Source organism: Pseudomonas sp. GQ91 (assembly GCF_059758795.1).
In genome coordinates this window covers 112,527-169,914 of the sequence record NZ_JCAXED010000010.1, presented here as the reverse complement: position 1 = coordinate 169,914, position 57,388 = coordinate 112,527, and the positions used below count along the sequence as shown (strand labels likewise).

Sequence of the window (57,388 nt, the reverse complement as noted above, 5' to 3'; positions counted from 1 at the left end):
AATGGAACGCCGCGAAACCATGAAGCGCAAGAACATTCTTTTCATCATGGCCGATCAGATGGCCGCGCCGTTGCTTCCGCTCTACGGTTCTTCGCCCATCAAACTGCCGAACCTGAGCCGGCTGGCCGCTGCAGGCGTGGTGTTCGACGCCGCGTACTGCAACAGCCCGCTGTGCGCGCCCTCGCGCTTCACCCTGGTCAGCGGTCAGTTGCCGAGCAAGATCGGCGCCTATGACAACGCAGCGGACTTTCCCGCCGACGTGCCTACTTACGCCCATTACCTGCGCCGTCTCGGTTACCGCACCGCGTTGTCGGGCAAGATGCATTTCTGCGGTCCGGACCAACTCCACGGTTACGAAGAGCGCCTGACCAGCGATATCTACCCGGCCGACTATGGCTGGGCGGTGAATTGGGACGAACCCGACGTACGCCCTACCTGGTACCACAACATGTCGTCGGTGCTGCAAGCCGGTCCCTGCGTACGCACCAATCAGCTGGATTTTGACGAAGAGGTGGTGTTCAAGGCCCAGCAGTACCTGTTCGACCACATCCGCGAAGAGGGCGATCAGCCGTTCTGCCTGACCGTGTCGATGACTCATCCTCACGATCCGTACACCATTCCCAAACCGTTCTGGGACTTGTACGACGACAACGACATCCCAATGCCGACGACACCGGCGCAGAGCACACTCGATCCGCACTCCCAGCGCCTGCTCAAGGTCTACGACCTGTGGGACAAGCCGCTGCCGCTGAACAAGATCCGCGATGCGCGCCGCGCGTACTTCGGCGCCTGCAGCTACATCGACAGTAATGTCGGCAAGCTGCTGCAAACCCTGGAAGACACCGGCCTGGCCGACGACACCCTGATCATCTTCTCCGGCGACCACGGCGACATGCTGGGGGAGCGCGGGCTCTGGTACAAAATGCACTGGTTTGAAATGGCCGCCCGAGTGCCGCTGTTGATCAGTGCGCCGGGGCAGTTCAAGGCCGCTCGGGTGAGCGCGGCGGTGTCCACGGCGGACCTGTTGCCGACCCTGGTGGAACTGGCCGGCGGTACGCTGGACGCCAACCTGCCGCTGGACGGGCGCTCGCTGGTCCCGCACTTGCAGGGGCAGGGCGGGCATGACGAAGTGTTCGGCGAATACATGGCCGAAGGCACCATCAGCCCGCTGATGATGATCCGGCGTGGCGCTTACAAATTCATCTACAGCGAAGACGATCCTTGCCTATTGTTTGATGTGCACAACGACCCGCGTGAACAGCAGGAGCTCAGCCAGTCGCCGCAACATCGCGCACTGTTCGACGCGTTCCTGAGCGAAGCGCGGGCCAAATGGGACATCCCGGCGATCCACCAGCAGGTGCTCGCCAGCCAACGCCGTCGGCGCCTGGTAAGCGAAGCGCTGACCCAAGGCAAACTCAAGAGCTGGGATCACCAGCCGCTGGTGGACGCCAGCCAGCAGTACATGCGCAACCATATCGACCTGGACGATCTGGAACGCAAGGCGCGTTATCCACAACCCTGCCAAAACCAATAAATTCAGTTAGGGGAAGGCCATGCAAACGTTATCCACACTCCACTTATCCAGGCTATTGGGCACTGGGCTGCTGCTGTTGAGCAGCGCCAGCGTGTATGCCGACGCCCGTTGCGAGACGGTGAAGATGGCCGATCCCGGCTGGAGCGACATCGCCGCCACCAATGCCATTACCGGGGTTCTGTTGAGCGGCATGGGCTACAAGCCCGAGATCGCCACCTTGGCGGTGCCGATCATCTACGGCGGGCTCAAGGACGGCCAGGTGGATGTGTTCCTGGGTAACTGGATGCCGGCCCAACAGGGCTTCTACGACAAGTTCGTGGCCAATGGCGACGTGGTACAACTGGCGAAAAACCTCGAAGGCACCGAATTCACCCTGGCGGTCCCGGATTACGTATGGGACGCCGGCGTGCGGGATTTTGCCGACTTGAATAAATTTGCCGACAAGTTTGGCAAGAAGATCTACGGCATCGGTTCCGGCGCGCCGGCCAATCTCTCGCTGCACGAGATCATCAAGCAAAACGACTTCGATCTCGGTCAGTGGAAGCTGGTCGAATCCAGTGAACAAGCGATGCTGGCCGAAGTGTCCCGGGCAGTGAAACGCAAGCGTTTCGTCACCTTCCTCGGCTGGACGCCGCACCCGATGAATGTGCAGCTGAAGATGCATTACCTCAAAGGCGGCGAGAAGTACTTTGGCGACACCGGCAGTGTGTACACCTTGACCCGCAAGGACTACGCCGAGGCCTGCCCGAATGTCGGGAAATTGCTGACCAACCTGAGTTTTACCCAGGAGATGGAGAACAGCATCATGGCTGAAGTGGCGGACAAGAAAGTCAGCAATGAGGACGCGGCGAAAGCCTGGATCAAGGCCCATCCGGCGGTATTGGATAAATGGCTGGATGGGGTGAAGACGGTAGGCGGCGAGGATGCGTTAGGGGCTGTCAAAGCCAGGCTTTGACGGCCACCCCTCACCCCAACCCGGCTGAAACGTCGGACCGCCCCAATGGGGGAGAGGGGCTGAGAAGTTTGCTGATAATTGGCGACCTGATAGCGCTGTTGTGGCGAGCGGGCTTGCCCCGCGCTGGGTTGTGAAGCAGCCCCAGTAAGCCAAATGCGGTGTATCAGATACTCCGCAACGGCTGGTTTTGAGGCTGCTCCGCAGCCCAGCGCGGGGCAAGCCCGCTCGCCACAGGGAAATTCGTCAGTTTCTGACAGTTGTGTAGACCTTGCTCCAATCCCTCCAACCCTTCACCCTTGTTTCCATCGCCCAAGCCCGAGTTCGTCATGCCACGGCCCAACCGTCATACTCTTTTTCCGTTTCTCCGCTGGCTCCCTCACCAGACCCGCGCCAGCATCGGGCGTGACGCAATGGTTGGCCTCAGTGGCGCCGTTCTCGCACTACCGCAATCCATCGCCTACGCGCTGATCGCCGGCCTGCCACCGGAATATGGCCTGTACGCCGCGATCATCCCGGTGCTGATCGCCTGTCTCTGGGGCTCGTCCTGGCATCTGATCTGCGGCCCCACGGCGGCGATTTCGATTGTGCTCTACGCCAGCATCAGCCCGTTGGCGCTGCCCGGCTCCCAGGACTACATCACCCTGATCCTGTTGCTGACGTTTCTGGCCGGTGTCTTCCAATGGTTATTGGGCCTGCTGCGCTTCGGCGCGCTGGTGAATTTCGTCTCGCACTCGGTGGTCATCGGTTTCACCCTCGGCGCCGCCGTGGTCATTGCCCTGGGCCAGTTGCCCAACCTGCTGGGGCTGGACCTGCCAAGCGAGGCCACGGCGATCAATAGCCTGCTGGCGTTGATCGGCCACAGTGGGGAGTGGGATCGACCTTCGCTGGTGCTCGGAGTGGGCACCTTGCTGGTGGGCGTGGTGCTCAAATACTGGGTACCACGCTGGCCGACTTTGTTGATTGCCCTGGCCTTGGGCAGCCTCGCGGCATGGCTCTGGCCGGCGCTGTTCGGGCATGTGGCGCTGGTCAGTTCATTTGTCGGCAAACTGCCGCCGTTCAGCCCTCTGCCGCTGCTGGACCTGGACATGCTCCTGCGCCTGCTGCCCAGCGCGGTGGCCGTGGGCATGCTGGGACTGGTGACCAGCCTGTCGATTGCCCGCTCGTTATCCACGCGCTCGCAACAATTGCTCGACGCCAATCAGGAAGTCCGCGCCCAGGGTTTATCCAATATTGCCGGCGGATTTTTCTCCGGCTACCTGTCGGCCGGTTCCTTCACACGCTCCGGGCTCAGCTTTGAGGCGGGTGCCCGCTCACCATTGGCCGGGGTATTTTCTGCCTTGTGGGTCACGCTGTTTGCATTGTTCGGGGCCTCACTGATCGCCCATATCCCGATCCCGAGCATGGCCGCCAGCATCCTGCTGATTTGTTGGGGGCTGGTGGATTATCAGGGCATTCGGGCGGTGTTTCGGGTCAGTCGCGCAGAGTTTGTAGTGATGAGCCTGACGTGCCTGGCCACGCTGCTGCTGGAGTTGCAGGCGGCGATCTATGCCGGGGTGCTGGCGTCGCTGTTTTTCTACCTCAAGCGCACGTCGCAACCACGGGTCCAACAATGGCGCGACGGGGAGGAAGACGTATTGCGGGTCGACGGCTCGATCTTCTTTGGCGCCAGCCATTACCTGCAAGTGCGGTTGCAGAGTTTGCAGGGCCAGCGCGTGGTGATCGAGGCGCAGCAAATCAACTTTATCGACTATTCCGGGGTGACCATGCTGCACCAGGAAGCCAGGCGACTGGAAGGTCTGGGGCGCAGCCTGAGCTTACGTGGGGCCCGACCGCAAGTGGTGGATGAATTGAAAAAACTGGAAGGGGCCGAGCAATGCCCCATCCAGTTCGATGACTGATTACAGCGCCAGCTGTCGACGCAACTCAGCCAGCACCGGCACAGTGTCCGGCCGCACGCCGCGCCACAGAAAGAACGCTTCCGCCGCTTGTTCGGCGAGCATGCCCAAGCCGTCCATCGCCACGGCAGCGCCATGGTCACTGGCCCAGCGACAGAATGCCGTCGGCTGCTTGGCGTACATCATGTCGTAGCAAAAGGTCTTGCCCGGTTCGATCAAACTGCTGGCGATCGGCGGTACATCGCCAGACAAGCTGGCGGACGTAGCGTTAATGATCAGGTCCACCGACTCGTGCAACCAATCAAAACCACTGGCCGAAACCGGACCGAGGTCGTCGAATGATTCAGCCAGCAACTCGGCCTTTTCCACCGTGCGGTTGGCAATGATCAACGACGCCGGCTTCTCCGCCAGCAACGGCTCCAGCGCCCCACGTACAGCGCCACCGGCACCCAACAGAAGAATGCGTTTGCCCTCAAGGCTGAACCCGGCATTGACGGTCAGGTCGCGCACCAGGCCTGCGCCGTCGGTGTTGTCGCCCAGCAGGCTGCCATCGGCGAGCTTGCTCAAGGTGTTTACCGCGCCGGCACGCTGGGCACGTTCGGTGAGGGTGTTGGCCAGGCGATAAGCCTCTTCCTTGAACGGCACAGTCACGTTAGCGCCACGGCCCTGTTGGAAAAACTCACGGGCGCACGCGGTGAAATCCTCCAGTGGCGCGAGCAAAGTGCTGTAGTCCAACTGCTCGCCGGTCTGCTCGGCGAACAAGCGATGGATCAGCGGCGACTTGCTGTGCCCGATGGGGTTGCCAAACACCACATAACGATCCATCAGCTGGCCGCCTTCGGCGCGGCAACGCCCAGCCAATTGCGATCTTGCAGAAAGTAATCGGTCAGGCGCGCTTCTTCGCTCCCGGCGGCGGCTTTCCAGTCATAGCTCCAGCGTACTTGCGGCGGCAGGGACATCAGGATCGATTCGGTACGCCCGCCTGATTGCAGGCCGAACAATGTGCCGCGGTCATACACCAGGTTGAACTCCACGTAGCGGCCACGACGAAACTCCTGGAATGCTCGCTGTTGCTCGGTATAAGCCATGGCCTTGCGGCGCTGGACGATCGGCAGGTAGGCGTCGATATAGGCATCGCCGATGGCGCGCATGAAAGCGAAGCAGGTGTCGAAGTCCCACGCGTTCAAATCATCGAAGAACAGGCCGCCGATGCCACGGGGCTCGTTGCGATGCTTGATATGGAAATAGCTGTCGCACCAGGCCTTGTAGCGTGCATAGACATCCGGCCCGAACGGCGCGCAAGCCTGCTCGGCCACACGGTGCCAGTGGATGCAGTCTTCTTCGTTACCGTAATAAGGTGTCAGGTCGAAGCCGCCGCCGAACCACCAGACGGCTTCTTCGCCGTCTTTTTCCGCGATGAAAAACCGCACATTAGCGTGGGACGTCGGCACATGAGGGTTGTGCGGATGGATCACCAGCGACACGCCCAGGGCCTCAAAGCCGCGACCGGCCAGCTCGGGACGGTGGGCGCTGGCAGACGGTGGGAGGTTCGCGCCAAATACGTGGGAAAAATTAACGCCGCCTTTTTCGATCACCGAACCGTTCTCGATCACTCGCGTGCGCCCCCCGCCACCGGCCGGCCGGGTCCAGGCGTCTTCGATAAAGCGAGTGTCCGTCTCGAAGGTTTCCAGGGCACTGCAAATACGGTCTTGCAGGTCGAGCAGGTAGGCTTTAACAGCCTCGGTGCGGGTAGTCATGGCATCACCTTGAATCGGGCAAAGCTACGCGAGGCCATTGGGCATCGGCGGCAAATGGGCGCACAGGATAACACCGCCTCGAGTACTGCCGCAGTTGACGAAGATCAAGCTTAGGAGTCCGATAGGAGTCCTTCGTGAAAACGACCCAAGGAGAGTGCAGATGCCCAAACGTATCCAGTTCCGAGCCCATGGCGGCCCCGAAGTACTTGAATATGAGGACTACACGCCGGCAGAGCCGGGACCGCAGCAGGTCCGCGTCAGCAACAAAGCGATTGGCCTGAACTTCATCGATACCTACTTCCGCAGCGGCCTGTATGCACCTCCGGCCTTACCCTCGGGCCTGGGCGCGGAAGGGGCCGGAGTAGTGGATGCGGTGGGCAGCGAAGTCACGCAATTCAAGGTCGGCGACCGCGTGGCCTATGGCAGCGGACCACTGGGTGCCTACAGCGAGCTGCATGTGCTGCCAGCCGCCAACCTGGTGCACCTGCCGGACAGCATCAGCTTTGAACAGGCCGCCGGCGCCATGCTCAAGGGCCTGACCGTGCAGTACCTGCTGCGCCAGACCTATGAACTCAAAGGCGGTGAAACCATCTTGTTTCATGCGGCAGCGGGCGGTGTCGGTTCCCTGGCGTGCCAATGGGCGAAGGCCCTGGGTGTGAAGCTGATTGGTACAGTCAGCTCGCCGGAAAAAGCCGCGCTGGCCAAATCGCTCGGTGCCTGGGAAACCATCGATTACAGCAAGGAAAATGTTCCGCAACGGGTACTGGAGTTGACCGACGGCAAGAAATGCCCGGTGGTGTACGACGGCGTGGGCAAGGACACTTGGCTGGCCTCGCTGGACAGCGTGTCGCCCCGTGGCCTGGTGGTCAGCTTCGGCAACGCATCGGGTGCGGTGGAGGGGGTCAATCTGGGCATTCTGTCGGCCAAGGGCTCGCTGTACGTGACCCGACCGACGCTGGCGACCTACGCCAACAATCCGCAGAACCTGCAGGCAATGGCGGATGATCTGTTCAGCATGATCGACAGCGGCAAGGTGCGGATCGACATTAACCAGCGGTACTCGCTGGCGGATGCGGCGAAGGCGCAGACCGAGTTGTCGGCGCGGCGTACGACTGGGTCGACTATTTTGTTGCCGTGACATCTTAGGTGTTTGGAAGGACGCCATCGCGAGCAAGCCCGCTCCCACATTTGACCTGCGTACACCGATCAACATGTGGGAGCGAGCTTGCTCGCGATAGCCGCGCCTGGGTCTCAGGACGGGCGCCGAACCTCGCCAGTCGCCAAGTCGCGAATCAAACTCGGATTCTTGCGCCCGCCCAAACTTCCACTCAGCACCAGATCCACCTGGCCGCGGAAATACTGCTCGACGCGAATCCGCGTGCGGGCCGCCGGTCGGCCTTGCGGGTTGGCCGAGGTGGAAATCAGCGGCCCCACCAGCGCACACAAATCCCGCACCAGCGGATGATCGCTGACCCGCAACGCGACCGTGTCATGCACCCCCGTGATCCACTGCGGCAGCAGGTTCTGATGGGGCACCAGCCAGGTATTGGGGCCGGGCCAGGTACTGGCCATGCGGTCTATCCAGGTATCCGGAAAGTCCTCGAAGAGAAAATCGAATTGATGAATATTGTCGGCGATCAGAATCAAGCCCTTATCCACCGACCGGCCCTTGATCGCCAGTAAACGGTCCACCGCTTCCTCGTTCCAAGGGTCGCAGCCCAGGCCCCAGACGGCCTCGGTCGGATAGGCAATCACCGCGCCTGCGCGAATTTCTCGTGCGGCTTCTTGCACACGCCACCTGTTGACCATTGCTCACTCTCCGGACTAAAGCTCTGTGCAGTTTACCGATCTTCATTACAAAACCTAACTGCGCGCGAGCCAACGACCACTTTCACAGATCACACGGCCCTCCAGCTCCAACTCCGTCAGGCTCGCCAACACCTCGGACAGGCCTTGGCCGCTGGCAATGGCCAGGCCCTCGCTGGTATGCGGCGCGGCGTGCAGCAAGGCAATCAATGGATGCGTGACCGGAATCGGTGCCGGCCGCGACAGCGCCTGCCACCCTCGCAACCCTTCGAGAATATGTTCGATGGTTTCCACCAGCACCGCCCCCTCGCGAATCAACCGGTGACAGCCCTTGGCGCCTGGATGGTGGATGGAACCCGGAATCGCGTACACCTCACGCCCTTGTTCCGCCGCCAGTCGGGCAGTGATCAACGAACCGCTGGCGACACTCGCCTCAACCACCAGTACCCCGAGGGACAAACCGCTGATGATGCGGTTGCGTCGCGGGAAGTTGCCAGCCTGGGCCCCGCTGTCCAACGGAAACTCCGAAACCACCGCGCTGCCTTGTGCAATCATCGCGTCGGCGAGTCGTCGGTGGCGCTGTGGATAAAAATTTTCGAGACCGGTACCCAACACGCCGATTGTCTGACCACCGACATCTAATGCCGCCTGATGGGCCGCACCGTCTATACCCAGGGCCAGCCCACTGGTGATGACAAAACCGGCACTCGCCAGGCTGCGGGAAAAGGCGGCGGCGGTATCCATGCCCGGCCGCGAAGCACGTCGGCTGCCGACCACGGCCAACTGCGGTTTTTCCAGGATCGCGCAGGCACCAGCCACAAAAAGCAAGGGCGGCGCATCCTCCAGTTCCGCCAGCAATGCTGGGTAATCCGGCTGGTCCCACATCAGTAAATGCTGGGCAGGACCTTCCAGCCAGGCCAATGCGCTGCTGGCACCATCACGGATCTGCGGACTGCGTCGAGCCTCGGCACAGGCCGCCGGCAATCCCAGCGAACGCCAGGCATTGGGTGGCGCGCCGAGGGCTTTCGAGGCACAACCAAAGGCCTCGATGAGTTTTTTGAAACGCTTGGGGCCCAGCTCCGGCAGCCGGTGTAAACGCAGCCGGGCTTCCAGCTCCGCCGGGGAAATGCCCTGGGTGTCGATTGATGACATGTGATCATCCTTGATCAAGAACAAGCTGTGGATAACTCTGTTGGTAACTTCTTTGCCAGGCGGATTATTGCGTTGGCGCGGGGCTTTGAAACCGGTCCATTACCGCCAGCGGGCGTATCGCACTGAGGACCAGGCCATAGCTGAGCTTTTCATAGGTACGAAACACCAAAAGCGTGCCCGCGTACTCTTCGGGAATCTGTACCGGCGTGCCTGAGACGGTGTCGCGCACGGTTTCACCGGCTTGCGTCACGGCGAGCAGGTGCCCGTCCTGCAGGCCATCACGCCGGCCCTTGTTCAGAATGACCGTATCCAGCACGCCAATCCGGGTGACGCCGCGGGGTACGTCGATGATTCTTCCTGCCAGTCCGGGGGCCGGTGCGGAAACCAGCAGGGTTGAGAGATCTGGCGAGGGTTGTGCGCCGAGCAGGCGATCGCCCGTGCGTATCTCCTGGGTCACCCGCAACACCGCCAAGGTGGTGACATCGCCCGCCGCCACATAGCGGGCAGTGCCGATGTCATCGAGGTTTATCCCCAGCAGCTCCTGGCTGACCGGATCGGTAAAAACCTTGCCCTTGCGGACAATCGCATAGCTCGGTTGCGCGGGGCTCAAGGCACCTCGTGCGTAAATGCGCTCACCGTTGGCGCCCAACACTCTCCCGGCTTGTGCGGCGACAACATAAGGCGCCGTGTCCAGCAAATGGGGCGTGTCGAGCATGCGGTTATGCAACAAGAACACCTGGATAGCCTTTTGTGTCTGACTGTCCAGCGGTCGCGGCGACGGTGGATAATCTGCTTCGGACGAGCCCGACACATTGGCGGTTACCGCCTGGGCGCACAGCAGCACGATCAGTAGCGATTTCCTCATGGGGTCAATCTCCTTTATTATGTGTGTTCGCGTGTAACGCCAAGGCCTTCGCGGCTTGCGAGCGTTCCACACCGGCCGCCCGGGATCCTTCCCGGCGCCGATTTGCCTCTACCTCACATGTGCAGCAATTACGCTTATGGCTATTTTGAACATCCTCGAATTCCCGGACTCGCGCCTGCGCACTATCGCCAAACCAGTGGCCGTAGTGGACGACAAGATTCGTCAGTTGGTCGATGACATGTTTGAAACAATGTATGAGGCCCCGGGAATTGGTCTCGCGGCGACCCAGGTCAACGTACATCTGCGTGTCGTGGTCATGGACCTGTCCGAAGATCGCAGCGAGCCGCGGGTGTATATCAACCCCGAGTTCGAGCCGCTGACCGAAGAGATGGGTGAATATCAGGAAGGTTGCCTGTCGGTACCGGAGTTCTACGAGAACGTCGAGCGCCCGCTGCGCGTCAAGATCAAGGCCCTGGACCGCGACGGCAAGCCATTCGAGTTGATTGCCGAAGGCTTGTTGGCGGTGTGCATCCAGCACGAATGCGACCACCTCAACGGCAAGTTGTTTGTCGATTACCTGTCCACGCTCAAACGCGACCGGATCAAGAAGAAGCTGGAAAAAAAGCATCGCCAGCAAGCTTGATTCCCTTCTTTCAAAGGCTTGCTGCGGCAAGCCTTTTTCTTTTGTGAGACGTTTCCCATGACCGAGCCACTGCGCATCGTTTTTGCCGGCACTCCCGAGTTTGCCGCCGAACACCTCAAAGCCCTGCTTGCCAGTCCTCATGACATCGTCGCGGTGTACACCCAGCCAGATCGTCCGGCCGGCCGTGGGCAAAAGCTGATGCCCAGCCCGGTCAAGCAACTGGCGCTGGAGAACGGCATTGCCGTGCTGCAACCGCCGACCCTGCGCAATGGGCAAGCCCAAGCCGAACTGGCCGCGCTGGAAGCGGATTTGCTGGTGGTGGTGGCCTACGGCTTGATCCTGCCGCAAGCGGTGCTGGATATTCCGCGCCTGGGTTGCATCAACAGCCATGCATCGCTGCTGCCACGCTGGCGCGGCGCGGCGCCGATCCAGCGCGCCATCGAAGCCGGAGACAACGAAAGCGGTGTGACAGTGATGCGCATGGAAGCCGGCCTGGATACCGGACCGATGCTGCTGAAAGTCACCACACCGATTACCGCCGAAGACACCGGCGGCAGCCTGCACGACCGCCTGGCCGAAATGGGTCCGCCCGCCGTGGTCCAGGCCATTGCCGGCCTGGCCGCAGGCACCTTGCAAGGTGAAGAGCAGGACGACAACCTGGCCACCTACGCCCACAAGCTGAATAAAGACGAAGCGCGCATCGACTGGTGCCGCCCGGCCGTAGAACTGGAGCGCCTGGTGCGCGCGTTCAACCCGTGGCCGATTTGCCACAGCAGCCTCAATGGCGAAGCCTTGAAAGTCCTCGCAGCCAGCCTGGCCGAAGGCAAGGGCGCGCCCGGTGAAATCATCGGCGCCAGCAAGGATGGCCTGTTGGTGGCTTGCGGCGAACAGGCGTTATGCCTGACCCGTCTGCAATTACCTGGCGGCAAGGCGCTGAACTTCAGCGACGTGTTCAACAGTCGCCGGGAAAAATTTGCCGTGGGCACACTCCTGGGAGCGACCGCCCAATGAACCCACGTCTGGCCGCCGCCAAGGCCCTGGCCGCTGTGCTCAACGGCAAGGCCTCGCTCAACAGTTCGTTGCCAACCCAGCTGGATAAAGTCGAAGAGCGTGATCGCGGTTTTACCCAGGACCTGGCGTTTGGCACCGCCCGCTGGCAGCCGCGCTTGTCGGCGCTGGCGGCCAAGCTGCTGCAAAAACCCTTCAAGGCCGCCGATGCCGACGTCGAGGCGCTGCTGTTGGTTGGGCTTTATCAATTGCTCTACACCCGCGTGCCGGCCCACGCCGCCATCGGGGAAACCGTCGGTTGCGCCGACAAGCTGAAAAAACCCTGGGCCAAAGCCTTGCTCAACGCCGTACTGCGCCGCGCCCAGCGTGAGAGTGAAACATTGCTGGCCGAGTTGGAACACGATCCGATGGTGCGTACCGCGCACCCACGCTGGCTGCAAAAGTCCCTGAAAGCCTTCTGGCCCGAGCATTGGGAAGCGATCTGCGCGGCCAACAATGCTCATCCGCCGATGATTCTGCGGGTCAACCGCCGTCATCAGAGCCGCGCGGCCTATCTGCAGTTGTTGGCAGACGCCGGTATCCAGGCCGCTACCTGCGCGTACAGCCAGGACGGTATCGTCCTCGAGGCCGCGGCTGATGTGCGCAGCCTCCCGGGTTTTGCCGACGGCTGGATCAGCGTGCAGGACGAAGCCGCGCAACTGGCTGCCGAACTGCTCGACCTGGCCCCCGGCCAACGGGTGCTCGACGCGTGCTGCGCACCCGGTGGCAAGACGTGCCACATCATGGAAGTCGAACCCGACCTGGCCGGTGTCGTGGCGGTGGACCTGGAAGCCAAGCGCCTGGTGCGGGTGCGGGAAAATCTCGCCCGCCTGGGCCTGAGCGCCGAGTTGATCGCGGCCGACGGGCGCGACACGGCTACCTGGTGGGACGGCCAACCCTTCCAGCGCATCCTGTTGGACGCACCGTGTTCGGCCACCGGCGTGATCCGCCGTCACCCGGACATCAAGCTGACCCGCCAACCCGACGACATCGCCGCGCTGGCGCTGCTGCAAGGTGAGTTGTTGGATGCCTTGTGGCCGACGCTGGAAGTCGGTGGCATTCTGCTCTACGCCACCTGTTCGACCTTGCCGACCGAAAACACCGAGGTGATCGAGGCCTTCCTCGCCCGCACCAGCGGCGCACGGGAGTTGGACCTCGCCACGAGCGCCGGCATCAAGCAGCCCCACGGTCGTCAATTGCTGGCGCAGGAAGGCGGGCACGATGGTTTCTACTACGCCAAACTGATCAAAATTGCCGCTGCACGCGGTTGAATGGTTTTTAAGGGAGTGACCGGATGAAAATCATCATCCTCGGCGCAGGGCAGGTCGGCGGTACGCTGGCCGAGCATTTGGCCAGTGAAGCAAACGACATTACTGTGGTCGACACCGACGCCGAGCGCCTGCGTGGCCTGGGCGATCGCCTGGACATCCGCACGGTCCAGGGTCGCGCCTCGTTCCCGACGGTATTGCGCCAGGCCGGCGCCGACGACGCCGACATGCTGGTGGCCGTGACCAACAGTGACGAGACCAATATGGTCGCCTGCCAAGTGGCTCATACGCTGTTCCACACCCCGACCAAAATTGCCCGGGTGCGTGAAGCGGCCTACCTGACCCGCGCCGGTCTGTTCGATAACGATGCGATCCCGGTCGACGTGCTGATCAGCCCCGAGCAGGTGGTCACTCATTACATCAAGCGCCTGATCGAGATTCCCGGCGCCCTGCAGGTGATCGATTTCGCCGAGGGCAAGGCGCAACTGGTGGCGGTCAAGGCGTACTACGGCGGGCCGCTGGTCGGTCAGCAACTGCGCCAGCTACGCGAGCACATGCCGAATGTGGAAACCCGCGTCGCGGCGATTTTCCGTCGCGACCGACCGATCCTGCCTCAGGGCGATACGGTGATCGAAGCCGACGACGAAGTATTTTTCATCGCCGCCAAGGCTAATATTCGTGCAGTGATGAGCGAAATGCGCCGGCTCGACGAGAGCTACAAGCGCATCGTCATCGCCGGGGGCGGGCAGATCGGCGAACGCTTGGCCGAGGCCATCGAAAGCCGCTATCAGGTCAAGATCATCGAGATGAATGCGGCGCGCTGCCGCTACTTGTCCGACACCCTCGACAGCACCGTGGTGCTGCAAGGCAGCGCCTCGGACCGCGATCTGTTGATGGAAGAGAACATCGCCGACGCCGATATCTTCCTGGCACTGACCAACGATGACGAAGCCAACATCATGTCGTCGCTGCTGGCCAAGCGGCTGGGGGCGAAGAAGGTGATGACCATCATCAACAACCCGGCCTATGTCGACCTGATCCAGGGCGGCGACATCGATATCGCCATCAGCCCGCAGTTGGCGACCATCGGTACGCTGCTCGCGCACGTGCGTCGCGGCGACATCGTCAGCGTGCACTCGCTGCGGCGGGGCGCGGCGGAAGCCATCGAGGCGATTGCCCATGGCGACTCGAAATCGAGCAAGGTGATCGGCAAGGCGATTCGCGACATCGGCCTGCCGCCGGGCACCACCATTGGCGCAATCATTCGCGACGAAGAAGTGATCATCGCCCACGACGACACGGAGATCGCCACGGGCGACCATGTGATTCTCTTCCTTGTGGATAAAAAACATATCCGCGACGTGGAGAAGTTATTCCACGTGGGCTTGAGCTTTTTCTGATCAAACGGAGTGACCCATGCTCGATTCCCTGGAAAAAATGCTCGCCAAAGGTGTGGATAACGCGCTGTTGCGGTTTGGCCTGGGCAAGGGTTACCTGGACCTGAAGGACCACGCCCGGGCTGTCGAACACCTACAGCAGTGCGTCGAGTTCGACCCGAAGTATTCGGCGGCGTGGAAGCTGCTGGGCAAGGCTCAGCTGGGGCTCGGAGATAGTGCTGCAGCGCGGCTGGCATGGGAGAAGGGCATTGAAGCGGCCCAGGCCCATGGCGACAAGCAGGCCGAAAAAGAGATGACCGTATTCCTGAAAAAACTCGACCGCCAGGCTTGAGCGAAGCCTCAATGTGGGAGCGGGCTTGCTCGCGATGGCGGCGTGTCAGTCACCTTATGCGTGTCTGACCCACCGCTATCGCGAGCAAGCCCGCTCCCACACAAGCCCGCTCCCACATTGGGTTTTGTGTTGGCTTTGAGTCAGTGCGACTCAATACCAGCGCGCCTCACCCGGCGGGCGTTTCTTGAAGCGCTTCATGCTCCACATGTACTGGCTCGGATACGCCCCCACATAGCGCTCCACCACCTTGCTCATCGCCGCGCATGAGGTAGCGGTATCGGTGCTGTACATGTCCTCCGGCGCCGCTTCCAGAATCACTTTGTAGCCGGAACCGTCCGGCAGTCGCAGGGCGTGCAGGAACACCCCAACCGCCTTGCCGCCGGCCAACATGTTCGGTACGAATTTGCTGGTCAGCGCCTGAGTGGCAAAGAACGGGACGAAGATCCCGGCCGATTCCGCAGGCTCCGGATCCGCCGGAATCCCCACCTGACCACCTTTGCGCACTTCCTTGATGACGCTGAGAATGCCTTCCTTGGTGGACGCCGCGACGCGATTGCCCAGTTGCACCCGCTGCTTGCGCAGCAGTTCGTCCACCGCCTTGAGCTTGGGCGGACGATAGAAAATGATCGGTTTGCATTGGCTGCAATAGAAGTGGTTCAACACTTCCCAGTTGCCCAGGTGGCTGGTGATACCAACCACGCCTTTGCCCGAGGCCAGCGCTGCATGCAGCACTTCCAGGCCTTCGACTTCGCGCACCAGGTCGATCGAGCGCTGGGCCGGCCAGATCCAGGCACAGGCGCTTTCGGTCAGTGACTTGCCGATGTCCATCAGGCTGCGGCCCGCAAGACGCTCGCGCTCGGCCGGATCCATGTCCGGAAAACATTTGGAAAGGTTGATCCGCACCGTGTCGCGGGAACGGTTGGGGGTTTTCCACATGATCCAGCCAATGGCCGTGCCGACTGCCTGGACAGCGCGCCAGGGCAACAGGGCAAACAACCGAAGAGCGCCTACCAGCAAGGCGCCTTTAAACTTTTCCACAGGTCACTCCTGAAGTTGTGCGGTGCGCAAAGTGCGCCATTCTAACCGGCGTTGGCCAAGTCCGCGTACCGGTCACAGTCCTGGGTGTGGTCCATGACCATGCCCGAGGCCTGCATGAACGCATAGCAGATGGTCGGCCCGACGAAAGTGAAGCCGGCTTTTTTCAGGGCGCGACTCATGGCTTCAGCCTCTGGCGTGATGGCCGGGACTTCACTGCGATCCTTGAAATGATTGACCTTGGGCACGCCGCCGACAAACGCCCAGAGCCATCCCACCGGATCCTCCAGCGCCAGCCAGGCCGCGGCATTGCGCCGGGTGGCGTTGAGCTTCAAGCGGTTGCGCACAATGCCCGGATCCTGCATCAACAGTTCGATCTCGGCATCGCTCAACCGTGCCAACCGCTGCGCATCAAAACCGAACAAGACCTTTCGATAATGCTCGCGTTTGCGTAAAACGGTGATCCACGACAGGCCCGCCTGGAACCCTTCGAGCAAAAGCAGTTCAAACAAACCCTGCGCATCGCGCAGCGGCGTTCCCCACTCCTGATCGTGATAAGCCATGTACAGCGGATCTTCAGAACACCAAAAGCAGCGTGGCATAAGGCTCCAGGGAGTAGTGGCGGGGCCGAATCGGGTATACTCCCGCTCTTTAAATCGCAGCCCAAGTAACAGGTGAATTTCGTGAGCCAGCCTACGCCAGCCGTGCGTACCTTCCAAGACTTGATCCTCGCCCTCCAGCAATACTGGGCAGAGCAAGGTTGTGTGGTACTTCAGCCCTACGATATGGAAGTAGGCGCCGGCACTTTCCACACCGCTACATTCCTGCGGGCCATCGGCCCGGAAACCTGGAACGCCGCTTATGTGCAGCCCAGTCGTCGCCCGACTGACGGCCGCTACGGTGAAAACCCAAATCGCCTGCAGCACTACTACCAGTTCCAGGTGGTCTTGAAGCCTAACCCGGACAACTTCCAGGAGCTGTACCTGGGCTCGCTGAAACATGTCGGCCTGGACCCGCTGGTCCACGACATCCGTTTCGTCGAAGACAACTGGGAATCGCCGACCCTCGGCGCCTGGGGCCTGGGCTGGGAAGTCTGGCTCAACGGCATGGAAGTGACTCAGTTCACTTACTTCCAGCAAGCGGGCGGCATCGAATGCTACCCGGTGACCGGCGAGATCACCTACGGTCTCGAGCGCCTGGCCATGTACCTGCAGGGCGTGGATTCGGTCTACGACCTGGTGTGGGCTGACGGTCCGTTCGGCAAAGTCACTTATGGCGATGTGTTCCACCAGAACGAAGTGGAGCAATCGACCTATAACTTCGAACACGCCAACGTCGACAAGCTGTTCGAACTGTTCGATTTCTACGAAAGCGAAGCCAAGCGCCTGATCGAACTGGATCAGCCGCTGCCGTTGCCAAGCTACGAAATGGTCTTGAAGGCATCCCATACCTTCAACCTGCTGGATGCCCGTCGTGCCATCTCGGTCACCGCGCGCCAGCAATACATTCTGCGTGTACGCACCCTGGCGCGTTCCGTCGCCCAAGCCTACCTGCTGGCTCGCGCCAAGCTGGGCTTTCCGATGGCAACCCCGGACCTGCGTGATGAAGTGTTGGCTAAGCTGGAGGCTGCGCAATGAGTGCTCAAGATTTCCTGGTTGAACTGGGTACCGAAGAGCTGCCACCCAAGGCCCTCAACACCCTGGCCGATGCATTCCTGGCCGGGATCGAAAAAGGCCTGCAAAGCGCCGGCCTGAAGTTTGAAGCGAAGCATGTCTACGCCGCGCCGCGCCGTCTGGCTGTGCTGCTGACCGCACTGGAAACCCAGCAACCGGACCGCAACATCAACCTCGACGGCCCGCCACGCCAGGCCGCGTTCGATGCCGAAGGCAATCCGACCCAGGCCGCTCTTGGTTTCGCCAAGAAGTGCGGCGTCGAGCTGAGCGAAATCGACCAGAGCGGCCCGAAACTGCGTTTCAGCCAAGTCATCAAGGGCAAGCCAACCGCCAGCCTGTTGCCGACCATCGTTGAAGACTCGCTGAACGACCTGCCGATTCCCAAGCGCATGCGTTGGGGTGCGCGCAAGGAAGAGTTCGTGCGACCGACCCAATGGCTGGTCATGCTGCTGGGCGATCAGGTGGTCGACTGCACCATCCTCGCCCAGCAGTCCGGACGCGATTCGCGTGGTCACCGCTTCCATCACCCGCAAAGCGTGCGCATCACTTCGCCGGCCAACTACCTCAATGATCTGCGCGCCGCGTACGTGCTGGCGGATGCCAATGAACGTCGCGAACTGATCAGCAAGCGCACCGAAGAGCTGGCCCGCCTGCAGGAAGGCACCGCCATCGTGCCGCCAAGCCTGCTCGACGAAGTCACCGCACTGGTTGAGTGGCCGGTGCCGCTGGTGTGCTCGTTCGAAGAACGTTTCCTCGATGTGCCGCAAGAAGCCCTGATCACCACCATGCAGGACAACCAGAAGTATTTCTGCCTGCTGGATGTCGACGGCAAATTGCTGCCACGCTTTATCACCGTGGCCAACATCGAAAGCAAAGACCCGCAGCAAATCATCGCCGGTAACGAAAAAGTCGTTCGCCCGCGCCTGACCGACGCCGAGTTTTTCTTCAAGCAAGACAAAAAGCAGAAGCTGGAAGACTTCAACCTGCGCCTGCAAAACGTGGTGTTCCAGGAAAAACTGGGCAGCGTCTACGACAAGGCCGTGCGGGTTTCCAAGCTGGCGGCCTACATCGCGCCACGCATTGGTGGCGATGCCGCCTGGGCTGCGCGCGCGGGCCTGCTGTCAAAATGCGATCTGGCCACCGAAATGGTCGGCGAGTTCCCGGAGATGCAGGGCGTTGCCGGTTACTACTACGCCCTCAATGACGGTGAGCCGGACGACGTCGCGCTGGCGTTGAACGAGCAGTATATGCCACGCGGCGCTGGCGCCGAACTGCCGAGCACCCTCACCGGTGCGGCCGTGGCGATTGCCGACAAGCTGGATACCCTGGTGGGTATCTTCGGCATCGGCATGTTGCCCACCGGCAGCAAGGATCCCTACGCCCTGCGCCGTGCGGCCCTTGGCGTGCTGCGAATCCTGATCGACAAGCAACTGGACCTCGACCTGACCCAGGCCGTGGTGTTCGCTGTCGGCCAGTTCGGGGCCAAGGTCAAGCAAGCCGGCCTGGCCGAGCAAGTGCTGGAGTTCGTGTTCGACCGCCTGCGCGCGCGTTACGAAGACGAAGGTGTCGACGTCGCGGTCTACCTCTCGGTACGGGCCCTGCAACCGGGTTCGGCGCTGGACTTTGATCAACGCGTGCAAGCCGTACAGGCGTTCCGCAAGTTGCCGGAAGCCGATGCACTGGCCGCCGTGAACAAGCGGGTGTCGAACCTGTTGAGCAAAGCCGACAACCTCGGTTCGGCCGACGTTGACCCAGGCCTGTTTGCCGACGCCAAGGAGTTCTCGCTGAACTCGGCTATCGCCAAGGCCGAGAACGCGGTGAAGCCGCTGATCGCCGAACGCAGCTACGCCGAAGCCCTGGCGCGCCTGGCCACCTTGCGTGAACCGGTGGATGCGTTCTTCGAGGCCGTGATGATCAACGCCGAAGACGCGAACGTACGGAAAAACCGCTACGCCATGCTGGCACGTCTGCGCGGGTTGTTTATCAACATCGCTGACATTTCCGTACTGGGCTGAACATGTTGAAACTGCTGATTCTCGATCGGGACGGGGTGATCAATTTTGACTCCGACGCTTACATCAAATCGGTGGAGGAGTGGATTCCGCTGCCCGGTTCGATCGAGGCCATCGCGCAGTTAAGCAAGGCCGGCTGGACAGTGGCCATCGCCACTAACCAGTCCGGCATCGCCCGCGGCTACTACGATCTCGCCACCCTGGACGCCATGCACGCGCGCTTGCGCACGTTGGTGGCCGAGCAGGGCGGTGAGCTCGGGTTGGTGGTTTATTGCCCACATGGGCCGGACGACGGCTGCGATTGCCGTAAGCCGAAACCCGGCATGCTGAAAACCATTGCAAAACATTACAATGTTCCGTTGACGGGCCTATGGTTCGTCGGGGACAGTCTCGGTGACCTGGAGGCGGCCAAGGCCGTCGACTCACAGCCAGTTTTGGTAAAAACCGGGAAAGGCGAAAAGACCCAGGGCAAAACCCTGCCGGCGGGCACCTTGATTTTTGACGATCTGGCGGCGGTTGCCGCTGAACTTATCAACACATAGCAGCCCTTCTGACTTCCTGACCAAGGACTGTTCGGGAGCGCGCTTTTAACAGGCGGGCCTTGCCCCGCAACGGTAAATGCCGCCATGTCGATTTTGCAGGCCATCAGAACCTTTTTCTTTTACCTGCTGCTGGGCACCAGTTCCTTGCTCTGGTGCACCCTGAGCTTTTTTATCGCGCCCTTTTTGCCGTTCAAGGCGCGCTATCGTTTCATCAACGTTTATTGGTGCCGCTGCGCGTTGTGGCTGACCAAGGTATTGCTGAATATCCGTTTCGAGATCAAAGGCGCCGAGCATGTCCCGGACCAGCCTTGCGTAATTCTGTCGAACCACCAGAGCACCTGGGAGACCTTCTTTCTCTCGGCGTACTTTTCGCCCCTGAGCCAGGTGCTCAAGCGTGAGCTGCTATTCGTACCCTTCTTTGGTTGGGCCATGGCGATGCTGCGCCCGATTGCGATTGATCGCGACAACCCCAAGGCGGCGCTCAAGCACGTTGCAAAGAAGGGTGACGAATTGCTCAAGGACGGGGTCTGGGTGCTGATTTTCCCCGAGGGTACACGTGTGCCGTTTGGCACTGTGGGCAAGTTCTCCAGGGGCGGTACGGCATTGGCGGTCAACGCCAACCTGCCAGTGCTGCCGATCGCCCACAACGCGGGCAGGTTCTGGCCGAAAGAGGGCTGGGCCAAACGCGCAGGCACCATCACCGTGGTCATCGGCGAACCGATGTACGCCGAAGGCGAGGGGCCACGCGCCATTGCAGCGCTGAATGACCGTGCAGCCGCATGGAATGAGGCTCAACAAAGGGCGATGGGATCGTTGCCGCCACTGCCGGTTGCAGAAAACCCGGCGGCAATGTGAATTCTGTGGATAAGCTGTGTACGCTTTGTTCGTGAATTGTCGATTTTTGCTTTTAAATTATTGATTTTATTACATATTTCTTAAGCTGATAAAACACACTGAAAACGTGCATAAGTTTTTTTCCAACGATAAAAACCAGCTCTTGCGGCTAAACCGATCAGTTAAGCGAATGAGACATCCTGTAGGAGCGAGCTTGCTCGCGAAAAACGTCAACGATAACGCGTGCCTTCTGGATAAACGCGGCGCCTTTGAGTTCTTCGCGAGCAAGGGCTAGGCGCCCCCCTTGCTCCTGCAGAAAGCCTTAACTGATCGGCATTAGCCCTCGCGGCCGGTTTTTCATGCACGGGTGAACTTCGCTTTCATCCGGTCGTTCTACTCCTGCCACAACGGCAATTGCAGGATGAAAACCGTGCCCTGTCCAACCACGCTTTCGCACTCGATCCTTCCATTGTGACGGTCCACCACGGTCTTGACCATGGTCAGGCCCAGACCCAGGCCTTCGCTGCCCTGGGCAGAAGCGAAGCGTCGATATTGGCTGAACAGCTCTGGCAGATCCCCAGGCGCGATGCCGGGGCCCTGATCCCTGATTCGGCACGCCAGCCATTCGCCACTGCACTCGACACTCAACGTAACCGTCGTACCGGACGGACTGTATTTGATTGCGTTCTGCAACAGGTTGAATAAGGCGCGGGTCAACAGCGATTGATCCGCCAAGACCATTTCTTCACCTGCCTCATCCAACTGGTGAATCAAGTGGATACCTTTCAACTGCGCCAACAGCGCCACCTGATCAAAAGCATCGAGTACCAGCATGGCGAACAGACTCGGCTGAAACTGATAGCCATCGGATTCAGCCTTGGCTAACTGGACGAACGACTCGGTCAGGTTCAGGGCGCGGCGCACCTGTTGTTCGATTTGGGCAAATACCGGGGAAGCCTCAGGGGTTTCATGGCGTTGAACGTCCAGGAGCGCGAGAATCGCCGAGTGCGGCGCGCGCAAATCGTGGGACAAGAAGCGTAGAAGCGTTTCGCGCTGCTGCTGGGCTTCACGTTCGATGCTCAGATCCGTCAGGCTCAATAACCAACCCAACGCCACTTCGCCATCAGCCGGCAGCAATGGCGCAAGCTCCAGGCGCAGGCTGCGTTGTCGAATGTCGCGAAACTCGCCGATCTCCAGCGCCGACATCGGCGGGCGCACACCTTCCAACAACGGGGGATAGCCCAATGCCGCAAGCTGCTCCTGCAGGTTTTCATTGACCAGCTCGCTATCAAACACCTCGCGGGCGATGCGGTTAGCCAACAGAACGTTGCCTTTCGGGTCGGTAATCAGCGTGGCTACCGGCAGACACTCCAACCCATCGGCCATAAAGCGTCGCGTGTCGCGCGTGCGACTCACGGCTTGCTCCAGGGCATAGATACGACCCTGCAACACGTCTCCGTTGCTGACGGGCGCACGGCGGCGTTCTGGCAGCACTTTGGGCTCACTGTCGAGCCGTGCCAGCTCCCAGCCGAAATACGCCAGGATCACGCTCAGGCGACGCCAGTTCCAGATCAAGTACCCGAGCAGCAAGCCGATCAGGCAGGCCGCGGGTGACCACCACGCGCCCAGGCGCAATAAGCCCCAAGCGCCGAGGAGGGCGATCGTCATGCTACCCAGGGTCAACCACAATGCATAACGCGGGCGAAACAGCAGCAGGCCCAGCAACACCGCCACCATTGAGGTCGCCAGCAATGCCGCCAGCCAGCCGGGCAAGACGGTAATGCTGCGTCCCTGCATCAAACCGTTGAGGATATTGGCCTGGATTTCCACGCCTGGTGTGGTGCCTACGCTGGCCGACAAGGGCGTGACGTAACGATCCCCCATGCCTGGCGCAGTGGCGCCCACCAGAATCAAACGATCACGCAGCAACTCGGGCGGGACCTCACCGCGCAGCACGCTGACATAAGGCACGCTGGGAAAGCCGTCGTCGGCCGCGATAAAGGGAATCCGAATAGCATTGTCGCGCTGCCAGTCCTTGCTCGTTGACGCGGCAGACAAGCCTGGCATGTCGGTTTTCCCGCCATTCAGCTCGTAGGCCAACCAAGCCAGTTGCGGCCTCATTTGCCCAGCCGGCCCCTCCCGCAGATAGAGGCTGCGAACGATACCGTCGCCGTCGGCTTCCACATTGATATGCCCAATGCCCCTGGCGCAATCACGCAGCGGCGGCACCGGCAATATTTGCCGTATCGGCTGGGCATAACGCGGCGTGCCTTCGCGGATCAGCGGCAGCAGGACATTGCCCGCCTGGCAAATCGCCTGGGCCAGACGCTGGTCATCGGCGGGATCGCGTGCCGGTTCACTGAAAATAACATCGAACAAAATGCCTGCAGGTTTGGCTGCGTTCAATTGGTCAATCAGATCGGCGTGCAGGCGACGTGACCAGGGCCATTGTCCCAATTGCCTGAGACTCAGGTCATCGATGGTCACCAGCAAAACGCGCGGCTCCACCGGTAACGGCGTTAACCGCCGAAGGCTGTCATACAGCAGATTATTGAGCGCAAAGCCAGGGCTGAGGGACAGGAAAGCGGTCATCGGCAACAGGAGCAGACTGATCCACAACCATTCCCGCACAAGACCATTGAACAGGCGTTGCGCTTGCGTCGGCTGGCGCTTTTCAGCCTTGCGCCACAGCCTCACCGGCAGGTCGCCCCAGTGTTACTGCACACGGGAGGCGGGCGGATAATAGAAGATGTCATAAACCCCAGCCTCTCCCTCCAGTCCTTGCTCATCAAACGCGGACACGCGAACGTGATAGAACGATGCCTTGAGCCCAGTGAAGCTTACACGCGGTTCACTGGAAAAATTTTCCTGCTTGATGTTCATAAAGGCTTTATCGGAGGCGACCTGGGCACGGTAGCGTTGCGCACCCGGCAGCGGACGCAGGAATAACGTCCACACCGGGGCATCACCTTTCTGGCCGTCCTGCCCGACCAGACTCGGGGCGCCCAGCAACTCCACGGTTTTCAACTCACCCTGTTTTTTGAACAAGACGCCTTGCCGGGCACCGACCTGCAATGGCTCTTCCACCGCGCCCACGGGCACTTCGGTTGGGTGCCCCGCATCCAGGTGCTCGGCGCGACTGACCGCGACCAGACCGTTGAGCACCTCGACCACCGACTGATCATCGTCGTTGCGTACGCGAAAGTGAGTGCCACGCACGCCCAACACACCTACCGGGGTCACGATCTGAAAGCGATCATGATCACTGGTGCGCTTGAGCACATAGGCTTCGACCTGGCCTTGCTCCAGAATCACCTGGGGAATCGCCCGCTCGGATGCCAGCTGCAACCGAACCTGAGAGCTGGAGGGCAGGACCACCCGCGAGCCATCTCCCAACAACAGACTGACAAACGCCGACGGCGAGGTCTGCACACCTTCCTGCTCATCGATCACCATGCCTTCTTCGAGCACGCTCGGGCGGCCTTTGGCATCCAGTTTCCAAGCTTCGCCCGTGAGGTGTTGGACGACCGCAGGCAACGGCTGTGCCCGACAGAGCAGGTTGTCATCAATATAGGGCGCACGAACAGCCGCTGGCTTCGCCATGACCCCCGGACTGCTGGCACAGAGCGCCAGGATCAAGCCGGAGCTTAATAAAAAAGAGAGAGGAGAGCGGGTACGACGAGGGAAGAGGGTCATGGTATCCATCAAGGTTCAAGTTCTAATAATTCATCAGAAAGCGCGTTCAGAAAGCGTCTTGCTGGAGCAGGACCTTGAGTGCCGCCTACGATACCCGATGATGCATCGCACTCGATAGCCGAAATGTCTGACGCGATAGAAACGACCGCTGGCTGGACCGTGACCCATTGAGAATGGATGACACGTCCCTGTGTCGGCCGGTTCGACATTGTCGAGCCGGGTGTACATCGAAGAAATACTGTCCTTCACATCTCCCCGACAACAGTCCGCGGCGAACCTCGGACTACAGATGACACGTCCCTATGTCGAGAGCGCTTCCCGCGCACGCCCTCCGTGTTTCACATAGTGATAGGGAATTTACCTACAACAAGGGTCTGCGTGGAGCTTTGCCACATTTGTTCAGATTCAGAATATCCAGCGCTGGGTGGTTGGCTGGTGCAAACGTGGCGCATCCACCTGCAGGCCTGCGTACCCCAAGGAGTCAACGGCCTCATTCAACGAGTGAACTTCATTAAACGCAACTATCATGGTCGGGTTACTGGCACTCACCGTTTCTGTGCCAAGCGTCGCAGCGGCTACCACCATCAGCATCTTTGCCCACACACTGACCTTCTGCAGGACGATCGCTCGTCGTGATAGCGCATAAAAGCGGATTGCCATTGATCCTTTTCCTTAGGAGCTCGAGCCGGTATCGTTCCAGCTGTGTACGCGATGTTTAACGGCCTAAGGGCTATCTGATATCAGCGTACCGAGAGTTCCACGGGACTTGAGAATCTGGTCATAATTGTTCAGATTCAACACTCGGTTTTTGCGCAGCTACCGGCGGCGTTAGCAATACCTGCGTAGCACTCATCAAGAAAGAAAGGACCCTCCCACATGCGTGTCGCGATACTGGATGACGAACCTGCTGAATTGAAGCGGGTGGAACAGACACTGCGACAAATTCCAAACGCCTCGGAACAGCCATGGACGCTGCATTGCTTCGAGCGCGGTGAAGACTTGCTGCGCCAATTGCGCCGGGAAACGTTTGATTTGCTGGTGCTTGACTGGCAGTTACCTGACCTCAGCGGCCTGGCCATTTTGCGCTGGACCCGCGAACACCTCGAGGCACCGCCCCCTGCCATCATGCTCACCAGTCGCGATGCAGAGGCCGATATCGTCACGGCGTTGAACAGCGGCGCGGATGACTACGTCAGCAAACCCTTTCGTCCGAACGAACTCAAGGCACGCGTTACGGCGGTCCTGCGTCGCCACGGCTTAAATAAAGCCAAGACCAGCGAAATATCGATTTTTAATGATCTGACGTTTGACGATGCGGAACTTACCGTGACCCGCAACGGCACGCCTATCAACCTCACCGAAAGAGAGTACCGACTGGCGCGCTGCCTGTTCGACAACCTGGCTCGACCGCTGTCCCGAGAGTATTTATACGAGCGGTTCTGGACCCATGAAGAAATGGTCTCTTCAAGGCCCCTGGATACTCATATCTATCGATTACGCAACAAACTAGGTCTGACGGCTGATCGCGGGTGGCAGTTGCTGACTATCTACGGCTACGGGTACCGACTGGAAAGCGTCACCGCTTCCAGTGGGGAAGATGAAGAAAAACTGGCTTGATGTTCCACGTGGAGCATTCCGCCATTTGATTTTTTGCTCAAAAAAAAGGCCAACGCTAAGCGTTGGCCTTTTTTGTTTGGCGTGTCTGCTGGATCAGAAATCCAGGTTGGAAACCGCCAGGGCGTTGCTCTCGATGAAGTCTCGACGAGGCTCGACCGCATCACCCATCAGGGTGTTGAAGATCTGATCCGCGCCAATCGCGTCTTCGATGGTCACACGCAACATGCGACGCTGGCTTGGGTCCATGGTGGTTTCCCAGAGCTGATCCGGGTTCATTTCGCCCAGACCTTTGTATCGCTGAATGGTGTGACGCTTGGTGCTTTCATTCATCAACCAGTCGAGGGCTTCCTTGAACTCCTTGACTGCTTTCTTGCGTTCACCGCGCTGGATATAAGCGCCGTCATCCAACAGGGTGCTCAATTGCGCACCGAGGGTAACAACCGTCTTGTAATCGTTGCTGCCGAAGAAGTCGCGGTTGAAGGTAATGTAATTCGACAAGCCATGGGAGATCAGTTCGACCTCTGGCAGCCAGACATTACGCTCACGGTCTTCACGCAGGCTGGCTTTGTATACCAGACCGGATTTTTCCACCGTGCGCAGGCGTGTCTCGTACTGTGCCAGCCAATCCTGCATCGCTGCATGATCGCCCAATTGCTCAAGGCTGACGGCCGGCAGATAGATAAAGTGCTCGGTCAGCTCCTGAGGGTACAGGCGCGACAAACGCTTGAGCGTCTTCATTACCATGCGGAAGTCGTTTACCAAACGCTCCAGCGACTCACCGGAGATGCCCGGAGCCTCATCGTTCAAGTGCAGGCTGGCATCTTCCAGGGCCGACTGCGTCATGTACTCTTCCATGGCGTCGTCGTCTTTGATGTATTGCTCTTGCTTGCCTTTTTTCACTTTATACAACGGCGGCTGGGCGATGTAGATGTAGCCACGCTCGATCAGCTCCGGCAACTGACGGAAGAAAAACGTCAGCAACAGGGTACGAATGTGCGAACCGTCGACGTCAGCATCGGTCATGATGATGATGTTGTGGTAACGCAGCTTGTCGATGTTGTATTCCTCGCGGCCGATGCCACAGCCCAGGGCCGTGATCAGGGTGCCGACTTCCTGCGAGGAAATCATCTTGTCGAAGCGGGCTTTCTCAACGTTGAGGATCTTGCCCTTCAACGGCAGGATTGCCTGGGTGCGACGGTTACGACCCTGCTTGGCGGAACCGCCAGCAGAGTCACCTTCCACCAGATACAGTTCGGAGAGGGCAGGGTCCTTCTCCTGGCAGTCCGCCAGTTTGCCCGGCAACCCGGCGATATCCAGCGCACCTTTACGACGGGTCATTTCACGGGCTTTACGCGCCGCTTCACGCGCCCGCGCCGCGTCGATCATTTTGCCGACAACCAGCTTGGCTTCGTTCGGGTTTTCCAGCAGGAAGTCGGAGAAGTACTTGCCCATTTCCTGTTCAACCGCAGTCTTCACTTCGGAGGAGACCAGTTTGTCTTTGGTCTGGGAGCTGAACTTCGGATCGGGAACCTTGACCGAAATAATCGCGGTCAGGCCTTCACGGGCATCGTCACCGGTGGTGGCGACTTTGTGTTTCTTCGCCAGGCCTTCTGCTTCGATGTAAGTGTTCAGGTTACGCGTCAGCGCAGAACGGAAACCCACCAGGTGGGTGCCGCCATCGCGCTGTGGAATATTGTTGGTGAAGCACAACAGGTTCTCGTTGAAGCTGTCGTTCCACTGCAAGGCGATTTCCACGCCGATGCCGTCTTCACGCTGAATGTTGAAGTGGAACACCTGGTTGACCGCAGTCTTGTTGGTGTTCAGGTATTCAACGAACGCGCGCAGACCACCTTCGTATTTGAACAGTTCTTCCTTGCCACTGCGCTCGTCCTTGAGGACGATACCCACACCGGAGTTAAGGAAGGACAATTCACGAATCCGCTTGGCCAGAATGTCCCAGCTGAAGTGGATGTTCTTGAAGGTTTCAGCCGAAGGCTTGAAGTGAATCTGCGTACCGGTGGTTTCGCTGTCGCCAACGATCTTCATCGGTGCTTGTGGAACGCCGTGGATGTAAGTCTGTTCCCAGATTTTTCCACTACGGCGGACGGTCAAGATCAGCTCTTCGGACAGAGCGTTGACCACCGACACACCTACACCGTGCAAACCGCCGGATACTTTATAGGAGTTGTCGTCGAACTTACCGCCAGCGTGGAGCACGGTCATGATGACCTCTGCCGCCGAAACGCCTTCTTCTTTATGCACATCAACCGGGATACCGCGACCGTTGTCGCGCACGGTGATGGATTCGTCCGGGTGGATGATGATGCTGATGTCGTCGCAGTGGCCGGCCAGAGCTTCGTCGATCGAGTTATCGACCACCTCGAACACCATATGGTGCAGACCGCTGCCATCATCGGTATCGCCGATGTACATACCGGGACGTTTGCGTACGGCATCCAAACCTTTAAGCACTTTAATGCTGGTCGAGTCGTACGTATTTTCTTCGCTCATGCCTTCACTCCCGATGGTCGTGGGTCTGGGTGATACGGCCTTGTTCCACGTGGAACAAAGCGACTGGCGTTTCCGTCTGCCAGCCTTCCCTCAATAATTCGTGATCTACACAGGTGATAAACACCTGGCAGCGTAAGTCTTCCAACAAGCGGCACAACGCGCGGCGATGTTGCTCGTCCAGTTCGGACGGCAAGTCATCCACCAGATAAATACACTGACCGCGTCGGGCTTGGCTAACCAAATGCCCTTGAGCGATACGCAGCGCACAGACCACCAACTTTTGCTGACCGCGGGACAAGATGTCTGCCGCGTTGTGTGCGCCTAATCTAAGACGCAAATCAGCACGTTGTGGCCCGGCCTGGGTGTGACCCATTTGCTGATCCCGTTGCAGCGACGACGCGAGCACTGCACTCAGCTCGCGCTCTTTGTCCCATCCACGGTAGTAACTCAGCGTCAGCCCCTCAAGCGCCAGCAGCTCGCTCAAGGTCTGTTCAAAGACTGGTTTCAAGGCTTTGATATAGGTGCGACGGTATTCATCTATTTCAGCGCTGGCCAGGCACAATTCCCGGTCCCAGGCAGCTTGCGAAGCGGCGTCAAGTGTACCATGCCGCAGCCACGAGTTCCGCTGTCGCAGGGCCTTCTGCAGGCGCTGCCAAGTAGCCATGAACCGTGGTTCCACGTGGAACACGCCCCAATCAAGAAACTGCCTGCGGATTTTCGGTGCGCCTTCCAGCAGGCGAAAGCTATCAGGGTTGATCAATTGCAGCGGCAGGATTTCCGCCAGCTGCGCAGCGCTGCGAGCATTCTGCCCATCGATCCGGATCTGAAACTCTCCCTGGCGATCTCTCGATACCCCCAGGCTGCTATGACCACCTTCCGCCAACTCAACCTGACCGAATACGGTACAGGCCAGCTGTTCGTACTGAATAACGGGTAACAAGCGCGCACTGCGAAAGGAACGCGCAAGCCCCAACAAGTGGATGGCTTCCAGCACGCTGGTTTTGCCACTGCCATTGACGCCATGGAGGATATTAATGCGGGGGGAAGGGGAGAAGGTCACCGGGTGCAGATTGCGCACCGCGGTGACCGAGACACGACTGAGGGACATCTAGCTTCTGCTGAACATGATTACAGACGCATCGGCATAACGACGTAGGCCGAGTCATCATTATCCGACTCTTGCACCAGCGCGCTGCTGTTGGAGTCAGACAGAATCAGGCGAACCTGTTCAGTCGTCATCACGCCCAGCACGTCCAGCAGGTAGCTGACGTTGAAGCCGATCTCCAGGGAGCCGCCGTTGTAATCGACGCCTACTTCTTCTTCCGCTTCTTCCTGTTCCGGGTTGTTAGCCTGGATCTTCAATTGACCATTGGCCAATTGCAGACGAATACCACGATATTTTTCATTGGAAAGAATCGCAGTACGGCTGAACGCTTCACGCAGGGCTTGGCGATCACCGATCACCAACTTGTCTCCGCCTTTGGGCAGGACACGCTCGTAATCCGGGAATTTACCGTCGACCAGTTTGGAGGTGAAGGTGAACTCGCCTGTCGTCGCGCGAATGTGGTGTTGGCCGAGGACGATGCTGACGTTGCCGTCCGGCTCGGTGAGCAAACGCGCCAGTTCGAGGATGCCCTTGCGCGGCACAATCACTTGGTGACGGTCCGGCTGACCGATGTCGGCCTGCATCGAACACATCGCCAGGCGATGGCCGTCAGTGGCCACGGCACGGATGATGCCTGCCGAGACTTCCAGCAGCATACCGTTGAGGTAGTAACGCACGTCTTGCTGGGCCATGGCGAAGCTGGTGCGCTCGATCAACCGGCGCAGCTTGCTTTGCTCCAGGCTGCACGTCAGCGACCCTGGGCCTTCTTCTACCGTCGGGAAGTCATTCGCCGGCAGGGTAGAGAGCGTGAAACGACTGCGCCCGGCCTTGACCACCAGCTTCTGCTCATCGACTTTGATGTCGATCATCGCGTCGTTGGGCAGGCTCTTGCAGATGTCCATCAGCTTGCGCGCAGGTACGGTGATTTCACCGGGCTCCGCGGCATCTTCCAGCTGTACACGACCAACCAGTTCGACTTCCAGATCGGTACCGGTTAACGACAGCTGCTGGCCTTCGACCACCAGCAATACGTTGGAAAGCACCGGCAAGGTCTGTCGGCGCTCGACGACGCCTGCGACCAGTTGCAGGGGTTTCAACAGGGCTTCGCGTTGAATGGTGAAATGCATGGTCTCGTCCCTTGCCTTAATAAGCTGCGCTGGTGTTCATCAAGTTGTCAGTGTACGCAGCAGGTTCTTGTAGTCCTCGCGAATGTCCGCGTCGGATTCCTTAAGTTCGTTGATCTTGCGGCATGCATGCAAGACCGTGGTGTGGTCACGACCACCAAACACATCACCAATTTCCGGCAGGCTGTGGTTGGTCAACTCCTTGGAGAGGGCCATGGCAACCTGACGAGGACGTGCCACCGAGCGCGAACGGCGCTTGGACAGCAGATCGGAAATCTTGATTTTGTAGTACTCGGCCACCGTGCGTTGAATGTTATCCACACTGACCAGCTTGTCTTGCAACGCCAACAAGTCTTTCAGCGATTCGCGAATCAACTCGATGGTGATATCGCGCCCCATGAAGTGCGAGTGAGCGATGACCCGCTTGAGCGCGCCTTCCAGCTCACGCACGTTGGAACGAATGCGCTGGGCGATGAAGAATGCAGCATCGTGAGGCAGGTCGACTTTCGCCTGGTCAGCTTTCTTCATCAGGATCGCGACCCGGGTTTCCAGCTCCGGAGGCTCTACCGCAACCGTCAGACCCCAACCGAAGCGCGATTTCAAACGCTCTTCCAGGCCTTCGATTTCCTTTGGATAACGGTCACTGGTCAAGATGACTTGCTGACCGCCTTCAAGCAACGCATTGAAGGTGTGGAAAAACTCCTCCTGGGAGCGTTCCTTGCGCGCGAAGAACTGAATGTCATCGATCAGCAGCGCATCGACCGAACGGTAGAACCGTTTGAACTCGTTGATAGCGTTGAGCTGCAAGGCCTTGACCATGTCAGCCACGAAGCGTTCCGAGTGCAGGTACACGACCTTGGCATTCGGGTTCTTCTTCAACAGATGGTTACCCACCGCATGCATCAAGTGAGTTTTACCCAAGCCGACGCCACCATAAAGGAAGAGCGGGTTGTAACCATGCTTGGGATTGTCGGCAACCTGCCAGGCCGCGGCACGGGCCAATTGGTTGGACTTACCTTCGACGAAATTCTCAAAGGTGAAGGTACGGTTCAGGTAGCTGGTGTGCTTGAGCGCCCCCTCGACCTGCACTGTGCGCTGTTCGGCACGAACCGGCGCCTGCTGGGAACTGGCACCCGCCATCGGATCGAAGCTGTCACGGGACGGCTCTTCGCTGACCGGCGCATTCTTCTGCGCAGAGGACTTCGTCGGGGCTGGCGCGGCCGGCGGGTTATTCACAGGCGCCGTTACCTGCGGTTGTGAAGCAGCAGCAGCCAACGGCGCATTCGGCGCGGGACGCGGTGCCGAGCTGCGTTTGCTACCTATTAATAAGGAAAGCGCCGGAGCCAGCCCGTTGCCATGTTCATCGAGCAATTCGAGAACGCGGCTCAGGTACTTCTCATTGACCCAGTCGAGAACAAAACGGTTGGGTGCATAGACGCGCAACTCGTCGCCTTCGGCTTCGACCTGTAGCGGACGGATCCAGGTGTTGAATTGCTGGGCAGGCAGCTCATCGCGCAAAAGCTCCACGCACTGCTGCCAAAGTTCCACTGACACGGATATCCCCTAAGTTGAAAGCCGGTGAGGCAAAAACAGCCGCCATTGTAGCGGCGAGCCGTCCACTTATCCACATGAAGGTTGCTCACAGGGCGTCAAGAATCACTGTCTTGGCAGAGGTAAAGCCGACCAATGGTCTGTGCATAAGCTCTGTGGATAAGCGGGCCTGAGCTCGTTGTACAAGTGGGGGCGAAAGTCTGTGGGTAACTGGCCTGTGGATAACCAAGCATTCCACACACAGCTTATCCGATAGCGCAGCACAGGCAGAACACCGTTTCTCCCCCGTGTTGTCATTCTCTGTACAGTACGTGAATAAAGGCCTCAATGTACTTATCCACAGAAGATCGGCTGCCTAGCTTTTATAAGCTTTACAGAAAAGCTTTAAATAACTTCCTTCTTTATTTTTATATCTATGGCATCACACAGGGAAGCCAGACCTTCCCGGACAAGCCCGAACGCTATAGAGATCTAATTGAAGGAAAAGCTGGTTGGAAATTGACCTAGAGGCTTGCTTTCTCTAGAATCGCCGGTCTCTTAAAACGGGGGCCATTCCGGCCCGTTGTGGACGAACCAGGTAACAACGCCATGAAACGTACTTTCCAACCCAGCACTATCAAACGCGCCCGTACCCACGGCTTCCGTGCCCGCATGGCCACCAAGAACGGTCGTGCCGTCCTGTCGCGTCGTCGCGCCAAAGGTCGTGCGCGTCTGGCAGTTTGATAATCCGGCACTGGTGGTGAGTCAGGACTTCAGTCGGGAAAAGCGTCTGCTAACTCCCCGGCATTTCAAGGCAGTCTTTGACTCCCCCACCGGCAAGGTTCCGGGGAAAAATCTCCTGCTCCTTGCGCGTAACAACGATCTTGATCACCCCCGTCTCGGGTTAGTGATCGGCAAGAAGAGCGTCAAGCTCTCCGTTGAGCGCAATCGCCTCAAGCGTCTGATGCGCGAATCGTTTCGCCTCCACCAGGACACTCTGGTTGGTTGGGATATTGTTATCGTCGCGCGCAAAGGCTTGGGGGACGTAGAAAACCCCGAATTGATTCAGCATTTCGGCAAGCTCTGGAAACGTTTGGCTCGTAACCCCAAGCCAGCGCCAGCAGTCGGCCCCGAAACTGTAGGGGTAGACAGCACTGATGCGTAAACTGGCCCTCGTTCCGATCCAGTTTTACCGCTATGCCATTAGTCCGCTGATGGCCAGCCACTGTCGTTTCTACCCCAGCTGTTCCTGCTACGCGTATGAAGCCATAGAAAATCATGGCCTTCTGCGCGGTGGCTGGCTGACCTTTCGTCGTTTAGGTCGCTGTCATCCGTGGAATCCCGGTGGTTATGACCCGGTTCCGCCTATCCCTACCTCCCGTTCTTCTTCGATGGCCGAGTAATCATGGATATTAAACGCACGATCCTGATCGTCGCCCTGGCAATCGTGTCCTACGTTATGGTTCTTAAATGGAACCAGGACTATGGCCAGGCTGCCCTGCCGACTCAGAATGTTGCTACCAATCAGTCTGCCCCGGCTATTCCGGACGCACCGTTGGGTAACAATGCTTCCGCCAGTGCCGATGTACCCAGCGCGAATGCAGAGACCAGTCCCCCTCTAGAAAATCCGGTCATCACCAATAAGGACCTCATCCACGTTAAAACGGATGTGCTGGACCTGGCGATCGACCCACAGGGTGGCGATATCGCCCAACTGAAGTTGCCGCTGTATCCACGTCGCCAAGACCATCCAGATGTGCCGTTCCAACTGTTCGATAACGGTGGTGAACGTGTTTATCTGGCACAAAGTGGCCTGACTGGCACTGACGGTCCTGATGCGCGGGCTACCGGTCGTCCGGTTTATTCGACTGAACAACGGACTTATCAACTGGCTGATGGCCAGAACCAGCTGAATGTCGACCTGAAATTCAGTCACGACGGCGTCAACTACATCAAGCGCTTCAGCTTTACCCGCGGTTTGTACGATCTGAAAGTCACCTATCTGATCGACAACCAGAGCGCCAAGCCGTGGACGGGCAACCTGTTCGCCCAGCTCAAGCGTGATGACAGCTCCGATCCATCTTCCAGTACCGCCACTGGCACCGCGACCTATCTGGGTGCAGCCCTGTGGACAAGTGCCGAGCCGTACAAAAAAGTGTCGATGAAAGATATCGACAAGGGCACGCTGAAAGAGACCGTCCAAGGCGGTTGGGTTGCATGGCTGCAACACTATTTCGTGACGGCATGGATCCCGAACAAAGGTGAATCCAACCTGGTTCAGACCCGCAAGGACAACCAGGGCAACTACATCATCGGTTTTACTGGCCCGGCATTGACCGTCGCGCCAGGTGCCAAGGCCGAAACCAGCGCCACGTTGTACGCCGGTCCTAAGAGCCAGGCAGTCCTGAAAGAGTTATCCCCAGGTCTGGAACTGACCGTGGATTACGGAATCCTGTGGTTCATTGCCCAGCCAATCTTCTGGCTGCTGCAACATATCCACAGCATCGTCGGTAACTGGGGCTGGTCGATCATCTTCCTGACCATGCTGATCAAGGGGATTTTCTTCCCGCTGTCGGCAGCCAGCTACAAATCGATGGCTCGCATGCGCGCCGTGGCACCGAAACTCGCCGCCTTGAAAGAGCAACATGGCGATGACCGGCAGAAAATGTCGCAAGCCATGATGGAGCTGTACAAGAAAGAGAAGATCAACCCGCTGGGTGGTTGCTTGCCGATTCTGGTACAGATGCCGGTATTCCTGTCGCTTTACTGGGTACTCCTGGAAAGCGTGGAAATGCGCCAGGCACCGTTCATGCTGTGGATAACCGACCTGTCGATCAAAGACCCGTTCTTTATCCTGCCGATCATCATGGGCGCCACCATGTTTATCCAGCAGCGCTTGAACCCGACGCCGCCGGATCCGATGCAGGCCAAGGTGATGAAAATGATGCCAATCATCTTCACCTTCTTCTTCCTGTGGTTCCCGGCTGGCCTGGTTCTGTACTGGGTAGTCAACAACGTGTTGTCGATCTCTCAACAGTGGTACATCACACGTAAAATCGAAGCGGCTACCAAAAAAGCCGAGGCGTAATTTACTCTGTGGATAAAACCACTCAAGACGCCCCCTAGTGGGGCGTTTTGCTTTCCGTCACTTTTGTCCGGGTACCCGTCATGAGCGTTCCTCGTGAAACCATCGTCGCTGTCGCCACCGCTCAAGGTCGTGGTGGCGTCGGTATCGTTCGAATTTCCGGCCCGCTCGCCCATGCGGCGGCCCGAGCCATCAGCGGCCGTGAGCTAAAGCCTCGGTACGCCCATTACGGCCCGTTTTTTGGGGATGAGCAGGAAGTTCTGGATGAAGGGATCGCGCTGTATTTTCCGGGACCCAACTCCTTTACCGGAGAAGATGTGCTGGAGTTACAGGGTCACGGCGGTCCGATCGTCCTCGATATGTTGCTGCAGCGCTGCCTGCAATTGGGTTGCCGCCTGGCTCGACCGGGCGAGTTCAGCGAGCGGGCGTTTCTCAACGACAAACTTGACCTGGCTCAGGCCGAGGCGATTGCCGATCTGATTGAAGCCAGTTCCGCGCAGGCTGCGCGCAACGCATTGCGCTCGTTGCAAGGTGCGTTCTCCCAGCGTGTGCATAACCTCACCGAGCAGCTCATCGGTTTGCGGATCTATGTCGAAGCGGCGATTGATTTTCCGGAAGAGGAAATCGACTTTCTTGCCGATGGCCACGTCCTCGCCATGCTCGATAAAGTCCGCGATGAGTTATCCACAGTTCTCAAGGAAGCAGGACAGGGCGCATTGTTGCGCGACGGGATGACGGTGGTTATCGCCGGTCGGCCCAACGCCGGCAAGTCCAGCTTGCTCAACGCGCTGGCTGGACGTGAAGCGGCGATTGTCACCGAGATTGCCGGCACCACCCGGGATGTATTGCGCGAACATATCCACATCGATGGCATGCCGCTGCATGTCGTCGATACCGCAGGACTGCGCGACACCGACGATCAAGTGGAAAAAATCGGGGTGGAGCGCGCGCTCAAAGCGATCGGCGAAGCCGACAGGGTCTTGCTGGTGGTGGACGCGACGGCGCCTGAAGCGGTGGATCCTTTTGCCTTGTGGCCGGAATTTCTCGAGCAGCGGCCAGACTCGGCCAAGGTTACGTTGATTCGCAACAAGGCTGATCTCACCGGCGAAGCCATTGCCCTGGAAGTCAGCGACGATGGCCATGTCACCATCAGCCTCAGCGCCAAGTCGGGTGGCGACGGTCTGGAGCTACTGCGTGATCACCTCAAGGCCTGCATGGGCTATGAGCAGACGTCTGAGAGCAGTTTCAGTGCCCGCCGCAGGCATCTGGAAGCGCTGCGGCATGCCAGCGCCGCCCTGGAGCACGGTCGTGCGCAACTGACCCTGGCGGGCGCTGGCGAGCTGCTGGCCGAAGATTTGCGTCAAGCCCAGCAGCTGCTGGGAGAAATTACCGGGGCATTCAGCTCCGACGATTTGTTGGGACGGATCTTTTCCAGCTTCTGCATCGGTAAATAACCTCGGCTGCCCCAGGCAGGCCATTCGTGCCTGTCTGTTTCGCCCGAATCCGGGCATCAATTCCTTCTGTTGAAAATAGCCCAAGGCCATAAACGGCTTTTTGGTGGGCGCGATTTGCCCTGACGAACGCTTTTCTGTGGATTAAGCCCTGTGAATAACCCGCCTTGTGCCCAGTTGATAACAGGGCTTGAAAACTGCGCATAATCCCCTCTGTGGATAACCATCTGTTTAATCCACAGGCTCAAGGCACTTATCCAAGGGCCTCCTTGCCACCTGACCACAGACTTTTGAATCTCTGTACACAGCGTAAAATATGGCTTGTAGAACCTTATCCACAGAAAACTGGCTCAGTATAAATAAACATAAAAACAAAGATTTAATAAATCTCTCTCTTTTAACTTCTATTACCTGCGATTCATCCACAGCTGGTTAAATTTTGTGCAAAGGGTTCTTTAGAAAGGCCTAAGTCCCTATACTTGCCGCCAAAGCTGTAAAACTCTCTCAACAATCAATTCCTGATTACCTACATAAGCAGGCACGAGGTGCGTGGTGGATTTCCCTTCCCGTTTTGAAGTGATCGTCATCGGCGGCGGTCATGCCGGTACCGAGGCAGCACTGGCGTCAGCGCGCATGGGCGTAAAAACCCTGCTGCTGACGCACAACGTGGAAACCCTCGGCGCCATGAGCTGCAATCCCGCAATCGGCGGAATTGGCAAAAGCCATCTGGTCAAGGAAATCGATGCCCTGGGTGGTGCGATGGCCATGGCCACCGATAAGGGTGGTATTCAGTTTCGCGTGTTGAACAGCCGTAAAGGCCCGGCTGTGCGCGCTACTCGTGCCCAGGCGGATCGGATCCTGTACAAGGCCGCCATCCGTGAAACCCTGGAAAACCAGCCGAATCTGTGGATATTTCAACAAGCGGCAGATGACCTGATTGTCGAGCAAGACCAGGTTCGTGGTGTCGTTACCCAGATGGGTCTGCGCTTTCTCGCAGAATCCGTGGTGTTGACCACGGGTACGTTCCTGGGCGGACTTATCCACATTGGTATGCAGAATTACTCAGGCGGACGTGCCGGTGATCCGCCTTCGATCGCACTGGCTCAGCGCCTGCGTGAGTTGCCATTGCTCGTGGGTCGCCTGAAAACCGGCACGCCACCGCGCATCGACGCACGCTCCGTGGATTTTTCGATGATGACCGAGCAAGCCGGCGACACGCCGATCCCGGTCATGTCGTTCATGGGCTCCAAGGAACAACATCCGCGGCAGATCAGCTGCTGGATTACCCACACCAATGCCCGAACCCACGAAATCATTGCCGCGAACCTCGACCGTTCGCCCATGTACTCCGGAGTGATCGAAGGCATTGGTCCGCGCTACTGCCCCTCGATTGAAGACAAGATCCACCGTTTTGCCGACAAGGAAAGCCACCAGGTCTTCATCGAGCCGGAAGGTTTGACCACCAACGAGTTGTATCCGAACGGAATTTCCACTTCCTTGCCGTTCGACGTGCAGATCCAGATCGTGCAATCGATCCGTGGCATGGAAAACGCCCATATCGTGCGTCCCGGCTACGCCATCGAGTACGACTACTTCGATCCGCGCGATTTGAAATACAGCCTGGAAACCAAAGTGATCGGTGGCTTGTTCTTCGCGGGGCAAATCAATGGCACCACCGGTTACGAAGAAGCCGGCGCCCAGGGATTGCTGGCCGGAACCAACGCCGCACTGCGCGCGCAGGGCAAGGACAGCTGGTGCCCGCGTCGCGATGAGGCCTACATCGGCGTGCTGGTCGATGACCTGATTACCCTCGGCACCCAGGAACCGTACCGAATGTTCACGTCGCGGGCCGAATATCGCCTGATCCTGCGCGAAGACAACGCCGATCTGCGCTTGACCGAAAAAGGTCGCGAGTTGGGGTTGGTCGATGACGTGCGCTGGGCAGCGTTCTGCAAAAAACGCGAAAGCATCGCGCTGGAAGAACAGCGCTTGAAAAGTACCTGGGTGCGTCCAGGTACCGAGCAAGGCGATGCGATTGCCGAAAAATTCGGCACGCCGCTGACCCACGAATACAATTTGCTCAACCTGCTGTCCCGTCCGGAAATCGATTACGCAGGCCTGGTCGACGTGACTGGCGGCGGCGCCGAAGATCCACAGGTCGCCGAACAGGTTGAAATCAAGACCAAATATGCCGGATACATTGATCGCCAGCAGGACGAAATCGCCCGTCTGCGTGCCAGTGAAAACACTAAATTGCCTGTGGATATCGATTACACCGGCATTTCCGGGTTGTCCAAAGAGATTCAAGGCAAGCTGGGGACAACGCGTCCGGAAACACTCGGCCAGGCTTCGCGTATTCCGGGTGTCACCCCTGCAGCCATTTCGCTGTTGATGATTCATTTGAAAAAACGCGGCGCGGGCCGTCAGTTGGAGCAAAGCGCTTGAGTTCGTTGGTCACCTCGCAACATGCCGAAGAGTTATCCACAGGTGCTCGTGAGTTGGGTGTCAACCTGACCGAGGCCCAGCACGAGTTGCTGCTGGGGTATCTGGCCCTGTTGATCAAATGGAACAAGGCGTACAACCTCACTGCCGTGCGCGACCCGGACGAGATGGTGTCTCGGCATCTGCTCGACAGTCTCAGCGTGATGCCGTTTATCGAAAACGGTCGCTGGCTGGATGTCGGCAGCGGTGGCGGCATGCCGGGTATTCCACTGGCGATCCTGTTTCCCGACTCGCAGGTGACCTGCCTGGACAGCAACGGCAAGAAAACCCGCTTCCTCACCCAGGTCAAACTCGAACTCAAACTGGATAACCTGCAAGTTATCCACAGCCGTGTCGAAGCCTATGTCCCTGAGCAGCCTTTTAATGGAATTGTTTCCCGGGCGTTCAGCAGCATGGAAAACTTCACCGGCTGGACTCGCCACCTTGGCGACCGCGATACGCGATGGCTGGCAATGAAGGGCGTCCATCCAAGCGACGAGCTGTTAGCATTGCCGGCGGACTTCCACCTCGATAGCGAACACGCCTTGGCCGTACCCGGTTGCCAAGGCCAACGCCATCTGCTGATACTGCGCCGCACGGCATGATTGGGAACACAAGCAAGAATGGCTAAGGTATTCGCGATAGCGAACCAGAAAGGTGGTGTGGGTAAAACCACCACCTGCATCAACCTCGCAGCTTCCCTGGTCGCTACCAAGCGCCGGGTGCTGTTGATCGATCTCGATCCACAGGGCAACGCCACCATGGGTAGCGGTGTGGATAAACATGGCCTGGAAAACTCGGTCTACGACGTGCTGATTGGTGAGTGCGACCTGGCCCAGGCCATGCACTATTCCGAGCACGGCGGCTATCAACTGCTGCCGGCCAACCGCGACTTGACCGCGGCGGAAGTGGTGCTGCTGGAAATGCAGATGAAAGAAAGTCGTCTGCGCAGCGCCTTGGCACCGATCCGCGAGAATTACGATTACATCCTGATCGACTGCCCGCCGTCGCTGTCGATGTTGACGCTGAATGCCTTGGTGGCCGCCGATGGGGTGATTATCCCCATGCAGTGCGAGTACTTTGCGCTCGAAGGTTTGAGCGACCTTGTGGATAACATCAAGCGGATCGCCGAGCTGCTCAACCCGAACCTGAAAGTCGAGGGCTTGCTGCGGACCATGTATGACCCGCGCCTGAGCCTGATGAACGACGTGTCGGCGCAGCTCAAGGAACACTTTGGCGATCAACTCTACGACACGGTGATTCCACGCAACATTCGCCTGGCCGAAGCACCAAGCTACGGCATGCCTGCGCTGGCATACGACAAATCCTCGCGGGGCGCACTGGCCTACCTGGCCCTGGCGGGCGAGATGGTTCGTCGCCAACGCCGTCACTCACGCACCGCTGCTGTCCAGCCAACTTAAGGAACCCCCATGGCCGTCAAGAAACGAGGTCTCGGACGTGGATTGGACGCACTGCTGAGTGGTCCGACTGTCACGACCCTTGAAGAACAAGCGGTTCAGGTCGATGAGCGCGAGTTGCAACATGTGCCGCTGGACCTGATCCAGCGTGGCAAATACCAGCCGCGCCGCGACATGGATCCCCAGGCCCTGGAAGAACTGGCGAACTCGATCAAGAGCCAGGGCGTGATGCAACCGATTGTGGTGCGTCCGATTGGTGGTGGACGCTTTGAGATCATTGCCGGCGAACGTCGCTGGCGTGCCAGCCAGCAGGCCGGCAAGGAAAGCATTCCGGCGATGGTGCGTGATGTGCCGGATGAAGCCGCCATCGCCATGGCGCTGATCGAGAACATTCAGCGCGAAGACCTCAATCCGATCGAGGAAGCTATCGCCCTGCAGCGCTTGCAGCAGGAATTCCAGCTGACCCAGCAACAAGTGGCCGATGCCGTGGGTAAATCCCGGGTGACGGTGTCCAACTTGCTGCGCCTGATCGCGCTTCCGGAAGTGATCAAGACCATGCTTTCCCATGGCGACCTGGAAATGGGTCACGCTCGTGCGTTGCTGGGATTGCCGGAAAATCAACAGGTTGAGGGGGCGCGACACGTTGTCGCACGAGGCCTTACCGTTCGTCAGACCGAGGCGCTGGTTCGTCAGTGGCTCAGTGGAAAACCGGCGGTGGTTGAAGCCGCCAAAGTCGATCCGGATATCGCTCGCCTCGAGCAGCGCCTGGCCGAACGCCTAGGCTCTGCGGTGCAAATTCGCCATGGGAAGAAAGGCAAAGGGCAATTGGTTATCGGATATAACTCTCTTGATGAGCTTCAGGGCGTCCTTGCCCACATCCGCTGAAACATTTGCTTATGTAGCGCGCAGTCGGAAATCACTACCCGGCAGTTGAATAGGGGCTGAACCGCCCCTATACTCTGCGCGCATTTTGTCGGCACAAATTATGCCAAGTTATTGATTTCCGGCAGCCGACCATTGAGGAGCAAGAGTGATGGAAACCCGCACGCCAAACACGTTGCCGTTCCATCGCCTGGCTGTTTTTCCGGTTTTAATGGCCCAATTTGTCATTTTGCTGATCGCCGCGTTGGCGCTCTGGTATTGGCATGGAGTCGTAGCCGGATATTCAGGTCTTTGCGGAGGCCTGATAGCCTTGCTGCCCAATATGTATTTTGCTCACAGGGCCTTTCGGTTTTCCGGCGCCCGAGCAGCCCAAGCCATCGTCCGGTCTTTTTATGCCGGTGAGGCGGGCAAACTGATTTTAACGGCAGTGCTTTTTGCACTGACCTTCGCAGGTGTGAAGCCATTGGCGCCGCTGGCTGTATTCGGTGTCTTCGTGCTGACCCAACTGGTCAGCTGGTTTTCGCCCCTGCTGATGAGAACAAGACTTTCGAGACCTTAGGGCGTTTGAGGCAACCATGGCAGAGACAACCGCTTCGGGCTATATCCAGCACCACTTGCAGAACCTGACGTTCGGTCAGCATCCTACTGGCGGCTGGGGCTTTGCCCACACCGCTGCAGAAGCCAAGGAAATGGGGTTCTGGGCTTTCCATGTCGATACGCTCGGCTGGTCGGTCGCATTGGGTCTGGTCTTCGTACTGCTTTTCCGCATGGCCGCCAAGAAGGCAACTTCTGGTCAGCCGGGTGCTTTGCAGAACTTCGTTGAAGTATTGGTCGAATTCGTCGATGGCAGCGTGAAAGACAGCTTCCATGGCCGTAGCCCGGTGATTGCGCCGCTGGCACTGACCATCTTCGTCTGGGTGTTCCTGATGAACGCCGTCGACCTGATCCCGGTCGATTGGATTCCTCAGTTGGCCATCCTGCTCTCCGGCGATCCGCACATTCCGTTCCGTGCCGTATCGACTACCGACCCGAACGCTACCCTGGGCATGGCCCTGTCGGTGTTCGCGTTGATCATTTTCTACAGCATCAAGGTCAAGGGCATCGGTGGCTTCATCGGCGAACTGACCCTGCACCCGTTCGGCAGCAAGAACATTTTCGTTCAAGCCCTGCTGATCCCGGTGAACTTCCTGCTGGAGTTCGTGACCCTGATCGCCAAGCCGATTTCCCTGGCCTTGCGACTGTTCGGCAACATGTATGCCGGCGAACTGGTGTTCATTCTGATCGCTGTGATGTTCGGCAGCGGTCTGCTCTGGCTTAGCGGCCTGGGCGTTGTTCTGCAGTGGGCGTGGGCTGTGTTCCACATCCTGATCATTACCCTGCAGGCGTTTATCTTCATGATGCTCACCATCGTCTACCTGTCGATGGCGCACGAAGAGAACCATTAAGGCCAGTCTCGACTAGCCTGATGTCCTTCCCGGTGAAACGGGAAGGTGGCCTGAAAGGGCTATGAAACGATTTGTTTTACCGCTTTAAAATCTAAAAAACCTAAACCATACGACGTAAAAGTCGGGAGGAAAGATGGAAACTGTAGTTGGTCTAACCGCTATCGCTGTTGCACTGTTGATCGGCCTGGGCGCCCTGGGTACTGCCATTGGTTTCGGCCTGCTGGGCGGCAAGTTCCTGGAAGGCGCAGCGCGTCAGCCAGAAATGGTTCCAATGCTGCAAGTTAAAATGTTCATCGTCGCCGGCCTGCTCGACGCCGTGACCATGATCGGCGTTGGTATCGCTCTGTTCTTCACCTTCGCGAACCCCTTCGTTGGTCAACTCGCTGGCTAATCACTCGATTGTCGAGTGATTAGTGTGTTGTGCAACGAACGAGCGAGGTGTTGGCGTGAACATTAATGCAACCCTGATTGGCCAGTCCGTTGCGTTCTTAATTTTTGTACTTTTTTGCATGAAGTTCGTATGGCCTCCGGTCATCGCAGCTTTGCACGAACGTCAGAAGAAGATCGCGGATGGACTGGACGCTGCCGCCCGAGCAGCTCGCGACCTGGAGTTGGCCCAAGATAAAGCGGGTCAGCAACTGCGCGAAGCGAAAGCTCAGGCAGCCGAAATCATTGAGCAAGCCAAGAAACGCGGTAACCAGATCGTTGAAGAGGCTGTTGAAAAAGCCCGTATCGACGCTGACCGTGTGAAGGTTCAGGCTCAGGCCGAGATCGAGCAGGAACTGAACAGTGTCAAAGATGCGCTGCGTGCCCAACTGGGTGCTCTGGCCGTCGGCGGTGCTGAGAAGATCCTGGGTGCCACAATCGATCAAAACGCGCACGCGGAGCTGGTAAACAAACTGGCTGCTGAAATTTAAGCGAGGGCGATCATGGCAGAATTGACCACGTTGGCCCGACCTTACGCTAAGGCAGCCTTCGAGCACGCCCAGGCCCACCAGCAGCTGGCCTCTTGGTCAGCCATGCTCGGCCTGGCTGCAGCAGTGTCGCAAGACGACACCATGCAGCGCGTGCTCAAGGCCCCGCGACTGACGAGCGCAGACAAGGCCGCCACGTTTATTGACGTGTGCGGCGACAAGTTTGATGTAAAAGTGCAGAACTTCATTCACGTCGTTGCCGAAAACGACCGTCTCCCGCTTCTGCCGGAGATTGCCGCTCTGTTCGACCTGTACAAGGCCGAGCAAGAGAAATCGGTAGACGTTGAAGTCACCAGTGCTTTTGCATTGAACCAAGAACAGCAAGACAAACTCGCCAAGGTTCTCAGTGCACGACTCAATCGGGAAGTGCGCCTGCAAGCTACGGAAGACAAATCCCTCATTGGGGGCATTGTCATTCGCGCCGGCGACCTGGTTATCGATGGCTCGGTTCGCGGCAAACTCGCGAGCCTTGCCGAAGCATTGAAATCTTGAGTTTGAAGGGGCAGCAGAGCAATGCAGCAACTCAATCCTTCCGAAATAAGTGAAATTATCAAGGGCCGCATCGACAAGCTCGATGTGACCTCCCAAGCCCGTAACGAAGGCACTGTCGTCAGCGTATCTGACGGCATCGTGCGGATTCACGGTCTGGCCGACGTCATGTACGGCGAGATGATCGAGTTTCCGGGCGGCGTCTACGGTATGGCCCTCAACCTGGAGCAAGACTCCGTAGGTGCCGTTGTATTGGGCGCTTACACCAGTCTGGCTGAAGGCATGAGCGCCAAGTGCACAGGCCGCATCCTCGAAGTTCCGGTTGGCAAGGAACTGCTGGGTCGCGTAGTCGACGCACTGGGTAATCCTGTTGACGGCAAAGGTCCGCTGAACAACACCGAGACCGATGCGGTCGAGAAAGTTGCTCCTGGCGTGATCTGGCGTAAGTCGGTAGACCAGCCTGTACAGACTGGCTACAAGGCTGTCGATGCCATGATCCCGGTCGGCCGTGGCCAGCGTGAGCTGATCATCGGTGACCGTCAGATCGGCAAGACCGCCCTGGCGATCGACGCGATCATCAACCAGAAAAACAGCGGCATTTTCTGCGTCTACGTCGCCATCGGTCAGAAGCAATCGACCATCGCCAACGTGGTTCGCAAGCTGGAAGAAAACGGCGCCCTGGCCAACACGATCATCGTGGCTGCCAGTGCTTCGGAATCTCCTGCGCTGCAATTCCTGGCACCGTACTCCGGTTGCACCATGGGTGAATTCTTCCGCGACCGCGGTGAAGACGCGCTGATCGTCTATGACGATCTGTCCAAGCAAGCAGTGGCTTACCGCCAGATTTCCCTGCTGCTGCGCCGTCCACCAGGCCGTGAAGCCTACCCAGGCGACGTGTTCTATCTCCACTCCCGTCTGTTGGAGCGCGCATCCCGCGTTTCCGAAGAGTACGTAGAGAAGTTCACCAACGGCGCAGTGACCGGCAAAACCGGTTCCCTGACCGCACTGCCGATCATCGAAACCCAGGCTGGCGACGTTTCCGCGTTCGTTCCGACCAACGTGATTTCCATCACCGACGGTCAGATCTTCCTGGAATCGGCCATGTTCAACTCCGGGATCCGTCCTGCTGTGAACGCCGGTGTTTCGGTATCCCGTGTGGGTGGTGCCGCTCAGACCAAGATCATCAAGAAGCTCTCCGGTGGTATCCGTACCGCTCTGGCTCAGTACCGTGAACTGGCGGCATTCGCCCAGTTCGCTTCTGACCTGGACGAAGCGACCCGTAAGCAACTTGAGCATGGTCAGCGCGTTACCGAGCTGATGAAGCAGAAGCAATACGCCCCAATGTCGATCGCTGACATGGCGTTGTCGCTGTATGCCGCTGAGCGTGGGTTCCTGACTGACGTCGAAATCGCCAAGGTCGGCAGCTTTGAACAAGCGCTGATTGCTTACTTCAACCGCGATCATGCCGATTTGATGGCCAAGATCAACGTGAAGGGTGACTTCAATGACGAAATCGACGCTGGCATGAAAGCCGGTATCGAGAAGTTCAAGGCCACCCAAACCTGGTAAGCCGCAGCGGGAGCCGCAAGGCTCCCGCTTGCTAACCTGATAGGTGTTACATGGCAGGCGCAAAAGAGATTCGCAGTAAGATTGCGAGCATCAAAAGCACGCAAAAGATTACCAGCGCCATGGAGAAAGTGGCGGTCAGCAAAATGCGCAAGGCACAAATGCGCATGTCTGCTAGCCGTCCCTATGCGGAGCGTATCCGCCAGGTAATTGGGCATCTGGCCAACGCCAACCCGGAATACCGCCACCCGTTCATGATCGACCGCGCCGTCAAGCGTGTCGGTTATGTCGTCGTGAGCAGTGACCGTGGTTTGTGCGGTGGCCTGAATACCAACCTGTTCAAGGCCCTGGTCAAGGACATGGCGGTAAACCGCGAAAACGGCGTCGAGATTGATCTGTGTGTTGTTGGTAGCAAGGGTGCGGCCTTTTTCCGCAACTTCGGCGGTAACGTCGTTGCAGCTATCAGCCACTTGGGTGAAGAGCCGTCGATCAATGATTTGATCGGCAGCGTCAAGGTGATGCTGGATGCGTACCTGGAAGGCCGGATTGACCGCCTGTCCGTGGTATCCAACAAGTTCATCAACACCATGACACAACAGCCTACCGTGGAGCAGTTGATTCCATTGGTGGCAACCCCGGATCAGGAACTCAAGCACCACTGGGACTACCTCTACGAACCAGACGCCAAAGAGCTGCTTGACGGCTTGATGGTGCGCTACGTGGAGTCGCAGGTCTACCAGGCGGTGGTCGAGAACAACGCAGCTGAACAAGCGGCGCGGATGATCGCGATGAAAAACGCTACCGACAACGCCGGTGATCTGATCAGCGATTTGCAGCTGATCTACAACAAGGCGCGTCAGGCTGCGATCACCCAAGAGATCTCGGAAATCGTCGGCGGCGCTGCCGCGGTTTAACGGTTCAAATATTCAGAGGATCCAGCTATGAGTAGCGGACGTATCGTTCAAATCATCGGCGCCGTTATCGACGTGGAATTTCCACGCGACAGCGTACCGAGCATCTACAACGCGCTGAAAGTACAAGGCGCGGAAACTACCCTGGAAGTTCAGCAACAGCTGGGCGACGGCGTAGTTCGTACCATTGCGATGGGTTCCACCGAAGGCTTGAAGCGCGGTCTGGACGTTATCGACACTGGCGCTGCCATCTCCGTACCGGTCGGTAAAGCGACCCTGGGCCGGATCATGGACGTACTGGGCAACCCGATCGACGAAGCTGGCCCGATCGACACCGAAGAGCGTTGGGGCATTCACCGTCCAGCACCTTCGTTCGCCGAACAAGCTGGCGGCAACGACCTGCTGGAAACCGGCATCAAGGTTATCGACCTGGTTTGCCCGTTCGCCAAGGGCGGTAAAGTCGGTCTGTTCGGTGGTGCCGGTGTCGGCAAGACCGTAAACATGATGGAACTGATCCGTAACATCGCCATCGAGCACAGCGGTTATTCCGTGTTCGCCGGTGTGGGTGAGCGTACTCGTGAGGGTAACGACTTCTACCACGAGATGAAGGACTCCAACGTTCTGGACAAAGTGGCACTGGTTTACGGTCAGATGAACGAGCCGCCGGGAAACCGTCTGCGCGTGGCACTGACTGGCCTGACCATGGCCGAGAAGTTCCGTGACGAAGGTAACGACGTTCTGCTGTTCGTCGACAACATCTACCGTTACACCTTGGCCGGTACTGAAGTATCCGCACTGCTGGGCCGTATGCCTTCGGCAGTAGGTTACCAGCCGACCCTGGCTGAAGAGATGGGCGTTCTGCAAGAACGTATCACTTCGACCAAGGAAGGTTCGATCACCTCGATCCAAGCGGTATACGTACCTGCGGATGACTTGACCGACCCGTCGCCAGCGACCACCTTCGCCCACTTGGACGCCACCGTCGTTCTGTCCCGTGACATCGCCTCCCTGGGTATCTACCCAGCGGTCGATCCACTGGACTCGACTTCGCGCCAGCTGGACCCGAACGTGATCGGCCAGGAGCACTACGACACCGCTCGCGGCGTTCAGTACGTGCTGCAGCGTTACAAAGAACTGAAGGACATCATTGCGATCCTGGGTATGGACGAGCTGTCGGAAACCGACAAGCAGTTGGTATCCCGCGCTCGTAAGATCCAGCGCTTCTTGTCGCAGCCGTTCTTCGTGGCTGAAGTCTTCACCGGTGCCTCGGGTAAATACGTTTCCCTGAAAGACACCATTGCTGGCTTCAAAGGCATCCTCAACGGTGACTACGACCACCTGCCAGAACAAGCGTTCTACATGGTCGGCGGCATCGAAGAAGCGATCGAGAAAGCCAAGAAACTGTAATCCCGGCGCCCGGAAACGGGCGCTCATCAGGTTGAGGCAATCAGATGGCTATGACAGTCCATTGCGATATCGTCAGCGCGGAAGGGGAAATCTTCTCCGGTCTGGTAGAAATGGTGATTGCACACGGCGAACTGGGTGATCTTGGTATCGCCTTGGGCCACGCCCCGCTGATCACCAGCTTGAAGCCAGGTCCGATCACTCTGACCAAGCAAGGCGGGGAACGGGAGGTGTTTTACATCTCCGGTGGTTTCCTCGAGGTTCAGCCGAACATGGTCAAGGTACTTGCCGACACTGTGCAACGTGCTGCTGACCTGGATGAAGCCTCCGCTCAGGAAGCCGTCAAGGCTGCCGAGAAGGCCCTGAACGAAAAAGGCGCAGATTTCGACTACGGTTCTGCTGCTGCACGTCTGGCCGAGGCCGCAGCTCAGCTGCGTACCGTCCAGCAGATCCGCAAGAAGTTTGGCGGCTAAGCCGTCACACTTCATGCGTGATTGATTAAAAAGGGTAGCCTCGGCTACCCTTTTTCTTTTTTTGCAAAACACTTCTTTGGTCTGAAGTCGGACCGCCCAGGATTGGTAGCCATTCATGTCTCTTGAAATCGTAATTCTCGCCGCAGGCCAAGGCACTCGCATGCGTTCGGCCTTGCCCAAGGTGCTGCACCCGGTCGCGGGCAACTCCATGCTGGGTCATGTTATCCACAGTGCCCGGCAACTGGATCCCCAGCGTATTCACGTGGTGATCGGCCACGGTGCCGATGTGGTGCGTGAGCGCTTGGCGGCGGATGATCTGAATTTCGTGCTTCAGGACAAACAACTGGGCACCGGCCATGCCACGGCTCAGGCGGTGCCCTTCATCGAGGCCGATACCGTGCTGATCCTCTACGGTGACGTGCCGTTGATTGAAGTGGAAACCCTGCAACGCCTGCTCAAGCATGTGGTTCCGGGCCAAATGGGCCTGCTCACCGTCGAGCTGGATGACCCTACCGGTTATGGCCGCATCGTGCGTAATGGCGACGGCAAGGTGGCCGCCATCGTCGAGCATAAAGACGCCAGTGAGGCCCAGCGCGCAATCACCGAAGGCAACACCGGCATTCTTGCGGTACCGGCTGATCGGTTGGCTGACTGGATGAGCCGCTTGTCGAACAACAACGCTCAAGGCGAGTACTACCTGACCGATGTGATCGAAATGGCTGTCAGTGATGGCCTGGTGGTCGCCACCGAGCAGCCTCACGACCCGATGGAAGTGCAGGGCGCCAATGATCGCAAGCAGCTTGCAGAGCTGGAGCGCCACTACCAACTGCGCGAAGGACGACGTCTGATGGCCCAGGGCGTGACCTTGCGTGACCCGGCGCGCTTCGACGTGCGCGGTGATGTCAGCGTGGGCCGCGACGTGCTGATCGACATCAACGTGATCCTCGAAGGTCGCGTGGTGATTGAAGACGACGTGGTGATTGGCCCGAACTGCGTGATCAAGGACAGCACCTTGCGCAAAGGCGTGGTGGTCAAGGCCAACAGCCACATCGACGGCGCGGTCATGGGCGAGGGCAGCGATGCTGGTCCGTTTGCGCGGTTGCGTCCGGGCACCGTGATGGGCGCCAGGGCGCACGTCGGCAATTTCGTCGAGCTGAAAAACGCGAAAATGGGTGACGATGCGAAGGCTGGCCATCTGGCCTATCTCGGTGACGCCGTGATCGGTGCTCGCAGCAACATTGGTGCCGGGGCAATCACGTGCAACTACGATGGCGCTAATAAATACCAGACGACTATTGGTGAAGACGTCTTCATCGGCTCCAATAACTCACTCATTGCGCCTGTCACTATCGGTGATGGTTCAAACACCGCAGCAGGCTCGACTATCAATCAGGATGTGGATAAGTCACAACTTGCAGTCGCCCGCGCCCGCCAACGCAACATCGACGGCTGGAAACGCCCGGTGAAAATCAAAAAGACCTGAGTTATCCACAATCCCTTTAGCAACAAATCCCCAATGTGGGAGCGGGCTTGCTCGCGATAGCGAATCGTCAGTCAACCGTGCAGTGACCGACACAACGTCATCGCGAGCAAGCCCGCTCCCACATTTGTCTTGTGTTGTTTTCAAAAAAAGCGGTTTAGCGCTTGACGATCTTTCGTCAATAGGTTTTGATTGCCTTCGTTATCTTTCGAAACGAAACTTACCAGCAAAATGTCGAAACGAAATACACCCCAACGCCGCCACAATATCCTCATCTTGCTCAACGAGCAGGGTGAAGTGAGCGTGGACGAATTGGCCAGGCGTTTTGAAACCTCGGAAGTGACTATCCGCAAGGACCTGGCGGCCCTGGAAAGTAACGGCTTGCTGTTGCGTCGCTATGGCGGGGCAATCACCATGCCCCAGGAATTGGTGGGTGATCCCGCCCAACCCATTTCTATCCACAAGCGCGCCATTGCCCGCGCGGCGGTCAAGCGTTTGCGTGAACATGCACGGATCATCATCGATAGCGGCAGCACCACCGCCGCGATGATTCCCGAGCTGGGCCATCAGCCCGGCCTGGTAGTGATGACCAACTCCTTGCATGTGGCCAGCGCCCTGAGCGAACTGGAACATGAACCGGTGCTGTTGATGACCGGCGGCACCTGGGACCCGCATTCCGACTCTTTCCAGGGCCAGGTCGCCGAGCAGGTGCTGCGTTCCTACGATTTCGATCAACTGTTCATCGGCGCCGACGGCATCGATTTGCAGCGCGGTACCACCACCTTCAATGAATTGCTGGGCCTGAGCCGAGTCATGGCCGAGGTCGCCCGCGAAGTCGTGGTCATGGTCGAGTCCGACAAGATTGGCCGCAAGATCCCCAACCTGGAACTGCCCTGGAGCAGCGTCCATACCCTTATTACCGATGATCGCCTGCCGCTTGAGGCCCGCGACCAGATTCAAGCCCGCGGCATCACGCTGATTTGCGCGGCAGTCATCTAGGAGAGAAACCATGTGTGGAATTGTAGGCGCAGTCGCTGAACGCAACGTCACCGCCATTTTGCTCGAAGGCCTCAAACGCCTTGAATACCGTGGCTATGACAGCGCCGGTGTGGCGGTTTTCAGCAACGCTGGCAAGCTGGAGCGCATGCGCCGTCCGGGCAAGGTCAGCGAATTGGAACAGGCCCTGGCCGGTGAGCCTCTGGCCGGCCGCCTGGGTATCGCCCACACGCGCTGGGCGACTCACGGCGCGCCGTGCGAACGCAATGCCCACCCCCATTTTTCCGGTGACCTGGCCGTGGTTCACAACGGCATCATCGAAAACCACGAAGTGTTGCGCGAGCAACTCAAGGGCCTGGGCTACGTCTTTACGTCGGACACCGACACCGAAGTCATCGCCCACCTGTTGAACCACAAGCTCAAGGACCACAGTGACCTGACCGTCGCCCTCAAGGCCACCGTCAAGGAGCTGCATGGCGCCTATGGCCTGGCGGTGGTCAGTGCCAGCCAGCCGGATCGCGTGGTGGCGGCCCGCAGTGGCAGTCCGCTGGTGATCGGCTTGGGACTGGGTGAAAACTTCCTGGCTTCCGATCAGCTGGCCCTGCGTCAGGTCACTGACCGCTTCGTCTACCTGGAAGAAGGCGATATCGCCGACATTCGCCGCGAGAGTGTGGCGATCTGGGACGTTGACGGCCAGTCAGTCGAGCGCGAAGCGGTGCAGTACCGTGATGGCGCCGAAGCTGCGGACAAAGGTGAGTTCCGCCACTTCATGCTCAAGGAAATCCACGAGCAACCGTCCGTGGTGCAACGCACCCTCGAAGGTCGCCTGAGCCAGAGTCAGGTACTGGTCAACGCCTTCGGCCCGCAAGCCGCCGAGTTGTTCGCCAAGGTACGTAATGTACAGATCGTTGCCTGCGGCACCAGCTACCACGCCGGCATGGTGGCCCGTTACTGGCTGGAAGAACTGGCCGGTATTCCGTGCCAGGTCGAAGTTGCCAGCGAATTCCGCTACCGCAAAGTGGTAGTACAGCCCGATACCCTGTTCGTTACCATCTCGCAGTCCGGCGAAACCGCAGACACCCTGGCGGCCCTGCGCAACGCTAAAGAGCTGGGTTACCTGGCGAGCCTGGCGATCTGCAACGTGAGCATCAGCTCGCTGGTGCGTGAATCCGACCTGACCCTGCTGACCCAGGCCGGTCGCGAAATCGGTGTCGCTTCCACCAAAGCCTTCACCACCCAGTTGGTTGGTCTGTTGCTATTGACCCTGTCCCTGGGCCAAGTGCGTGGCACATTGGCCGAAGGCGTTGAAGCCACGTTGGTAGAAGAACTGCGTCGCCTGCCGACCCGCTTGGGCGAAGCGTTGGCGATGGACAGCACCGTGGAAAAAGTCGCCGAGCTGTTCGCCGACAAGAACCACACCCTGTTCCTCGGCCGCGGCGCGCAGTACCCGGTGGCGATGGAGGGCTCCTTGAAGCTCAAGGAAATCTCCTACATCCACGCCGAAGCCTACCCAGCCGGCGAGCTGAAACACGGCCCGCTGGCCCTGGTGGACGACGACATGCCGGTGGTCACAGTGGCGCCGAACAACGAACTGCTGGAGAAGCTCAAGTCCAACCTGCAGGAAGTGCGTGCCCGTGGCGGCCAACTGATCGTGTTTGCCGACGAAAAAGCCGGTATGACCAACGGCGAAGGCACCCATGTCATCAACATGCCGCATATCCACGACACCTTGTCGCCCATCCTCTACACCATCCCACTGCAGTTGCTGTCTTACTACGTGGCCGTGCTCAAGGGGACCGACGTCGACCAGCCGCGTAACCTGGCCAAGTCGGTGACGGTGGAATAGCGTTTGGCGGTAAAGCAAGGGCAGCTGATTTTAGAGAATTAAAGCTGTCGCAGGAGAGTTAAACCTGTCGCAGGAACCGGTGAGGGCACCCGCCTCGGCTCCTGCTACACCTCTCCGCTTCCCCCCGACCTTCCTGCCAGCCTCGCCGAGCCGTTTGATGTTGTTACGAATACAGAAAGATGAATCCCTTCGTTCGTATGTGGAACGAAATCTTTTTGTAGTGGTCAACTAATCCCGGACACGACGTTAAGTTTTTCCTCCGCTCGTGCTGGCGCCACCCCATCGTTGAATTGGTGAGGCCGAATCCAGTTGTAGCGATGCATCAAAAAATGGCTGATATCGCGCTGTGCTTCCTGCGCATTTCGATAGCCCACAGTCGGTATCCATTCTGTTTTCAAGCTGCGGAATACGCGCTCCATCGGTGCGTTATCCCAGCAGTTTCCTCGACGGCTCATGCTCTGGCGTATGCGGTATCGCCACAACCGCTGGCGAAAGAGTCGGCTTGCATATTGCGATCCTTGGTCCGAGTGGAATAGCAGACCCGAAGGCCTGCCACGCTGCTCGTAGGCCATATCCAGCGCCTTTATCACCAGTTCAGCGTCTGGCTTTTCCGACAGCGCCCAACCCACGATCCGGCGCGTACAAAGATCCAGGATGACAGCCAGGTAATGCCACTTTCCTTGCGCCCAAATATAGGTGATATCGCCGCACTAGACTTGATTGGGAGCTGGCACATCAAACCCACGGTTCAACGTGTTCGGGATATCGAGTCTTTCTACCGTCGCTCTTTTGTAAGCGTGAGAGCCGGGTTGTTTGCTGACCAAATCAAGCTCGCGCATCAAGCTACGCACTTTGAATCGACCGATTTGCTCACCGTTTTCACGCCTCAGCGAGAGGATGCTGCGGCTGCCAGCAGCGCTGCGACTTTGCGAGAACAGTTCACTGACGCGACTACGCAATCGAAGCCGTTCAACGTCAGGTGTGCGGCGCCGCAGGCGCCGGGCGTAGTAGCACGAGCGGGTGACGTCAAACACCTTGCACAGCCAATCAATCGGCTCAAGGGCGCTCAATTGGTCAATCAGCGCGAACGCTCGTGATCTTCCGACATCAAGAGCGCGGTAGCCTTTTTTAATATTGATTTCTCTCGCTCAAGCCGAGCAATTCGGGCTTCCAGTTCCTGAATTTTTTGCTGTTCCGGAGTCAGTGCCTTGCTCTGCGGGGTGATGCCTTTATGTTCTTTCTGAATCTGGTCAACCCAGCGGCGCAATGCCGACTCACCAATGCCGAGTGAACGGCTGGCTTCGATGTAGCTGTAGTTTTGTTTGAGCACGAGGTCAGTAGCCTCGCGCTTGAATTCAGGAGTAAAGGAGCGGCGTTGTTTGGTCATCTGACACCTCGATCTGGCGAGCATTCTCGCCTAAATGGGTGTCCGGTTTCATTAGACCACTACAATTCGGCATCAACGTCAACACCTGGCGCCTTAACTTTAGACCTAGTATGTACCTTCCGTCCGGTTTGTGACTGATGCGTGAGTGGGCGCCGGGAGAAGGGGCGATGGCCTATTTCTTCCCGTAGCGCTGCGAGGTGTGCAACTCAAGTCGAACGCAAATGGGGCTATGCAGTTTTTGCGTTGAATTTTGTGCTGCCTTTCAGCGCCTGCACGTTCAGGCCAGTCCCCGATGATTTCATGAGTGCGCCGGTTTTAGAGGTTCGCGACTTTGTTGCGAAACCCGTAAATCCTGCCGAAAAGAGACGTGCGTACCAGAAAAAACCACTTTTACCCGGCGCGATCACGACAGAATCCGCTGCATAGAAAATTTCGATATCTTGCGCGAGGCTCTAGGTAGCGGGTCTAGTGATCCAACGTCCCGACTTGTCGGTTTTAGCTATTGGAAACATTTTGTTACTTGGAGTAATGTGCAAGTTGCTTTGACTTCGGGTGTTCAAATTTTCCAAGGAATCGGAATATGCTGCGCCGTCGCATGATGATCATGTTGGGTGTTTTTCTGTGCGTTGTATTGATGCTGGCGAGCTACAAGGCTTATTCCATCTATCAGCAAGTACAGGGTTTTTCCACACCCCGCCCTCCAGTCAGTGTGGCCGTGGTGACGGCGCAGGAGCAGAAATGGCAGGAGCGATTGCCGGCGGTGGGCTCGCTCAAGGCACTGCGCGGCGTAAACCTGAGCCTGGAGATTGCCGGCACCGTCAAGGACGTGCAGTTCGAATCAGGGCAAACGGTGAAGGTCGGACAACCTCTGGTCCAACTCGATAGCGCGGTAGAGCAGGCGCTGCTCGAAACCGCCCAGGCCGATCTTGGCCTGGCAAAGCTGGATTTTGGACGCGGCAGCCAATTGGTCGGTGATCGGGCCATCTCCAAAGGTGAGTTCGATCGACTCTCGGCCCAATTGCAAAAGAACCTGGCCACCGTCAATCAACTCAAGGCGTCCCTGGCGAAGAAGCACATTTTAGCGCCGTTCGGCGGTGTCATCGGTATTCGTCAGGTCGATGTAGGCGATTACCTGGCCAGCGGCACTGTGATTGCCACTTTGCAGGACCTGAGCAGCCTCTACGTCGACTTTTATCTTCCCGAACAATCGGTGCCTAAAGTGGCAATCGGGCAAGGCGTGCAGGTCGAGGTGTCGGCCTACCCGCAACAAGCCTTTCCCGGCACCATCAGTGCCATCAACCCAAAGGTTGAGAACACCACGCGCAATTTGTTGGTGCGCGCCACCCTGGCCAACCCTGACAACAAACTGCTCCCCGGCATGTTCGCCAGCCTGCGGGTGTTGCTGCCTGATCCGAAGGTTGAGATTGTGCTCCCGGAAAGCGCGATTACGTTCACCCTTTACGGCAACTCGGTGTATGCCATCACGCAGAAAAAAGCCGATGACGGCAGCGTAGAAAAAGACGTTAACAACCAGCCCGTCCTGATTGCCGAACGGCGTTTTGTAGAAACTGGCGAGCGGCGAGGCGGTCTGGTGCTGATAACGCGCGGATTGAAAAATGGTGATCAGGTGGTCAGCGCCGGCCAGCTCAAGCTGGAAACCGGTACCCCTGTCGCCATCAGCCCTGACAAGAATCAGCCGGCAGTGCCTGACCAACCAGCCCTCGTTGAAGGTGCGCTATGAAGTTCACCGATGTTTTCATTCGCCGCCCGGTGTTGGCCGTGGTGGTCAGTCTGTTGATCATGCTGCTGGGGTTTCAGGCTTACAGCAAGCTGGCGTTGCGGCAATTCCCGAAGATGGAGAACGCACTGATCACAGTCACTACCGCATACCCAGGTGCGAATGCCGAAACCATTCAGGGCTATATCACCCAACCGTTGCAGCAAAGCCTGGCCAGTGCCGAGGGCATTGACTATATGACGTCGGTCAGCCGCCAGAATTTTTCGGTGATTTCGATCTACGCACGCATCGGGTCTAACAGCGATCGTCTGTTTACCGAACTGTTGGCCAAGGCTAACGAGGTCAAGAACAAGCTGCCACAGGACGCCGAAGACCCGGTGCTGAGCAAGGAGGCCGCTGACGCCTCGGCGCTCATGTACATCAGCTTTTCCAGCCGGCAACTGAATAATTCGCAAATCACCGACTACCTGTCTCGGGTAATCCAGCCCAAGCTCGCCACGCTGCCTGGGATGGCCGAAGCCGAAATCCTCGGCAGTCAGGTATTTGCCATGCGCCTGTGGCTCGACCCGGTGAAGCTTGCGGGGTTCGGCTTGAGCGCCAACGATGTCACCGCAGCGGTACGCCGATACAACTACCTTTCGGCTGCCGGTGAGGTAAAAGGCGAATATGTGGTTACCAGTATTAACGCCAGTACCGATCTGAAAACCGCCGAAGCCTTTGCTGCCATCACCCTGAAAACCGATGGCGATAGCCGAGTGTTATTGGGGGATGTGGCGCGGGTGGAAATGGGTGCGGAAAACTACAACGCCATCAGCTCCTTTGGTGGCACACCTTCGGTTTACATCGCCATCAAGGCGACACCGAGCGCCAACCCGCTGGACGTGATCAAGGAAGTACGCAAGCTCATGCCTGAGCTGGAGACTCAACTGCCGCCCAGCCTCAAGGTAGATATAGCCTATGACGCCACACAATTTATCCAGGCGTCGATCAATGAAGTGGTGAAGACGCTGTTTGAAGCTGTGCTGATCGTGAT

General features: G+C 58.5%; 51 protein-coding genes and 1 pseudogene (1 of these 52 running past the window's edge). 37 read left to right on the top strand and 15 right to left on the bottom strand.

Features of this window, described 5'->3' with window-relative positions; translation table 11 throughout:
- Window positions 1-19 precede the first annotated feature (19 nt).
- The 3 genes from betC to AC6CIA_RS16780 all read left to right on the top strand — a co-directional run bounded on the left by betC (window position 20) and on the right by AC6CIA_RS16780 (window position 4,387).
- Window positions 20-1,534, top strand: coding sequence for a choline-sulfatase (gene betC / locus AC6CIA_RS16790; protein ID WP_498313556.1), 1,515 nt, complete (start codon window positions 20-22; stop codon window positions 1,532-1,534).
- 19 nt (window positions 1,535-1,553) lie between these two features.
- Window positions 1,554-2,489, top strand: a complete 936-nt coding sequence (gene choX, locus AC6CIA_RS16785) for a choline ABC transporter substrate-binding protein (protein WP_498313554.1) — start codon at window positions 1,554-1,556, stop codon at window positions 2,487-2,489.
- Between the two features lie 326 nt (window positions 2,490-2,815).
- On the top strand, window positions 2,816-4,387 hold the full coding sequence (locus tag AC6CIA_RS16780; RefSeq protein WP_498313552.1) for a SulP family inorganic anion transporter: 1,572 nt from the start codon (window positions 2,816-2,818) through the stop codon (window positions 4,385-4,387).
- Here the strand turns inward: AC6CIA_RS16780 and aroE are convergent, their stop codons facing one another.
- On the bottom strand, window positions 4,388-5,209 hold the full coding sequence (gene aroE, locus AC6CIA_RS16775; protein WP_498313550.1) for a shikimate dehydrogenase: 822 nt from the start codon (window positions 5,207-5,209) through the stop codon (window positions 4,388-4,390).
- Window positions 5,209-6,141 (bottom strand): oxygen-dependent coproporphyrinogen oxidase, encoded by a 933-nt coding sequence (gene hemF / locus AC6CIA_RS16770; RefSeq protein ID WP_339529566.1) that lies wholly within the window; start codon window positions 6,139-6,141, stop codon window positions 5,209-5,211. The genes aroE and hemF overlap by 1 nt, the downstream gene beginning before the upstream one ends.
- Window positions 6,142-6,301: 160 nt before the next feature.
- Between hemF and AC6CIA_RS16765 the strand changes: the two genes are divergently transcribed.
- Window positions 6,302-7,279, top strand: coding sequence for a quinone oxidoreductase family protein (locus AC6CIA_RS16765; protein ID WP_498313548.1), 978 nt, complete (start codon window positions 6,302-6,304; stop codon window positions 7,277-7,279).
- A gap of 113 nt (window positions 7,280-7,392) precedes the next feature.
- On the opposite strand, the gene tsaC is transcribed toward AC6CIA_RS16765, so the two are convergent.
- The 3 genes from tsaC to AC6CIA_RS16750 form a co-directional block, all read right to left on the bottom strand.
- Complete coding sequence (gene tsaC, locus AC6CIA_RS16760) at window positions 7,393-7,950, bottom strand: L-threonylcarbamoyladenylate synthase type 1 TsaC (RefSeq protein WP_339529570.1); 558 nt, start codon at window positions 7,948-7,950, stop codon at window positions 7,393-7,395.
- A 54-nt stretch (window positions 7,951-8,004) separates the two neighbouring features.
- Window positions 8,005-9,099 carry a DNA-processing protein DprA gene (dprA, locus tag AC6CIA_RS16755; RefSeq protein ID WP_498313546.1) on the bottom strand — a complete coding sequence of 365 codons (1,095 nt, stop codon included), beginning with the start codon at window positions 9,097-9,099 and terminating at the stop codon, window positions 8,005-8,007.
- Window positions 9,100-9,163: 64 nt separating this feature from the next.
- Window positions 9,164-9,964: a peptidoglycan-binding protein gene (locus AC6CIA_RS16750; RefSeq protein WP_498313544.1), complete on the bottom strand. Its 801-nt coding sequence runs from the start codon at window positions 9,962-9,964 to the stop codon at window positions 9,164-9,166.
- Window positions 9,965-10,100: 136 nt separating this feature from the next.
- Here AC6CIA_RS16750 and def point away from each other — a divergent pair, with 136 nt between their 5' ends.
- Genes def through AC6CIA_RS16725 form a run of 5 tightly spaced genes read left to right on the top strand, consistent with a single transcriptional unit; the run spans window position 10,101 to window position 14,650 of the window.
- A complete protein-coding gene (gene def / locus AC6CIA_RS16745; RefSeq protein WP_339529576.1) occupies window positions 10,101-10,607 on the top strand; it encodes a peptide deformylase in 507 nt (168 codons plus the stop codon).
- Window positions 10,608-10,664: 57 nt separating this feature from the next.
- Window positions 10,665-11,618 (top strand): methionyl-tRNA formyltransferase, encoded by a 954-nt coding sequence (gene fmt / locus AC6CIA_RS16740; RefSeq protein ID WP_498313542.1) that lies wholly within the window; start codon window positions 10,665-10,667, stop codon window positions 11,616-11,618.
- Window positions 11,615-12,925 (top strand): 16S rRNA (cytosine(967)-C(5))-methyltransferase RsmB, encoded by a 1,311-nt coding sequence (rsmB, locus tag AC6CIA_RS16735; RefSeq protein ID WP_498313540.1) that lies wholly within the window; start codon window positions 11,615-11,617, stop codon window positions 12,923-12,925. Before fmt ends, rsmB begins: the two co-directional genes overlap by 4 nt.
- 23 nt (window positions 12,926-12,948) lie before the next feature.
- Window positions 12,949-14,322, top strand: coding sequence for a Trk system potassium transporter TrkA (gene trkA / locus AC6CIA_RS16730; RefSeq protein WP_339529582.1), 1,374 nt, complete (start codon window positions 12,949-12,951; stop codon window positions 14,320-14,322).
- A 16-nt stretch (window positions 14,323-14,338) separates the two neighbouring features.
- The gene (locus tag AC6CIA_RS16725; protein WP_498313538.1) at window positions 14,339-14,650 is read left to right on the top strand and encodes a tetratricopeptide repeat protein; all 312 of its coding nucleotides are present in this window, start codon (window positions 14,339-14,341) and stop codon (window positions 14,648-14,650) included.
- A gap of 150 nt (window positions 14,651-14,800) precedes the next feature.
- Here AC6CIA_RS16725 and AC6CIA_RS16720 read toward each other — a convergent pair whose 3' ends face one another.
- Both AC6CIA_RS16720 and AC6CIA_RS16715 read right to left on the bottom strand, forming a co-directional pair.
- Window positions 14,801-15,688 (bottom strand): lysophospholipid acyltransferase, encoded by an 888-nt coding sequence (locus AC6CIA_RS16720; protein WP_339529585.1) that lies wholly within the window; start codon window positions 15,686-15,688, stop codon window positions 14,801-14,803.
- 41 nt (window positions 15,689-15,729) lie between these two features.
- Window positions 15,730-16,287 carry a DNA-3-methyladenine glycosylase I gene (locus tag AC6CIA_RS16715; protein ID WP_339529587.1) on the bottom strand — a complete coding sequence of 186 codons (558 nt, stop codon included), beginning with the start codon at window positions 16,285-16,287 and terminating at the stop codon, window positions 15,730-15,732.
- An 81-nt stretch (window positions 16,288-16,368) separates the two neighbouring features.
- Here AC6CIA_RS16715 and glyQ point away from each other — a divergent pair, with 81 nt between their 5' ends.
- The 4 genes from glyQ to AC6CIA_RS16695 all read left to right on the top strand — a co-directional run bounded on the left by glyQ (window position 16,369) and on the right by AC6CIA_RS16695 (window position 20,767).
- Window positions 16,369-17,322, top strand: a complete 954-nt coding sequence (glyQ, locus tag AC6CIA_RS16710) for a glycine--tRNA ligase subunit alpha (protein WP_003187265.1) — start codon at window positions 16,369-16,371, stop codon at window positions 17,320-17,322.
- The gene (gene glyS / locus AC6CIA_RS16705) at window positions 17,319-19,373 is read left to right on the top strand and encodes a glycine--tRNA ligase subunit beta (RefSeq protein ID WP_498313537.1); all 2,055 of its coding nucleotides are present in this window, start codon (window positions 17,319-17,321) and stop codon (window positions 19,371-19,373) included. The genes glyQ and glyS overlap by 4 nt, the downstream gene beginning before the upstream one ends.
- Before the next feature lie 2 nt (window positions 19,374-19,375).
- Window positions 19,376-19,912, top strand: coding sequence for a D-glycero-beta-D-manno-heptose 1,7-bisphosphate 7-phosphatase (gene gmhB / locus AC6CIA_RS16700; RefSeq protein ID WP_498313535.1), 537 nt, complete (start codon window positions 19,376-19,378; stop codon window positions 19,910-19,912).
- Between the two features lie 84 nt (window positions 19,913-19,996).
- A complete protein-coding gene (locus AC6CIA_RS16695) occupies window positions 19,997-20,767 on the top strand; it encodes a lysophospholipid acyltransferase family protein (RefSeq protein WP_498313533.1) in 771 nt (256 codons plus the stop codon).
- Window positions 20,768-21,139: 372 nt separating this feature from the next.
- Here AC6CIA_RS16695 and AC6CIA_RS16690 read toward each other — a convergent pair whose 3' ends face one another.
- The 3 genes from AC6CIA_RS16690 to AC6CIA_RS16680 all read right to left on the bottom strand — a co-directional run bounded on the left by AC6CIA_RS16690 (window position 21,140) and on the right by AC6CIA_RS16680 (window position 25,102).
- The gene (locus tag AC6CIA_RS16690; protein WP_498313531.1) at window positions 21,140-23,443 is read right to left on the bottom strand and encodes a CHASE2 domain-containing protein; all 2,304 of its coding nucleotides are present in this window, start codon (window positions 23,441-23,443) and stop codon (window positions 21,140-21,142) included.
- An 18-nt stretch (window positions 23,444-23,461) separates the two neighbouring features.
- Window positions 23,462-24,442: a FecR family protein gene (locus AC6CIA_RS16685; protein WP_498313529.1), complete on the bottom strand. Its 981-nt coding sequence runs from the start codon at window positions 24,440-24,442 to the stop codon at window positions 23,462-23,464.
- Between the two features lie 405 nt (window positions 24,443-24,847).
- Window positions 24,848-25,102 (bottom strand): hypothetical protein, encoded by a 255-nt coding sequence (locus AC6CIA_RS16680; protein ID WP_498313527.1) that lies wholly within the window; start codon window positions 25,100-25,102, stop codon window positions 24,848-24,850.
- A gap of 216 nt (window positions 25,103-25,318) precedes the next feature.
- Here AC6CIA_RS16680 and AC6CIA_RS16675 point away from each other — a divergent pair, with 216 nt between their 5' ends.
- Window positions 25,319-26,059, top strand: coding sequence for a response regulator transcription factor (locus AC6CIA_RS16675; protein ID WP_498313525.1), 741 nt, complete (start codon window positions 25,319-25,321; stop codon window positions 26,057-26,059).
- Between the two features lie 93 nt (window positions 26,060-26,152).
- Here the strand turns inward: AC6CIA_RS16675 and gyrB are convergent, their stop codons facing one another.
- Genes gyrB through dnaA form a run of 4 tightly spaced genes read right to left on the bottom strand, consistent with a single transcriptional unit; the run spans window position 26,153 to window position 32,353 of the window.
- The gene (gyrB, locus tag AC6CIA_RS16670) at window positions 26,153-28,570 is read right to left on the bottom strand and encodes a DNA topoisomerase (ATP-hydrolyzing) subunit B (RefSeq protein WP_498313523.1); all 2,418 of its coding nucleotides are present in this window, start codon (window positions 28,568-28,570) and stop codon (window positions 26,153-26,155) included.
- Between the two features lie 4 nt (window positions 28,571-28,574).
- Window positions 28,575-29,678: a DNA replication/repair protein RecF gene (recF, locus tag AC6CIA_RS16665; protein ID WP_084378377.1), complete on the bottom strand. Its 1,104-nt coding sequence runs from the start codon at window positions 29,676-29,678 to the stop codon at window positions 28,575-28,577.
- A 20-nt stretch (window positions 29,679-29,698) separates the two neighbouring features.
- Window positions 29,699-30,802: a DNA polymerase III subunit beta gene (dnaN, locus tag AC6CIA_RS16660; protein ID WP_084378376.1), complete on the bottom strand. Its 1,104-nt coding sequence runs from the start codon at window positions 30,800-30,802 to the stop codon at window positions 29,699-29,701.
- A 39-nt stretch (window positions 30,803-30,841) separates the two neighbouring features.
- Window positions 30,842-32,353: a chromosomal replication initiator protein DnaA gene (gene dnaA, locus AC6CIA_RS16655; protein ID WP_498313521.1), complete on the bottom strand. Its 1,512-nt coding sequence runs from the start codon at window positions 32,351-32,353 to the stop codon at window positions 30,842-30,844.
- Window positions 32,354-32,938: 585 nt separating this feature from the next.
- On the opposite strand from dnaA, the gene rpmH reads away from it, so the two are divergent.
- From rpmH to glmS, 21 genes are all read left to right on the top strand, one after another.
- Complete coding sequence (gene rpmH / locus AC6CIA_RS16650; protein WP_003213577.1) at window positions 32,939-33,073, top strand: 50S ribosomal protein L34; 135 nt, start codon at window positions 32,939-32,941, stop codon at window positions 33,071-33,073.
- Between the two features lie 13 nt (window positions 33,074-33,086).
- The gene (rnpA, locus tag AC6CIA_RS16645) at window positions 33,087-33,494 is read left to right on the top strand and encodes a ribonuclease P protein component (protein ID WP_498313677.1); all 408 of its coding nucleotides are present in this window, start codon (window positions 33,087-33,089) and stop codon (window positions 33,492-33,494) included.
- Window positions 33,487-33,732, top strand: a complete 246-nt coding sequence (gene yidD, locus AC6CIA_RS16640) for a membrane protein insertion efficiency factor YidD (protein WP_010465488.1) — start codon at window positions 33,487-33,489, stop codon at window positions 33,730-33,732. Before rnpA ends, yidD begins: the two co-directional genes overlap by 8 nt.
- A gap of 2 nt (window positions 33,733-33,734) precedes the next feature.
- Complete coding sequence (gene yidC, locus AC6CIA_RS16635; protein ID WP_339529609.1) at window positions 33,735-35,417, top strand: membrane protein insertase YidC; 1,683 nt, start codon at window positions 33,735-33,737, stop codon at window positions 35,415-35,417.
- Between the two features lie 80 nt (window positions 35,418-35,497).
- Window positions 35,498-36,868: a tRNA uridine-5-carboxymethylaminomethyl(34) synthesis GTPase MnmE gene (gene mnmE / locus AC6CIA_RS16630; RefSeq protein WP_498313519.1), complete on the top strand. Its 1,371-nt coding sequence runs from the start codon at window positions 35,498-35,500 to the stop codon at window positions 36,866-36,868.
- A 549-nt stretch (window positions 36,869-37,417) separates the two neighbouring features.
- Entirely contained in the window at window positions 37,418-39,310 is a 1,893-nt protein-coding gene (gene mnmG / locus AC6CIA_RS16625) for a tRNA uridine-5-carboxymethylaminomethyl(34) synthesis enzyme MnmG (RefSeq protein WP_498313517.1), read from the top strand.
- Complete coding sequence (rsmG, locus tag AC6CIA_RS16620; RefSeq protein WP_498313515.1) at window positions 39,307-39,951, top strand: 16S rRNA (guanine(527)-N(7))-methyltransferase RsmG; 645 nt, start codon at window positions 39,307-39,309, stop codon at window positions 39,949-39,951. The genes mnmG and rsmG overlap by 4 nt, the downstream gene beginning before the upstream one ends.
- 18 nt (window positions 39,952-39,969) lie before the next feature.
- Complete coding sequence (locus tag AC6CIA_RS16615) at window positions 39,970-40,767, top strand: ParA family protein (RefSeq protein WP_339529617.1); 798 nt, start codon at window positions 39,970-39,972, stop codon at window positions 40,765-40,767.
- Between the two features lie 9 nt (window positions 40,768-40,776).
- The gene (locus AC6CIA_RS16610) at window positions 40,777-41,649 is read left to right on the top strand and encodes a ParB/RepB/Spo0J family partition protein (protein ID WP_498313513.1); all 873 of its coding nucleotides are present in this window, start codon (window positions 40,777-40,779) and stop codon (window positions 41,647-41,649) included.
- Between the two features lie 148 nt (window positions 41,650-41,797).
- The gene (locus AC6CIA_RS16605) at window positions 41,798-42,205 is read left to right on the top strand and encodes a F0F1 ATP synthase subunit I (RefSeq protein ID WP_339529621.1); all 408 of its coding nucleotides are present in this window, start codon (window positions 41,798-41,800) and stop codon (window positions 42,203-42,205) included.
- 16 nt (window positions 42,206-42,221) lie between these two features.
- Window positions 42,222-43,091 carry a F0F1 ATP synthase subunit A gene (gene atpB, locus AC6CIA_RS16600; protein ID WP_339529622.1) on the top strand — a complete coding sequence of 290 codons (870 nt, stop codon included), beginning with the start codon at window positions 42,222-42,224 and terminating at the stop codon, window positions 43,089-43,091.
- Window positions 43,092-43,224: 133 nt separating this feature from the next.
- Window positions 43,225-43,482, top strand: a complete 258-nt coding sequence (gene atpE, locus AC6CIA_RS16595; protein ID WP_002555987.1) for a F0F1 ATP synthase subunit C — start codon at window positions 43,225-43,227, stop codon at window positions 43,480-43,482.
- Window positions 43,483-43,537: 55 nt separating this feature from the next.
- Window positions 43,538-44,008, top strand: a complete 471-nt coding sequence (locus tag AC6CIA_RS16590) for a F0F1 ATP synthase subunit B (RefSeq protein WP_007903028.1) — start codon at window positions 43,538-43,540, stop codon at window positions 44,006-44,008.
- 12 nt (window positions 44,009-44,020) lie between these two features.
- The gene (locus AC6CIA_RS16585) at window positions 44,021-44,557 is read left to right on the top strand and encodes a F0F1 ATP synthase subunit delta (RefSeq protein WP_084378366.1); all 537 of its coding nucleotides are present in this window, start codon (window positions 44,021-44,023) and stop codon (window positions 44,555-44,557) included.
- A gap of 21 nt (window positions 44,558-44,578) precedes the next feature.
- On the top strand, window positions 44,579-46,123 hold the full coding sequence (atpA, locus tag AC6CIA_RS16580; protein ID WP_177061893.1) for a F0F1 ATP synthase subunit alpha: 1,545 nt from the start codon (window positions 44,579-44,581) through the stop codon (window positions 46,121-46,123).
- 50 nt (window positions 46,124-46,173) lie between these two features.
- Entirely contained in the window at window positions 46,174-47,034 is an 861-nt protein-coding gene (gene atpG, locus AC6CIA_RS16575) for a F0F1 ATP synthase subunit gamma (RefSeq protein ID WP_084378364.1), read from the top strand.
- A gap of 27 nt (window positions 47,035-47,061) precedes the next feature.
- On the top strand, window positions 47,062-48,438 hold the full coding sequence (atpD, locus tag AC6CIA_RS16570; protein WP_339529628.1) for a F0F1 ATP synthase subunit beta: 1,377 nt from the start codon (window positions 47,062-47,064) through the stop codon (window positions 48,436-48,438).
- A gap of 44 nt (window positions 48,439-48,482) precedes the next feature.
- A complete protein-coding gene (locus AC6CIA_RS16565; RefSeq protein WP_084378363.1) occupies window positions 48,483-48,908 on the top strand; it encodes a F0F1 ATP synthase subunit epsilon in 426 nt (141 codons plus the stop codon).
- Window positions 48,909-49,023: 115 nt separating this feature from the next.
- Entirely contained in the window at window positions 49,024-50,391 is a 1,368-nt protein-coding gene (gene glmU, locus AC6CIA_RS16560) for a bifunctional UDP-N-acetylglucosamine diphosphorylase/glucosamine-1-phosphate N-acetyltransferase GlmU (protein ID WP_498313509.1), read from the top strand.
- A gap of 228 nt (window positions 50,392-50,619) precedes the next feature.
- On the top strand, window positions 50,620-51,387 hold the full coding sequence (locus tag AC6CIA_RS16555) for a DeoR/GlpR family DNA-binding transcription regulator (RefSeq protein ID WP_498313507.1): 768 nt from the start codon (window positions 50,620-50,622) through the stop codon (window positions 51,385-51,387).
- 10 nt (window positions 51,388-51,397) lie between these two features.
- The gene (glmS, locus tag AC6CIA_RS16550) at window positions 51,398-53,230 is read left to right on the top strand and encodes a glutamine--fructose-6-phosphate transaminase (isomerizing) (RefSeq protein ID WP_498313505.1); all 1,833 of its coding nucleotides are present in this window, start codon (window positions 51,398-51,400) and stop codon (window positions 53,228-53,230) included.
- A gap of 224 nt (window positions 53,231-53,454) precedes the next feature.
- Here glmS and AC6CIA_RS16545 read toward each other — a convergent pair.
- Window positions 53,455-54,617 (bottom strand): annotated as a pseudogene (locus AC6CIA_RS16545) (IS3 family transposase).
- A gap of 580 nt (window positions 54,618-55,197) precedes the next feature.
- On the opposite strand from AC6CIA_RS16545, the gene AC6CIA_RS16540 reads away from it, so the two are divergent.
- Window positions 55,198-56,358, top strand: a complete 1,161-nt coding sequence (locus AC6CIA_RS16540; RefSeq protein ID WP_498313503.1) for an efflux RND transporter periplasmic adaptor subunit — start codon at window positions 55,198-55,200, stop codon at window positions 56,356-56,358.
- On the top strand, window positions 56,355-57,388 hold the 5' portion of the coding sequence (locus AC6CIA_RS16535; RefSeq protein WP_498313501.1) for a multidrug efflux RND transporter permease subunit. Its footprint extends 2,029 nt past the window's final position; 1,034 of the gene's 3,063 nt are visible here — the first part of the coding sequence; its start codon is at window positions 56,355-56,357; its stop codon lies beyond the right edge, outside the window. Before AC6CIA_RS16540 ends, AC6CIA_RS16535 begins: the two co-directional genes overlap by 4 nt.

Excerpts from the sequence above, each read along its gene's own strand:
- betC (WP_498313556.1), top strand. The coding sequence starts at position 20 with ATGAAGCGCAAGAACATTCTTTTCATCATGGCCGATCAGATGGCCGCG.
- choX (WP_498313554.1), top strand. The coding sequence starts at position 1,554 with ATGCAAACGTTATCCACACTCCACTTATCCAGGCTATTGGGCACTGGG.
- AC6CIA_RS16780 (WP_498313552.1), top strand. The coding sequence starts at position 2,816 with ATGCCACGGCCCAACCGTCATACTCTTTTTCCGTTTCTCCGCTGGCTC.
- aroE (WP_498313550.1), bottom strand. The coding sequence starts at position 5,209 with ATGGATCGTTATGTGGTGTTTGGCAACCCCATCGGGCACAGCAAGTCG.
- hemF (WP_339529566.1), bottom strand. The coding sequence starts at position 6,141 with ATGACTACCCGCACCGAGGCTGTTAAAGCCTACCTGCTCGACCTGCAA.
- AC6CIA_RS16765 (WP_498313548.1), top strand. The coding sequence starts at position 6,302 with ATGCCCAAACGTATCCAGTTCCGAGCCCATGGCGGCCCCGAAGTACTT.
- tsaC (WP_339529570.1), bottom strand. The coding sequence starts at position 7,950 with ATGGTCAACAGGTGGCGTGTGCAAGAAGCCGCACGAGAAATTCGCGCA.
- dprA (WP_498313546.1), bottom strand. The coding sequence starts at position 9,099 with ATGTCATCAATCGACACCCAGGGCATTTCCCCGGCGGAGCTGGAAGCC.
- AC6CIA_RS16750 (WP_498313544.1), bottom strand. The coding sequence starts at position 9,964 with ATGAGGAAATCGCTACTGATCGTGCTGCTGTGCGCCCAGGCGGTAACC.
- def (WP_339529576.1), top strand. The coding sequence starts at position 10,101 with ATGGCTATTTTGAACATCCTCGAATTCCCGGACTCGCGCCTGCGCACT.
- fmt (WP_498313542.1), top strand. The coding sequence starts at position 10,665 with ATGACCGAGCCACTGCGCATCGTTTTTGCCGGCACTCCCGAGTTTGCC.
- rsmB (WP_498313540.1), top strand. The coding sequence starts at position 11,615 with ATGAACCCACGTCTGGCCGCCGCCAAGGCCCTGGCCGCTGTGCTCAAC.
- trkA (WP_339529582.1), top strand. The coding sequence starts at position 12,949 with ATGAAAATCATCATCCTCGGCGCAGGGCAGGTCGGCGGTACGCTGGCC.
- AC6CIA_RS16725 (WP_498313538.1), top strand. The coding sequence starts at position 14,339 with ATGCTCGATTCCCTGGAAAAAATGCTCGCCAAAGGTGTGGATAACGCG.
- AC6CIA_RS16715 (WP_339529587.1), bottom strand. The coding sequence starts at position 16,287 with ATGCCACGCTGCTTTTGGTGTTCTGAAGATCCGCTGTACATGGCTTAT.
- glyS (WP_498313537.1), top strand. The coding sequence starts at position 17,319 with ATGAGTGCTCAAGATTTCCTGGTTGAACTGGGTACCGAAGAGCTGCCA.
- gmhB (WP_498313535.1), top strand. The coding sequence starts at position 19,376 with ATGTTGAAACTGCTGATTCTCGATCGGGACGGGGTGATCAATTTTGAC.
- AC6CIA_RS16695 (WP_498313533.1), top strand. The coding sequence starts at position 19,997 with ATGTCGATTTTGCAGGCCATCAGAACCTTTTTCTTTTACCTGCTGCTG.
- AC6CIA_RS16685 (WP_498313529.1), bottom strand. The coding sequence starts at position 24,442 with ATGACCCTCTTCCCTCGTCGTACCCGCTCTCCTCTCTCTTTTTTATTA.
- AC6CIA_RS16680 (WP_498313527.1), bottom strand. The coding sequence starts at position 25,102 with ATGGCAATCCGCTTTTATGCGCTATCACGACGAGCGATCGTCCTGCAG.
- AC6CIA_RS16675 (WP_498313525.1), top strand. The coding sequence starts at position 25,319 with ATGCGTGTCGCGATACTGGATGACGAACCTGCTGAATTGAAGCGGGTG.
- gyrB (WP_498313523.1), bottom strand. The coding sequence starts at position 28,570 with ATGAGCGAAGAAAATACGTACGACTCGACCAGCATTAAAGTGCTTAAA.
- recF (WP_084378377.1), bottom strand. The coding sequence starts at position 29,678 with ATGTCCCTCAGTCGTGTCTCGGTCACCGCGGTGCGCAATCTGCACCCG.
- dnaN (WP_084378376.1), bottom strand. The coding sequence starts at position 30,802 with ATGCATTTCACCATTCAACGCGAAGCCCTGTTGAAACCCCTGCAACTG.
- rpmH (WP_003213577.1), top strand. The coding sequence starts at position 32,939 with ATGAAACGTACTTTCCAACCCAGCACTATCAAACGCGCCCGTACCCAC.
- yidD (WP_010465488.1), top strand. The coding sequence starts at position 33,487 with ATGCGTAAACTGGCCCTCGTTCCGATCCAGTTTTACCGCTATGCCATT.
- yidC (WP_339529609.1), top strand. The coding sequence starts at position 33,735 with ATGGATATTAAACGCACGATCCTGATCGTCGCCCTGGCAATCGTGTCC.
- mnmE (WP_498313519.1), top strand. The coding sequence starts at position 35,498 with ATGAGCGTTCCTCGTGAAACCATCGTCGCTGTCGCCACCGCTCAAGGT.
- AC6CIA_RS16615 (WP_339529617.1), top strand. The coding sequence starts at position 39,970 with ATGGCTAAGGTATTCGCGATAGCGAACCAGAAAGGTGGTGTGGGTAAA.
- AC6CIA_RS16610 (WP_498313513.1), top strand. The coding sequence starts at position 40,777 with ATGGCCGTCAAGAAACGAGGTCTCGGACGTGGATTGGACGCACTGCTG.
- AC6CIA_RS16605 (WP_339529621.1), top strand. The coding sequence starts at position 41,798 with ATGGAAACCCGCACGCCAAACACGTTGCCGTTCCATCGCCTGGCTGTT.
- atpB (WP_339529622.1), top strand. The coding sequence starts at position 42,222 with ATGGCAGAGACAACCGCTTCGGGCTATATCCAGCACCACTTGCAGAAC.
- atpE (WP_002555987.1), top strand. The coding sequence starts at position 43,225 with ATGGAAACTGTAGTTGGTCTAACCGCTATCGCTGTTGCACTGTTGATC.
- AC6CIA_RS16585 (WP_084378366.1), top strand. The coding sequence starts at position 44,021 with ATGGCAGAATTGACCACGTTGGCCCGACCTTACGCTAAGGCAGCCTTC.
- atpA (WP_177061893.1), top strand. The coding sequence starts at position 44,579 with ATGCAGCAACTCAATCCTTCCGAAATAAGTGAAATTATCAAGGGCCGC.
- atpG (WP_084378364.1), top strand. The coding sequence starts at position 46,174 with ATGGCAGGCGCAAAAGAGATTCGCAGTAAGATTGCGAGCATCAAAAGC.
- atpD (WP_339529628.1), top strand. The coding sequence starts at position 47,062 with ATGAGTAGCGGACGTATCGTTCAAATCATCGGCGCCGTTATCGACGTG.
- AC6CIA_RS16565 (WP_084378363.1), top strand. The coding sequence starts at position 48,483 with ATGGCTATGACAGTCCATTGCGATATCGTCAGCGCGGAAGGGGAAATC.
- glmU (WP_498313509.1), top strand. The coding sequence starts at position 49,024 with ATGTCTCTTGAAATCGTAATTCTCGCCGCAGGCCAAGGCACTCGCATG.
- AC6CIA_RS16555 (WP_498313507.1), top strand. The coding sequence starts at position 50,620 with ATGTCGAAACGAAATACACCCCAACGCCGCCACAATATCCTCATCTTG.
- glmS (WP_498313505.1), top strand. The coding sequence starts at position 51,398 with ATGTGTGGAATTGTAGGCGCAGTCGCTGAACGCAACGTCACCGCCATT.
- AC6CIA_RS16540 (WP_498313503.1), top strand. The coding sequence starts at position 55,198 with ATGCTGCGCCGTCGCATGATGATCATGTTGGGTGTTTTTCTGTGCGTT.